Genomic DNA, 57,671 nt, shown 5'->3' with positions numbered 1-57,671 from the left:
AAAGGTGTTTGTTGCTGATACCAACACTCATTTTCGGAGCGTTTCTTTACGCTCAGGATTTTAATGTTACGGGAGTAGTAACAAGTACTGAAGATGGACAACCGGTACCGGGTGTTTCTGTTGTTCAAAAAGGAACCACAAATGGTACAATAACTGATATTAGTGGTACATATAATATTACAGTTCCACAAGGTTCAGTTCTTGTTTTTTCTTTTGTTGGAATGGAATCAAAAGAAGTAACAGCCAATAGTGCAACTATTGACGTGGCCCTTAATCCGGATGTAATTGGTATGGATGAAGTGGTTGTAACTGCACTTGGTTTAACACGGGAAAAGAAAGCATTAGGTTACACAGTAACGGAAGTCGGAGCAGAAGAAATATCGACTGTTAAAGATGTCAACGTGATGAATTCACTTGCAGGTAAAGTGGCTGGTGTAAATATTACACAGGGAGCCTTTGGTCCTGGTAGTAGTTCAAAAGTTACCATTCGAGGTAACAATTCGATCACCGGAAATAACCAACCATTGTATGTTGTTGATGGTGTGCCAATGGATAACAGTGCACAGGGATCATCTTCGGCTGAAGATACAGGAGCCTATTCAAAAACAGATTATGGTAATGGTATTTCAGACCTTAACCCTGATGACATTGAATCGATGACCGTTCTTAAAGGTCCTAACGCTGCTGCCTTATATGGTTCACGTGCAGCAAACGGGGTAATCCTTATTACTACCAAAAAAGGTTCTACAACCAAAGGGCTTGGCGTTACCGTTTCTTCAAGTTTAACATTTGACAGCCCAATGTTATTGCCCGAATACCAAAACCAATATGGTCAGGGTAAACAAGGTTTTGTACCTGATAATCTTGAAGATTTGAAACAAGCAAGTGATTCATGGGGTGCGCCATTAGATGGCTCAAGTAAACTATACTGGACAGGTGAAAACAAACCTTACAGTTCACAACCTGATAATGTTAAGGACTTTTTGGAAACAGGAACGACAGTAATCACGTCTGTTGCTTTAGATGCTGGTAATGAAGATGCAAATGTACGTTTTTCATATACCAATACTGATGCGCAGTCAATGCTGCCTAATTCTGATTTAACACGTCATAATTTTAACCTGCGTGGTTTTGCCAAGATGGCTGATAAATTAACCCTTGACGCCAAGGCAACTTATTTCTATCAGTATGGTAAAAACAGGCCTACTTTAGGAACAGAAGGTGTAATGGGTAATGTATATTCTATACCACGTAACCTTATTATTGATGATTTAAAAGCCAACCAGATTGGTGCGGATGGTAATGCTAATTCATATAATACCCTTGGCTCAAATGCCTATTTCGCATTATATGAAAACAGGAAAGAAGACTGGAAGAACAGGTTCAATGGTTTTGTTAAAATGCAGTATGATTTCAATTCATGGTTATCTGCCTTTATAAGAATTGGTACTGACTTTACAAATCATAATATTGAAACGGAAGAGGCATATGGTCATTGGTATTATCCAACAGGACGATTTAACTTCCGTCAGTTTAAAACAACTGAAACAAACGCCGACTTCTTATTCATGCTTAATAAGGATATTAGTGATCGAATTAACATTAGTGCCTCATTTGGTGGAAACCATATGTATAGAGGAGAAGCATACTTCAGAATAAATGGTGAAGACTACCGGATTCCAGACGGACCTCCTGTAGATATAGCAGAACAGATATTTACAGGTTACGCACCTCTGAAAAAGAGAACTGTTAATTCATTATATGCAACGGCATCGTTATCGTTTGACAGATGGTTGTATGTGGATGTTACAGGACGTAATGACTGGTCATCATCTTTACCAAAAGATAATTGGTCATTCTTCTATCCATCAGTAAGTACCTCTGTGTTATTACATGAAGCACTTGATTTAGGTGGTGGCTTATTGGATTTCGCCAAAGTAAGGCTTAGCTGGGCTCAAGTTGGTAATGATACACAACCATTCAGGTTAGTAGATATTTATAATATTGATCCTTCAACAGATTCATATTTGGGGCGAACTACAATGAGTAGGAGTGAAACCAAGAATAATAATGAACTTCAACCGGAAACAATCACTTCAGTAGAATTGGGTGCTGAATTGCGCTTACTGAAAAATCGTATTTATACAGACTTTTCCGTTTATGATATTAAATCAACAGATTTGATTTTCCCTGTACCCGTTGCAAAAGCAACAGGTTATTCCAAGGTAATTGATAATGTGGGTGAAATTCAAAATACTGGTTTTGAAATATTAATTGGAGGTACACCAATCAAAACATCTAATTTGACATGGGATATTTCATTGAATTACTCGCAAAATGATAATAAACTGAATTCACTAATTGAAGGTACTGAGACATTTGCATTTGGTCAGACCAATAGCGGAAACATTTTTGTACAGGGTTCTGTAGGTGGCGGATTTGGAGAAATCTGGGGTACAGATTATGCCAGAACAGAGGATGGAACCATGATTGTTAACTCTGATGGTGTCCCAACTGATAGCGAAGCAAAGCTACTGGGTAATTACCAGCCTGATGCATTAGCTGGTTTAACAAATACTATTGATTACCGATCATTTACCTTCAGATTCCTGATAGATGCCCGTTTTGGTGGTGAATTCTACTCAGGTACAGATGCAACTCTTGATGGAAGCGGTGTTTCAGATCGTTCTTTAAAATACAGAGATGGTGATGTGGTGTTAGACGCAGTTGTTTTGGATGGAACTGATGGAAATGGTGATCCTATTTATGTGCCTAATGAAACATCTATTACTGCTGAACAATATTGGGGTGCAGTGTCTGGTTTAGGTGCTCCTTATGTATACAGTCAGACTAATGTTCGTCTTCGTGAATTGTCTTTGACCTACAGGGTACCTCAAAGTTTAATCGGTGATACATTTATAAAAGGTGCGTCTTTTGGCGTCATAGCTCGTAATTTATTCTTCCTTTACAAGGATTCACCGAATTTTGACCCTGAGATGAGTTATAGTACAGGTAACTACTCACAAGGTATTCTTTATAACCCGTTACCATCGGCACGAAGCATTGGATTTAATGTTAACCTTAAGTTCTAATTTTAAAGAATATAATTATGAAAATATATAAATTATTAATAGTTGCACTATTGCTTGGATTGATGGGGGCTTGTACCGATAAATTTGAGGAATTCAATCAGGATCCAACCGCAATTACAGGTGATAATATTGAGGCCAAATATTTTATTACAAAGGCCCAGGTAAAATTGATCGCACCAGATCGTTATCCGTATTGGCGTGGTCATTTGATTCATGCAGACAGATATGCGGGGCAATTCTGTTTTGGTTTCAACGGATCATGGTGGAGTGATGGTTTAGGTTATAGTTATAGTGGTGGATATACCAATGCAACCTGGGATTATTTTGAAGGTTATACAGGTACTTTGGTAACATATCTTCAGATTACAGGAGAAGGAGGGGACCGTGAGAATCCTTTGGCTTATTCTGTTGGATTGGTCATGCGAAGCCTTTATTTCATGTATTTTACTGATGTGTTTGGAGAAATACCTTATAGTGAAACAGGAAGCCTGGATGTGCTATTGCCAAAGTTTGATACCCAGAAAGATATTTACTGGGGTATGATAACAGATTTAACTACTGCAATCGAAACGATAGGTACTGCCACCTCCACAGGTGATGGTAACGAGGATTTGGGTGATAATGACTTATTCTTTGATGGTGATCTGCAAAAGTGGAAAGCATTGGCAAACACCTTAAAATTACGATTGGCACTTAGAGCTAATGGTGCTGAAGGTGATAACTTTTCTGTACCTGCTATCACCGAGTCTATGGGTGGAACATTTTTGGAAGGTTTTGAAGATAATGCATTATTACCTAAGGATGATGTTATCAGTCAATGGAATAGTGCAGCATATGGTGATGTTTGGCATAACTTCGGTGGTTATGGTTCTAAATGGACAGTTAGTAAGTATGTAATAAACCACTTACAGGACAATGCCGATCCGCGATTAAGTAAATATGCCAAACCAGCGCCTGGTGGAGAAATTACAATCCCTCAGCCAGAATCGGATGATGATGCATTGTACGCTAAACGCAGAGATTTTATTTTAGCAAATCTTGATGAAGCAGGCGCTGTTTATGCCATTACGTTAAATGAAAATGGTGAGACCGTGGTAACAATGGATGAAGATACCTATTACATTGGTCAGCCACCTCGTTTGAATGGTGAAATGTATGACTATAATCGTCGCGAGTTTTACAGTATGCCAGCAGATTATATTGTACAGGCCAAGAATGAGTCTTTACCAATCGCACCTGAGATTGTTGTGTCATCAGCCGATGCATATTTTATGAGAGCTGAAGCCATTGTTAAAGGACTGGCTACTGGTGATGCCAATGATTTTTATCGCAAAGGTTTGGAACAGGCCATGTTATTGTGGGAAGTTGATCCTGCCGATATTGCCACATTCCTTGCTGATTCACCGGCTGCCAACTTGTCTGGCACTAACGATGAAGAAATGATCGCCATTCAGCGTTGGTTAATTAACTACACTGAAGGATTTGAGGCATGGGCTATTGTTCGTGATACTGGTTATCCAGCCGAATTAGCCGCAGGTGTCGACGATTCAGATATTTATGGTATGGGTGATTTGAATGGTAAGTATCCTCAGCGAATGAGATATGGTTCAAGTCCGTATACAACGAATGCTGATAATTTACAGGAAGCAATCGACCGTCAGGGTGCAGATGTACAAGCCACAGAATTATGGTGGGCTAAATAACTTAACCTGATCAAACGTTTCTTAAAGGCTGGCTTTTTTGCCAGCCTTTATTTATTTTAAAGCTGACAATAATCATAGGCACATATCAAATACCTTTTGCACTTTTGTTATTTAGAATTATATCAGATAGGAAAATAATTACACGCTAAAAATACGACACTATGACAATGATGAAAGCACTAGTAAAATCAAAGGCCGAAAAGGGTATTTGGTTGGAAGAGGTTAAGATTCCTGAAATTGGACCTAATGATGTGTTAATCAAAGTTTCAAAATCTGCTATCTGTGGTACAGATCTTCATATTTATAAATGGGATGAATGGGCTCAGAATACCATTCCTGTGGGCATGACTATCGGTCATGAATATGTTGGTCATGTGGCCCGTGTTGGTAGCGAAGTTAAAGAGTTTAAAGAAGGAGATCGTGTAACAGGTGAAGGTCATATTGCTTGTGGACATTGTCGTAACTGTCGACGCGGACGACAGCATATTTGTGAAAAAACAGTAGGTATCGGAGTAAATATCGATGGCTCATTTGCCGAATATGTTAAGGTGCCGTCTTCAAATGTGATGAAGATCAATGCGTCAATTCCTGATGAGGTTTTGGCAATTATGGATCCCTTTGGTAACGCCACGCATACAGCCTTATCATTCCCATTGATAGGTGAGGATGTATTGATTACCGGTTCCGGTTTAATTGGCAGCATGGCTGTAGCAGTGGCTAAATTTGCCGGAGCACGCTATGTGGTTGCTACCGAAACCAATGAGTTCAGAGCTGAGTTGGCTCGCAAAATGGGAGCAACACGCGTTGTTAATCCGATAACAGAAAACCTGCGTGATGTAATGGATGACTTAGGTATGATCGGTTTCGATATAGGTCTTGAATGCTCGGGTGCCCCGGCTGCTTTTAATCAATTGGTTGAACACATGTACAATTCGGGGAAAATCTCAATGTTGGGAATTTTACCGTCATCAACCCAGGTAGACTGGAATCGTATTATCTTTAAAGGCCTTACATTAAAAGGTATTTATGGTCGTGAAATGTACGAAACATGGTACCATATGGAGCAAATGTTAATGTCAGGATTAGACTTATCTCCGATTATTACACATCAATATCATATCAATGACTTCCAAAAAGGATTTGATGTAATGGAAGAGGGTAACTGCGGGAAAGTATTACTTAACTGGGATTGATCATATTTCAACAATACAGCACTAAGGTAGTCAACAGACTACCTTTTTTTATAGCCGCTTGTGTGCAATTATTCTTAAATTTGGCGTGTAATACCTATGGAATGATAAAAACAAAATTGATAATTCTTCAACTTTTCATTGTTTGCTCTCTGATGGTAAATGGGCAAACACATCAAAAGTGGGCTGAACGACTTAATAAACTGGATTCAACAACTGACCCCAATAAAAAGAGATTTGAGTTACTGGATCTGAACAAGGAATTAAAAAGTATCTGGCAATCGGGTAAAGACATTGATGAAATTCGCACCTATACTGATCAGCTCCACATTGTTAAGTCAGATGATGATATCTTGTCGGTAGTAATATTCGGCTCTGCAACTTATAACGGACTTTATCAGTTGGAGTGGCTGGTAAGGTACGAAGAAAAGGCATATGGGTTTTCAGAAGAGTTTAACCTTAATGAAAGTAACCATTCAATCACATTTACGCACCATTTAAAAAGTTCGGAAAATGAGTTGTATGCTTTAACAGTTTCTTTGGGCAAACGCGTGATTATTGATGCAAGAGATCTGGTAACAAAGTGTATGTTTGAAGATCTGCAGACCATCTCAGGCGATGAAGAAAAGGATGCATTTAATACAAAGTTACAGCAGCGATTGTATCGTTTATGGACAAATAAAGAGCTTTTTGATGAGCCTTTTAGTCAGCTTAAACGTATGAAAACGCTTATCTCAGATGATAAGAAAGTTAAAATATGTACTTATAATATCCAGAAACAAGGGTTTAACCAGGTGTTTTACGGAGCTGTTATTTTAAAGGGTAGTTCGGTAAAAGTTATACCTTTAAATGATACGAGCTCAAAAATCAAATCACCCGAACGATCAACCCTTTCTGACAAGAAATGGTATGGAGCCATATATCTGGATTTAATTCAAACCGCGAGTGGTAATAAGACCTACTATACACTATTAGGCTACAAAGGCCATGACGAGTTTATCAAAACACGTGTCATTGATGTGTTATATGTTCAAAATGATCGATTGAGATTTGGAATGCCCATATTTAAAGTAGATCGATTCACGCGTAACCGTGTCGTATTTAACTATTCGGCTAAAGCTACTATGATGTTAAGATATGATGCACGGGAAAAATTGATTGTATATGATAACCTTGCGCCACAGGAACCAATGTTCAGGGGCGTTTACCAATATTACGGCCCCGACTTTTCATACAACGCCTTTAAATTTACCAAAGGGGTGTGGGAGTTAAAAAAGGATATTGACCTTAGAAATCCAAGACAATAGCGGCTTGCTCGCTATGGATTGAAATAATGAATAAACTATTACTACCTATTTACTAATAGCTAATGCCTAATTTTGAATACCAGGTTGAGCAATTTGCCGACCTTCGAATCTTACGATATCATATTCCCAACTTCGATGAGTTGACACTCCAAAAGAAGTTATATATCTATTATTTAGCAGAAGCCGCCTTGTGTGGCAGGGATATTATTTGGGATCAGAATAATGAAAAAAACCTATGGCTCAGACGATGTATGGATCTTCTGTATGGTCATATTAAATCAGATGAGAAGGGATTTACAGAATTTGAAGTTCTCTACAAGCGCATTTTGTTTTCCAATGGTATTCACCATCATTACAGTACCGAAAAATTAAAACCTGAATTTGATGAAGATCAATTAAATAGATGGATTCAAAGGCTTAACCAACAGGAATTAAATCAAGTCGGGGAAAAGAGCGGAGAAGAGGTATTGGCTCAACTGGCAGAATTACTGTTTGATGAATTCTATATGTCAAAGCGGGTGTGCCAGGATGAAGATCAGGATCTGGTCATACATTCGGCTAACAACTTTTATAAAGACCTGACGCAGAATGAGGCTGAGAATTTCTATAAAGAGCAAATAGATAGAGCTGATGAAAAGCCCGTGTCGTATGGGTTGAACTCGCGATTGCTAAAGTTGGATGACCAGATAATGGAAGAAACCTGGAAAGTAGGTGGTAAGTACTCCGAAACAATACAGCGAATTTGTCATTGGTTAATAAAAGCATCTGAAGTTGCTGAAAACGATAAGCAAAAAGAAGTCATTGATCTGCTGTATCAGTTCTATCAAACCGGCGACCTGAAATTGTTTGACCAATACAGTATTGAATGGTTAAAAGAGCAAGGGGGAGAAGTTGATTTTATCAATGGTTTTATTGAAGTATATGGAGACCCGTTAGGATTTAAGGCCACATGGGAGAGTTTGGTGAACATTATCGATACGGAAGAAACCAAGAAAGCATCTGTAATTAGTGAAAATGCGCAATGGTTTGAGAATCACTCACCTGTTGCCGATAGTCACAAGAAAACAGAGGTGCAAGGTGTTTCAATGAAGGTTATTAATGCCATTATGCTTGGTGGCGATTGTTACCCTGCTTCTCCCTTGGGCATTAACTTACCCAATGCAGAATGGATTAGGGAATTGCATGGTTCCAAATCGGTGTCACTTCAAAATATCAGCCACTCATACGAAATGGCATCCCTCAGCTCCGGCGTAATTGAAGAGTTTGCCTATGATGAGGAGGAACTGGCTTTGCATAAAAAATATGGCGCCATTGCCGATAATCTGCATACGCATTTACATGAATGTGTCGGACATGGTTCAGGTAAGTTGGAGCCTGGGGTTCGTTCGGATGCACTAAAGGCATATGGCTCTGTAATAGAAGAGGCACGCGCAGATTTGTTTGGCTTGTATTTTATGGCCGATGAAAAAATGCTGGAACTGAACCTTGTGCCTCATATGGACGTAGCTAAGGCGCAATATAATTCTTATATCAGAAATGGTTTAATGGTTCAGATGGCACGTATTGGCATTGGAGCTAATGTTGAGCAAACCCACATGCGCAACCGTCAACTGGTTGGCAAATGGGTGATGCAACATGGTGCGGAGAGAAATGTTATTGAAAAAATGACAAAGAATGGTAAAAGCTATTTTGTCATTAATGATCATAAGCTATTGCGCCAATTATTCGGCCAGCTGCTCAAGGAGGTGCAACGCATTAAGTCACAGGGTGATTATTCTGCAGCCAAAGAATTGGTTGAGCGATACGGTGTAAAAGTGGACCCGCTTATTCATCGGGAGGTCAAAGAACGTTATAGCCAATTGAACGTGGCTCCTTACTCAGGATTTATAAATCCGAAACTGGAGCTTAAAACCGATGACGAAGGAAATATCATAAACGTTGAAGTTAGTTATTTAGAAAGCTTTCTGGAGCAAATGAGGCGTTATAATAAGGAATATTGCTTTGAGAATGCAGCTACGTGATGTTTTTTGAAGAATTAATTCCAATAAATAAACTATTTTTGCATCGTTATTTAAAAAGGGAATCAGGTGAAATGCCTGAGCTGTTCCCGCAGCCGTAATCTGTGCCTGAAGAGGAGCATTGTTTTTTTAACCACTGTTGCGCATGTAATGGGAAGGTAAAGCAATGAAAGAGAGCCGGAAAACCTGTTTGAATAACCACATTGATTCATAAGCTTTCGGGAGATAAAGAGATGATTAGATTTTCAACTATTGTATTTGCATTATTGCTGATTCTGGGCGCCTGCCAGACTAAACAGAAAGGAAACTCACCTGACACAACAGGGAATGAGCCTGATAGTGTTTTTCAACCTAAATACGCGAAAGGTTTTGAAATACGCTATTATAAAGATTATCGACAAATTGTATTGAATGATCCATGGGGCGATAGTACTAAAAACGAATCCATTGCTTTGTTTTATGAAGAGTCATTGAAAAGTGAACTTCAGAAAACCAATGACTATGTAATAGGCTATCCCGCCAAACAGTGGATAGCGCTATCTTCAACAATGGTAAATTATGCCGATAAGCTGAATGTGAAGTCAGGCATTAAAGGCGTTGCTGAGCCGCAATACATCTCCGATGATTATATTCAGGAAGGCATAAGCAATGGTAGTATAAAAAATGTTGGTATGGCTGTTGCGCCCGATGTGGAAGTAATGGTTGATCTGGAACCGGATTTTATGATGGTTTCACCATTTAAAGACAATCATTTTGCAGCAGTAACAAGTGCAGGTATTCCAGTGTTGACTAATGCGGATTATTTAGAACATACACCTCTTGGACGTGCTGAATGGATTGTTTTTATGGGTGAGCTTCTTGGCAGGGGTGAAATGTCAAAGCAGATATTTGAAGAAATAGAAACTGCTTACCTGGAAGTTAAAAAGAAGGTTGAGAATATAGATGCTAAACATACGGTCTTTACCGGGCACATTTACCAGGGAATCTGGTACTCACCTGCCGGAGAAAGCTATATGGCCAACTTCTTTAATGATGCCGGAACGGATTATATCTATAAAGAAACAAAAGGTACCGGATCTTTATCACTGGATTATGAAACCATTATTGATAAAGCAGAACATACAGATTGCTGGGTGTTAATCATTAATTACCCTGGTGAGCTGACTTATTCGGAGCTTGCTAAAATTGATGATCGTTATACTGACTTTGATGCCTATAAAAACAGAAATATGGTTGTTACCAATGCATCTAATTCACTGTATTTCGAAAAAGGTTTATTGCAACCACATATTGTATTAAGCGATTTGGTGCATGCCATTTATCCCGAAGTATTGGATGGCTATAAACCGCGTTATTTTCATAAACTAACAAAAGAATAATGGAGGAGCATCGCTATAAATGGATAATGGGTTTTGTATTACTGCTAAGCCTTATTATTGCTCTTTTTATGCTTAATATTGGAGTTGGTTCAGTTGCCATTCCATTCGATGACTTGATCAAGGTATTGATGGGGGAAGAGGCTTCACGCAATGCTTATCATTCAATCATTTTAAAATCACGATTACCTCAAACTATTACCGCAGTACTGGCCGGTGCGGGTTTGGCAGTTGGTGGTTTACAAATGCAGACATTATTCAGGAACCCATTGGCAGGACCATCTATTCTTGGTATTAGCAGTGGCGCAGGATTGGGAGTTGCCCTTGTTTTGTTATTTGCAGGAAATGTTTTGGGGATCAGTATTAGTGGTTATGGTTTGATCGGACATATGACAGTTGTTGGGGCTGCGTTTGTAGGAGCCTTCTTTATATTATTGCTGATCGTATTTTTTGCCCGGGCATTACGCGATAACACCATATTACTGATAGTTGGTATTATGGTTGGTTACGCCGCATCAGCCATAATTGGAGTGATGAAATTTTATAGTCCCAAAGAAGATGTACATGCTTATGTCATATGGGGATTAGGCAGTTTTTCGAATGTCACCTGGGAACATTTGATCATATTGATTCCGGTTGTTGTGATTGGTTTGATTTTTAGTTTGTTGCTAATAAAGCCCCTGAATGTTTTGATATTGGGCGAAAACTATGCTGAGAATCTTGGTATTAATATAAAAAATACCCGTTTGGCTATATTGCTGTGTACCGGCTTGTTGACTGCAGCTATTACAGCTTTTTGCGGACCAATTGCATTTTTGGGACTTGCTGTACCGCACTTAACCAAAGGATTGTTTCGTACCAGTAATCAAAAGGTCTTATTACCTGCTGTTATATTAGCGGGTTCTGTATTAGCCCTCTTTTGTAATTTAATTGCCCGAATGCCTGGCTTTGAAGGAGCATTGCCTATTAATGTAGTGACAGGTTTGATTGGTGCACCTATTGTTATATCAGTTATTATTAAACGCCGTAAACTCAATTTTAATGGATAAAGCCATCTTATTGCAATCGGAGGATTTAACGGTTGGGTATAATCGAAATACGGCAAAGGAAATTGTGTTGCACAAAAACATCAATGTGCAACTGCAACAAGGAGAGTTTGCCTGCTTACTGGGACCAAACGGAGCAGGTAAATCAACTTTGATCAAAACCCTGAGCGGATTTATTCCTAAAATCAATGGTGTTGTTAAAGTTAAGGGAAAGGAATTGCATGACTATAAGCGTAACCAGCTAGCAAAGGTTGTGAGTGTTGTTTTAACCGAACGACTTCAGATGACCAATATGACTGTGTTTGACCTGGTAGCTTTGGGGCGCACCCCTTATACCGATTTTTTTGGAACAATAAGCCGTCAGGACAGACAAATGGTATTGCAGGCCATTAATGATGTGGGTCTTCATGGCTTTGCCAACCGTCAATTGGTGTGCATGAGTGACGGAGAACGCCAAAAAGCTATGATCGCTAAGGCACTGGTTCAGGATACGCCGCTAATTATTTTAGATGAACCAACTGCTTTTCTTGATCTGCCTAGCAAGATTGAGATCGTTCAATTGCTTAAAAAACTGGCTAAGACGAAGAATAAAGGCATTCTGCTGTCTACACACGATTTGGATCTGGCTTTACAATTGGCAGATAAAATCTGGTTAATAGCTCAAGGTCGTGATCTGGAAGCAGGTATCCCCGAAGATTTGGTTCTTGCCGATGGTTTCAGGCGTTTCTTTGAAAAAGAGGGAATCTTGTTTGATAATGAGCGAGGAGCCTTTAAAGTGGAGCAGGAGCAGTTGAAAACCATAAGGGTTGTAGGTAAAGGTATAGAATACAAATGGCTCAGTCATGCCTTAAACCGGAAAGGCTATCAAACAACAAATGATGAGGGGAATTACCCATTAATTGAGATTGACGAAAATGCCAATAGAGCATATGTGCTTCATCAAACAGATGGCAGCAAACATGCCTTGCGGACCATTGAAGATTTATTGCAGCAAATTAATCAATAGTTCTTGTTTTATAGTAATTAGTTCAAGGTGCGATGCAATTAATAATGTTCGGTTATTTTCTGTTTCGTTGAAACATATCCAGGGTTCATTGTTGAGGTTCTCTTGAACTGTTTGATTTGCTCAATCAAACACATATTGGATTCCAACGTTTTACATATCAGTAAATCTATTTATACTGCCTGAATTCTTATTCTTTAAATGGGATATCAGATTCATTACCCCGATTAATCAGATGATTTGCATTAGCATTAATCGTGTAATTCGTATTTTTAAACCATGGATTACCGCGATACTGTTTTTTTGGCTGTAGCTGAGAACCTGAGTTTTTCAAAGGCTGCAGAAGAATTGTTTATTAGTCAGCCAGCCGTGACCAAGCATATTAAAGAGCTTGAAAATAAATACAAGGTTGATTTATTTGAGCGAAAAGGCAATAGAATACTATTGACCGAAGCGGGTAAACTGGCATATTCAAAACTGCTGGCAATTCGGCAAGCATATCGTGAACTCGAATTTGAACTGGGAAGTATGGGTGATGTATTTAAAGGAGAGTTGCGTATTGGAGCCAGTTCAACCATTTCACAATATATTATACCTGATGTAATAGCGGGTTTTCACAAGCGTTATCCGCAGATAGAGTTATACATGATCAATGGTAACTCATTTGAAATGGAACAAAAATTACTGGAAAAGGAAATTGATATAGCCCTGGTTGAAAATCCCTCTTCCCAGGCAAACATTAATTATCTGACATTCTTTAGTGATGCAATTATAGCTGTGGCTGGTGCCAATAGTCGTTTTAACAAGCGACAATCTTATACACTATCAGATATTGCTGAATGGCCGCTGGTATTGAGAGAGAAAGGATCGGGAACACTCGATCATATTAACCGGATTCTAAAGGGAAAAGGAATAGATACAGAACATCTTAATGCAACCATCCACCTTGGAAGTACCGAGGCTATTAAGGGCTTTGTGAAAAACAGTGACAATGTTGCCTTGTTGTCCGATAAAGCAGTTAAAAAAGAATTACAGCAAAAAGACTTAATTAAGCTTTCGATAAAGAATCTTGAAATGAACAGGGATTTACGCCTGGCATTCAGGCAGGGACACGTCAGTGATGCTGGTCAGTTATTCACGGACTTCCTGCTTCATTATAACATATAGTTATAGCTAATCAAAATATGTGATTTGATATAGTTATCTGTTGATTCTACTTTTACATCCATAAACGTGGTAAAAAGTGGCATCATGGACAAGAAAAGAATCATATTTGCTTTAATAGCACTTTGCACTTTGCTGCCTTTTGTTTCTGCAGCACTGGCATTGTTGACAGGAATAATTGTTTCGGCCTTTGGATTCAAGGATGAGAGGCTCATCCGATATACATCACTATTCTTAAAAGCTTCGATCGTACTGATGGGGTTTGGTATGAGCCTGTCACAGGTAATAGAGGTTTCTTCCAAAAGCTTCGTGATCACAGCTGCTTCCCTGGTATTTGTTTTTGTTACAGGAGGGTTATTGGGCCGGGTTTTCAGACTTGAAAAAAAGACAGCTTTACTGATTAGCTGCGGTACTGCTATTTGCGGAGGAAGCGCAATTGCAGCTGCTGCTCCAGTCGTACACCCTAAAAGTCATCAATTATCATTTGCACTCACCGTTGTTTTTGTGTTGAATGCTGTTGGATTATTATTATTCCCAATTATTGGGCATTATTTTCATATGTCGCAGGAGGTATTTGGGTATTGGGCTGCTATTGCGATTCACGATACCAGTTCGGTCGTTGGTGCAGGAGCAGCGTATGGTGACGAAGCCTTAAAGATAGCAACTACTGTAAAGTTAGTCAGGGCCTTGTGGATCGTACCGGTAACATTTGTTTTGGCACTTGTTTTTTCAGGAAAAGAGAAGTCTGGAATCAAGATCCCCTGGTTCATAGGTCTGTTTTTGCTAGCCATTGTTATTACTCACTTTATGCCACAGCTTGAAAGCCTATATGAATGGTCAAGTTTTGCAGGTTCGAGAGGAATGGTATTAGCATTGTTCTTAATAGGTTCCGAGGTGACCGTAAGAGATTTGAAGAAAGCAGGTATAAAAAGCTTTGTCATGGGTTTCTTGCTTTGGGTGCTTATCTCAATAGTTTCATTAATGTTTCTGTTGAATTAATGCTTGCAGCTAAGTATTCTATTCGACTACAACATCTGCCAAAATTTCAACTTCATGACACGTCTCTCTGTCGCATTGACAGTCATTGACGAATGGCACAGCCTTTGATAACTTTGTGCCGTTAAATTGATAGTTAAAAACATAAATATTCAGTAACGATGCAAAAAGGACATATTGGGGTTACCACAGAGAACATTTTCCCAATCATCAAAAAGTATCTTTATTCAGATCACGAAATCTTCTTACGCGAATTGGTGTCTAACGCGGTTGATGCCACTCAAAAGCTAAAAACTTTAGCCTCAGTAGGTGAGTTTAAAGGTGAGATGGGCGAATCGCCCGTTCGTGTAATCCTTGATGAAGACAAAAAGACCATAACCATATCAGACCGTGGTGTTGGTATGACAGCCGAGGAAATTGATAAATACATCAACCAGGTTGCGTTCTCAGGGGCCAACGAGTTTCTTGAAAAATATAAGAAAGATGCCAATGCTATTATTGGTCACTTTGGTTTAGGTTTCTACTCATCATTTATGGTGTCTGAAAAAGTGGAAATTATTACCAAATCTTTCCGTGACGGTGCGCAGGCTGTCAAATGGAGTTGTGATGGCAGCCCCGAATATACGCTTGAAGAGGTAGAAAAAGAAGATAGAGGAACAGACATTGTTCTTTATATTGATGAAGACAATAAGCAGTATGCTACAAAAGCAGAGATTGATGGCTTATTGAAGAAATATTGTCGTTTTCTGCCGGTTGAAGTCGTGTTTGGCAAGCAAACAGAGTGGAAGGACGGTAAGGAAGAGGTGACGGACAAAGACAATGTAGTCAATGAAACAAAGCCACTTTGGACCCGTACCCCTTCTGAGTTGAAAGATGAGGATTACAACCAATTTTACCGTGGATTGTATCCAATGTCTGATGAGCCATTATTCAACATTCATTTGAATGTGGATTATCCTTTTAACCTGACAGGTGTTCTTTATTTCCCAAAATTGAAGAACAATGTTGAGGTTCAGAAAAATAAGATTCAGTTGTATTGCAACCAGGTATATGTTACCGATTCGGTTGAAGGTATTGTGCCTGAATTCCTGACATTATTACACGGTGTTATTGATTCACCTGATATTCCTTTGAACGTATCACGTTCTTACCTGCAAAGTGATGGTAATGTAAAGAAAATTTCGAGCCACATTACTAAAAAGGTTGCTGACCGTCTGGAAGAAATCTTTAAGAAAGACCGTGAAGGCTTTGAGGCTAAGTGGGACGATTTGAAGATTTTCATCGAATATGGTATGTTAACAGAAGAGAAGTTCTATGATCGTGCCAAGAAATTCACCTTATTAAAGAATACTGATGGCAAATTCTTCACCTTTGATGAATATGCCGGAATTATCAAAGACAATCAGACTGATAAAGATGGTCAGTTGGTTTACTTGTATGCTACCGACCTTGAAGCGCAATTCAGCTTTATTGAAGCTGCTAAAAACAAGGGCTATGATGTGGTAGTATTAGACGGTCAGTTAGACAGTCACTTTGTAAACCACCTGGAAAGCAAATTTGAAAAGTCGCGTTTTGTACGAGTAGACAGTGATATTGTTGAGAAGTTGATCCCTAAAGAAGACACTGCGCAGTTGAAATTAACTGAAGCACAAAAACAGGATTTGACAACTATTTTCAGTTTACAGGTACCTAATGTAGATAAAACCAACTTCATTGTGACCTTTGAAGCCCTGGAAGAAACAGATACACCCGTGATGATTACGCAGCAGGAATTTATGCGTCGTATGAAAGAAATGAGCCAATTAGGCGGTGGTGGTATGAACTTCTATGGTGAAATGCCTGACAGTTACAACCTGGTTGTGAATGGAAATCACCCATTGGTAAACCGCATCATCGAAGAAGAAGAGAAAGAAGTTGGTGAGAAAGTGTCTTCTTTACGCCATAAGATTGAAGGCCTGGAAGGTAAACGTTCAGAGTTGGAAAAAGCTAAGGAAGGCAAGAAGGACGAAGAGATTCCTCAGGCAGACAAGGATGAAATGGAAGACATTAATAAAAAACTAACTGAACTGAATGGAAAGAAAGATGATGAGTTATCATCATTCGCTTCTTCAAACAAGTTGGTTTCGCAATTAATAGACTTAGCTCTGCTTTCAAACAATATGTTGAAAGGAGAGGCCTTAACCAAGTTTGTTAAGCGTAGTATCGACCTAATTTAAGGTTATCATAAATGCAAGAGAAAAGCTCGGGGACAATCGTTTCCGGGCTTTTTAGTTATATGATGTTTGTATTTTTATAAGTTTATAAGTTTATAAGTTTATCAGTTTATAAGTTTATCAGTTTATCAGTTTATCAGTTTATCAGTTTATCAGTTTATCAGTTTATCAGTTTATCAGTTTATCAGTTTATCAGTTTATCAGTTCAACTACTCCACTCCTCCACTTTTAAACTTTTGATTATTGCTCCTTAACATCTTTTAAGGAAATAATTCGTCAATCATGAAACCGGATAGTATTTAAATGCCACTATTTATCTATTTTTGCGCCGTTTTTAACAGGAGTGCATTGTCATATGGGGCGATGAACTCAATTATTATTCTTAAACCAGAAGAAAAAAATGGAACAAAACGTTTTCATCGCAAAAGACGTAACGACTAATCCGGCTCCACTTGGACTAGCAGGATTCGGATTGACTACAATGTTATTAAACCTTCACAATGCAGGCTTATTTGGTTTGGATACCATGATTATGGGTATGGGAATCATGATGGGTGGTTTAATTCAAATCCTTGTAGGTATGATGGAATGGAAGAAAAACAACATGTTTGGTATGATGGCTTTTAGCTCATATGGTGCATTTTGGATTTCATTGGTGTTTATCTGGATTTTCCCTAAGATGGGACTGGGTGAATCACCATCAGCTACAGCAATGGGATATTATTTAACAGTTTGGGGTATTTATACTGTCGGATTGTGGGTAGCAACATTTAAAATGACTAAAACTATGGTGTTTTTATTTGGAACAGTTGTAGTGTTATTTGCCTTGTTAGCTATTGCCAACTTCACAGGTAGCCATCTGATTCATACTATAGCAGGAATTGAAGGGGTGATTTGTGGTGCTACTGCATTATACATTTCTATTGGTACTTTATTAGTTGAAGTATACGGTAAGCAAATTTTACCAATGCCTTACTAATACACGATAACACCAGATTAAAAATGCTTTGTTGATAAGGTATTTTTAATTCGATTAGTTAATTGAAAAAGCATAAAGAGGGAATCCGTTCATGGAATCCCTCTTTTTTTTGTAATACTTTGGTATTTTAGCAATACTAAAAGCCCGATACATGTCAAATTATAACTTCAAGAACTTCTTTGTTAGTATTGTAGTACCAACGCTTCTAACGGTCATCCTGTTTGTTATCTCATTGTATTTCATTTTTATTCCGGCCTACGAAAGTGCCATTATGAATAAAAAGAAGGAGATGATATCAGAGTTGACCAATTCAGCCTGGAGCTTATTTGAGGAATATGAAAATGAATACAAGGCCTCAAGGTTAAGTCGTGCTGAAGCACAAAAGCAGGCTATTGCCCGTATTGCTGAAATCAGGTACGGAAATGAACGAAAAGACTACTTCTGGATAATCAACCAGGAACCTCGGATGATTATGCATCCATATCGTCCTGAACTTGTTGGTAGCGACCTGAATGACTACAAAGATGCCAACGGTAAAAAGCCTTTCGTTGAAGCCACTAAGGTGGTAGAAGTGACAAACGAGGGCTTTATAGATTACCTGTGGCAATGGAAGGATGATGCCAGCCAGATCGTGCCTAAATTATCGTATGTGAAGTCGTTTGAGCCCTGGGGATGGATAATTGGTACAGGTATTTACATTGATGATGTGGAAGCAGAGATAAAGGAACTTAAAGGGAGATTACTTCGTATCTTCTTGTTAATACTTTCAATTATCACAATGATTTTATTGTATGTGATCCGTCAGAGTCATGCAATAGAGCTAAAAAGAAAAAGATTAACGGCTGAGTTGCGCTTATCGCAGCGAAAATATAAAACCCTGGTGGATGCTTCAACTGAAGGAACCGTCATGTTTCATGACAATCGAATCGTCTTTTGTAATTCTAAGTTTTGCAATTTATCCGGTCATCAGATTGGAGATATTAAGCAAAAAACGTTTGATGATCTGTTTACCATCAGTTGGGATGAGCTTACTTCATCATTTCTAAAGGAAAAGACAACGATATCATATGAAACAAATTTAAAGTGTTCCAATGGTGTAACTAAAGATGTGGTCATAGCCATATCGCGTGTCAACTACAACAACCAGGATAGTTATATCATTATACCCAAAGAGGTGTCCAAAAAGGTAATGATAGCAAAAGAATCAGAAAAGCTGGCGAGTGAGTTGCAAACTTCCTTATTGTTGATGAAACAGCCTGTTAAACATTTGATTCGTGATATATTAAGTTGCTCACCGACAACGACTATTCAGGAAGCAGCGAAACTTCTTACCAGGAAGAAAAAAGAATACCTGTTCGTGAAAGAAAGCGGGTACCTGCTTGGTGTTGTAACCGATACTGATATTCGTAAACGTGTACTTGCCGAAAATAAAGAGCTGAATATTCCGGTATCACAAGTAATGACGGCTCCTATTGCTACTGTATCTCAAAACGCCTTACTGTATGAAATACAACTACAGTTTAACCGCAAGGAGGTTTCATCGCTTGTAACCCTGAGCGCAGATCATGAATTTACAGGCTATATTACCTATCTTGATGTAATGGCAATGCAGCAAAATACTGTTGGCTTTTTAATTAAAGAAATTGCTATTGCTGAAACGATTGATGAATTGATCGATATTCATAAGAAGGTGCCCGTGCTGGTCAATGCCCTTGTTGAGAGTGGTGATAATACAGCTAATATTACGCGGATTATCACATCTATTACGGATGCCTTTACAAAACGGATCATTGAACTGGGAATCGAAAAGAACGGAGAAGCACCCTGCCAGTTTACTTTCGTTGTTTTGGGAAGTGAAGGACGAATGGAACAGAGTCTGAAAACAGATCAGGATAATGCCATTATTTTTGAAGATGTGCCTGAAGAACAATTATCTGGAGTTCAGGGATATTTCATGGACCTGGGTGAATTTATTTCAGATGCGTTGAATGATCTAGGCTACCATTATTGCACCGGAGGAATCATGGCCAGTAATCCGAAATGGAATCAACCCTGGTCAGTTTGGAAAGGCTATTTTGACAGTTGGATGGATACAGGTGATCTGGAAAGTGTAGTAGAGGCAAGTATCTTTTTCGATCTAAGGGGTATTTATGGTAACTATAACCTGGTTCAGTCATTAAAAAGCCATGTATTGGAAGTTGTGCAGGAAAAGCGCATCTTTCTTTCGGCAATGGCACAGTCAGTAGGTAACTTTAAATCACCAGTTGGGGTATTTGGAAATATTGTTGGCAATGATACATCTTCAAAAAGCAAGAATATTGACATTAAAATGATACTAATGCCCATCATTAAATATTCAAGACTGTATGCCTTAAAAAATGGTTTTGATGAAACGAATACCCTGGCACGAATCAAACGCCTGTATGAAGAGGAGAAACTTTCCAAGATTATGTTTGAAGAACTAAGTTTGTCATACAATTACCTGATGCAATTACGTTTCAGGTTTCAGTCTGCAGATATTCTAAAAGGTTTGGAACCTAACAATAATGTGGATATGGCACAACTTACTCAAATAGAAATAGGAACATTAAAGAAGGTCTTTTCAGAGGTCAATACGATACCGGCAAAGGTAAATGCTGATTTTAAAAGTGTGTAATGCCCCGCTGAACAAGATCGTTCCGCAATAAAGTTTCGCTGTTCTGACCGCGGATAGTGTGTTAATACCTTAGATTTACTGCAGGGTAGTAAGTTTGGATAAGCCAATAGGTGGCATTGTCTATCTACTATTTAGGAGAGTTGTTAGGTAGAATCAGTTTAAATAATCATATATTTTAACAGTCGATCAAGATAAAACGCTTCTAAATTAGAGAACTTATCTATCGGTGTTGGAAGTAATGCTAATATGTCTGATTGTGCCGGTTTTATTGAGCTTTCATGAACTATGACAGGTTGTTGTTAGCGCGTTAGTTATTTAGAATACCTCTTGTAGCAATTAAATCATTGTGTAATGACATAAACGTCAATTTTTTGGCGAGCCTTTTTGTCATTTGCTTTGCTTATTGATTTTGTTAGTTTTGCAGCGACCTAATAAAATATTATCCCTGACAACTTCAATAATTTTAAAAGAAATTAATAAAAGATATTGTCGCAGATGGAAAATGATAAGCGCTCATATAAAGAGCAGAGGAAGAGTTCAAGAGAATTTAAAAACCGAACTGAGTACCTGGAGCACGAGTTAACCATTATGAAATTCAGGAAATGGCGACTTAATTTGCCTTTCAGAGATTTTCATTTTGAATTGGAAGATTTTGTTCCTGCGCTGGCGGCCACCATTGGAAAGGTAGTAATGGTTACTGCCATGGTTGCTGCATTTGCATCGCAATTTGGTTTAACACCTGATTTTGTTGCTGAAAACGTTAGATTTGAGTTGCTAATAGCCGGTGGTATATTTGTAATTCTGTTTTCTGCAATTCTTAATCCCAATGCCAACCTTGCAGGTACACACGGACCGATGATTCCGCTTATCCCTATTATTGCTGCTGCAGGAGGACATCCACTTGCCCTTGGAGTATTAATTGGATTCTTTGGTTTGTTATTGAGTATTACCAAAGGAGGATCAAAATTAATGACACTTACAGGTGTTGGTGTTAGGGGCGGACTGTTAATATACCTCGGTGCCGTTGGACTAATTGGTCAAATCACAAAGTTTAATGCCTGGGCTGAAGCAGGAGGCGTAAGTACAGTATCATTCGTTGTTATTGGAATCACTATTATAATCTATGCATATCTTGCCCGAATTGGGAAGCGCTGGCTGGCAATTCCTTTATGTTCAGCGATTGCCGGGATTGTTGCTTTTTCAATGGGTGCTGATTTTGCCTTTACCACAAAACCTGGATTACCCCATATGAACCCTTTATGGTGGTGGGGCGAAACAACAGGTTGGAAGCTTGGATGGCCAAATTTACAGCATTACATCGCGGTTATTCCTTTTGCTATTCTGGCTGTAGCCATGTGGTCACCTGATTATTTAGGGCACCGTGTATTCCAGGAACTGAATTATCCTAAAAAGGCCAAGAATGTATTAATGGATGTTGATGATACAATGACCGTAGCTTCTATTCGTCAGGCGATAGGTTCATTCCTGGGTGGTGGTAATATTGCTTCCTCATGGGGAACCTATATGATTCCTGCTGCTATCGCTAAACGACCAATTCCTGCGGGAGCCATTCTTACTGGTATTTTATGTATTCTGGCAGGTGTTTTAGGATACCCAATGGATTTAGCTATGTGGGAACCGGTATTGCGTATCGCTCTGATTGTAGGTGTATTCTTACCATTGCTTGAAGCAGGTATGCAAATGATCCAGAAACAACAAGATTCATTAAGTGCCGGTACATGTATCTTTGCGAGTGCTCTTGTAAATCCTGTATTTGGTTGGGCATTGACCATGTTGTTGGATAACATGGGATTGATTGGCGATCGCGAAAGAGCTGCACAGTTAAAGTGGAGTGAAAAATTGGTTATACCAAGTGTTATGTTTGTAATTTGTGTTGTTGCTTTAGCTCTTGTTGGCCAGCTACCGGGAATAAAAGGAATATTCTAATAATAAATATATTTACAAGAAACGCCCAAATTCAAATTTGGGCGTTTTTTTTATAGTGTGTTGACCAATAAGTTCTTTACTTTTTTAATGGGTACGATTGAATAGGCTTATAGGCTATTTTTGTGTTGTAAGCCTAAATAATTACCATGGTTGCACCATAACCGTACTCTTTAAAAGAAGCATCCTGATACTGATGCTTTTTAAATTGACGGTCAAGTAGCTTGCGAACTTCTGTTTTTAGTTTGCCATTACCAACACCGTGGATAAACACAATTTTACGACCTTTTTTACCTGCATTATCCGCCATAACCTGCTTAAACTTGTCAAGTTGAATGGTAATGATGTCTCCATTACTTAATCCGGCAGTCGTATCAATTATTTCATCAATGTGTAAATCAACTTCAAGAATAGATGGCTCATCACGACGAGCATACTTCTTTCGGGGAGTTTTAGCCTCTTTTTCTTTAATGGCTTTGCTGATTTCTTTATCTGTTAAGGCATCTAATTTTCTTTCAAACTCGCCTTTGATAACAGGTAATAAAACAGCCTTTTCGTGATAATAAGCATTATCAGCAAAAGCATTTTCCTTTAGAAATCGAGTTGCTTTTATTTTGATAATATCAGAAACCGGCGCGAGGTTTTTGTAGGTTTTGCCTTTTTTGTAAAATGACAGGTTTATTTGCCATTGGCGATCATCCAATTGCATAACGGCAAGTTTATCTAATGCAAGTTTAGTATTAGGCTCGATAATGCCATGGTAGAACAGATCAAGATCACCATCCCTTCTTAAGTTGCTGATCGTATAAAAGACAAAATAATTACTGTCGTTAATGGCCTGTACCCGCAGGTCACCAGATGCCTGACCCGGTTTATCACCTTGTAAAAAGGCAATGTAGAATTGAGGATCAGAGTCGTCACCAAGCTCTTCGTTATACTCATATGTTTCTTCTTCAACCTCCGGCTCTTCGTTTTCAGTTGACTGAGGCTTTTCATCTTTAATAACAACACATTCGTGCACCATTACCGGTACTTCAAAGCCATCTTCATCTTCAACATATGCCAATTTGCCATCAACTCGCACAACGGTTCCTCCACCGCTACTATTTAAAAAGCGAACAGTATCGCCTGCTTTCACCTTCATATGATCAAGTTTAAATTATTCTGATGAAATATGCACCAACAAACGTTTATATAATTGGTACAGGTTGGCAAAGTTAGCTAAATTTGTCGCGCTAAAAATGATAATGATGAATAAGCCACATATTTCAATTAGTGATTACACCTATGAATTGCCTGATGAGCGAATTGCAAAATATCCTTTGGATAACAGGGAGCAATCAAAATTACTTGTCTATAAGAACAATGAAATATGTGAGCGGAAGTTTACCGACATCCTAGGCGAGCTGCCCAAAGGTGCCATGTTAGCTTTTAATAACACCAAGGTTATCAGGGCCCGTTTAAAATTTCGTAAAGAAACAGGTGCAGAAATTGAAATTTTTTGCCTTGAACCATTAATACCGTCTGAAGTCCAGATGGCATTTGACAGCCGTCAAAAAACAACCTGGAAGTGTATTGTTGGTAATGCTCGCAAATGGAAAACCGGAGCTCTGACAAAAGCAATTGCGTTTAACAATCACCACTTAACATTATCAATAGTAAAAGGTGAACGTTTAAGTGATGCTTACAGTATTGAGTTTTCCTGGGATAATACTGATGTATCATTTGCTGAAATAATTGAACACATCGGTTTAACCCCAATACCACCGTATCTGAACAGGGAAACCGAAGATATCGATAAAGACCGTTATCAAACCGTTTATTCAGAGCACCAGGGCTCAGTTGCTGCCCCAACGGCCGGCTTGCATTTCACAAAGGATATTTTAAACCAGTTAGAGGATAGACAGCATCCCTTGCTAAATGTCACATTGCATGTTGGAGCAGGTACGTTTAAGCCGGTAAAAGCTGAAGCCATTGCTGATCATGATATGCATACGGAGCATTTCGTTATTGAAAGAGTTGCGTTGCAAAGGTTATTGACAAATGCCAACGAGCTGATAGCTGTTGGCACAACATCTGTTCGTACGCTTGAGAGCCTTTATTGGTATGGGGTCAGGTTGCTGATGGATATGCCCATTAACCACGGAATCGAACAATGGGATGCCTATAACCTGGACGATACATATACCAAAAAAGAAGCTTTTCTGGCTTTAATGAATTACATGGAAAAAAATAATTTGTCCCATCTGGCTGGAAAGACATCAATAATTATAGTACCAGGATATAACTTTAAAGTAATCAATGGTCTGGTGACGAATTTTCATCAGCCTCAGAGTACTTTATTGCTGCTTATAGGAGCCATTGTAGGACAAAAATGGAAAAGTATCTATGAATACGCTCTTACTCATAACTTTCGCTTTTTAAGTTATGGTGATAGTTCATTGCTTATGATAGAAGATTAATTTGCTTTTATTCATGTATATAAATCTTTCATAGTTCATGAACTTATATTCGTCAAATAACCTTTCGACGAGGTAAAAAGAGCCATTTTATTGTATCTTTTACGGTTGAAAGGTTACTTTTTTTTAAACAAAAAACAATTCAGCATTGGGCTAATAATTAAGCTTCACGCTTTGCGATTTCATCTTCTAATATTTCTTCTATATCAGCAACACAACTGCCGCAAATGGTAGCTACATCAGTTTCATCCTGAAGATCTTCAAATGATGTAATGCTTTTATCACGAATTACTTTTATTATGTCGGCTTTTGTCATTTGCATATGTCTGCAAACAAAGTCGTTATCGTCAAACATGTTAAATGGTTTAGTGAATAATCAATCTTTAATATTATTAAGACATAACAGCATCTATGTCTTTTTGTTCCCATCCGGCAGAAGTAAAAATGCTGATCGAGGTTCCGCCTGCTCGTTGAATTGCTATCACAGCGTTTTTAAACTCCCTGGTAAGCTCGTCAGGATGATGTGCATCTACCGAAACTGTTAATGGAATTTCCAATTCAACACAACGTTTAATAACCGATTCATTAGGGAAAAAAGTATGGTACTTCCCCCGGTATATGCCGCGCGTATTAACTTCAATAATAGTATTTGTTTTGGCGATAACCTGAAGTGTTTCTTCCAGTGCATCCTGATACCAGGCTTCATCTTCAGAGAAGAATTTGCCCTTATTGTTCATTATTACTTTATCCATATGGGCTATAACATCAGGTTTTTGACTCACAACCATTTCCTGCACCTGTTTGTAATAGCTTGATACGGCTTGTTTAATGTTGCCATCAAAACAAGCATTTAATCCATTTTCATAGTTCTCAACCGGACCATCTAAAAACCAAATGGTATTTTGTTTTTCAGGGTTAGATACAAGATGAACTGAGCCAATAATATAATCTAATCGTCCCAATTTGCGCCATACATCAAAAGGAATGCTCCTGTTGTGAGCTATGAAATCTGCTTCTAAAGACCGGTATACTTCCAGTTTTCCCTTGTATTTCGTTTTACACCCTTGGCTGGTAGCAACGTATTCTTCTAATTTATGGAATGGCATAGCCCATTTAGTGTCAAAAGGGACAGGAGCGTGACTGCTAAAACCTATACTGGAAACACCCTTCTTAATAGCTTCTTCGCAAACTGTTTCCATAGATGTTTTACCATCACAAAAATCAGAATGGGTGTGGAAACTGAAATATTGCATCATTTTATCGTTTAATTGAGGTGTCAAAAGTGTTAATATTTTCTTAAAGCCACAATGATAAAATCCATCTGGGCTCATATTATACAGGCTCTGTTCTATTTTGTATGGCTAGTCTTAAAAATCCTGTTATTTTTGTTGTTGCCTCAATGTTTTCATGGCATTTTAAATGTTAATATTTGACAATAATAATCGTTAAAGGATAGTTAAAGTTGTTTTGACTTAACAAAAATTAACGAACTAAAAATAATTGAATAAGCGAAGTTTGTGTTTATTTGAATAAAGCGTATTAATTAGTCGAAAAGAATAAAAACGATAAAATATAAATCATGGAACAATCCGTAGATATTAAAGCTATAAACGAACGCATTAAAGAAGAAAGCTCTTTTGTTGATTTACTGACAATGGAGATGAATAAAGTTATTGTTGGTCAGAAACACCTTGTTGAAGGTTTACTTATTGGCTTATTGTCCGATGGTCACATCTTGCTGGAGGGTGTTCCGGGGCTGGCAAAGACATTAGCTATTAATACACTGGCTACCATTGTAGATGCCAAGTTTTCGCGTATTCAGTTTACGCCGGACTTATTGCCTGCCGATTTGTTAGGTACTATGATTTACAGCCAGAAGAAAGAGGAATTTATTGTTAAGCAAGGTCCTATTTTCACCAACTTTGTATTGGCCGATGAGATCAACCGTGCTCCGGCTAAAGTGCAGAGTGCTTTATTGGAAGCCATGCAGGAACGTCAGGTAACAATTGGAGAAACGACATATCCACTTGATGAACCATTTCTTGTAATGGCTACCCAAAACCCAATAGAGCAGGAGGGTACTTACCCGCTTCCTGAAGCACAGGTAGACCGTTTTATGTTGAAGCTCGTATTGGATTACCCAAAGAAAGATGAGGAGCAAATGATCATTCGTCATAACCTGGCTAAAACATTCCCGAAAGCATCTACCATTCTTAAACCAGAAGATATTATTCGTGCTCGTCAGGTGGTGAAAGATGTTTACATGGATGAGAAAATTGAAAAGTATATTGTTGATATAACCTTTGCGACACGTTATCCAGAGCAATATGGTTTAGAGAAGTTTAAAGATATGATTTCATATGGAGCTTCTCCTCGTGCAAGTATCAGCTTGTCTATGGCAGCCAAAGCATTTGCTTTTATCAAACGTCGAGGATATGTTATTCCTGAAGATGTTCGTGCTATTTGTCATGATGTGTTGCGCCATCGTATTGGTTTATCTTATGAGGCTGAAGCGAATAATATTACATCCGAGGAAATTATTAGCGAAATCCTGAACCAGGTTGAGGTACCGTAAATATTGTATTTGGCTAATGGCTGATAGCTATTGGCAAAGTGTTTTGAGTTATTATAGAGAAGGGAATGATAAAATTCTTTTCAGATTATAGTATTAAAAAGAATAACAAACTGCTGTGCTGGTGACCTGAGTTACCAGCCTGCAGATAAAAACACAAAGTTTGGAAGCAACTGATTTATTAAAAAAAGTACGCCAGATTGAGATAAAAACGCGTGGTCTCTCATCCAATATATTTGCAGGAGAGTATCACTCGGCGTTTAAAGGTCGGGGTATGACCTTTAGTGAGGTGCGGGAGTATCAGTATGGCGACGATATACGTAATATTGACTGGAATGTAACGGCTCGATTTAATCACCCGTATATAAAGGTTTTTGAAGAAGAACGAGAGCTGACTGTTCTTTTAATGATTGACGTATCAGGTTCTCGTGAGTTTGGTACCTCTTTCAAATATAAAAAGAATATAATCACTGAGATTGCTGCTGTTCTCGCTTTTTCTGCCATTCAGAATAATGATAAGATCGGAGTGATATTCTTTAGTGACAGAATAGAGAAATTTATCCCGCCTAAGAAAGGACGTAAGCACATCCTGCATATCATTCGCGAGTTTATAACGTTCACACCCGAACATCGTGAGACCAATATTTCAGAGGCCTTGAAATATCTAACCAATGCCATAAAAAAGCGATGTACCACTTTTGTTGTGTCCGATTTTATTGATGATGACTTTGAAGATGCCTTGAAGATTGCCAATCAAAAACACGATGTTGTGGCTTTAAAGGTTTTTGACAAACGCGAAACAGAAATTCCATCAATTGGAATGATCAAGCTTAAAGATGCAGAAACCGGTGAGTACTATTGGGCAGATACATCCAATCGTGATGTAAGGGAAGCATACAGTAAATGGTGGCGTGAAACAGATCATGCAACACGTCGATTGTTTAGCAAGTGTGGTGTTGACAATGTCTCGGTAAGTACAGATGAAGATTATGTTAAAGCGCTGATAGCCTTGTTTAAAAAACGCATATAATGAATAAAAACGCATATATAAAATGGCTTAGGTTTAATTTGGCTCTGATTGCATTAGTAGTCATCGGATTCCCGGCACAAGCTCAAAATGTGAGTGTTTCCGCGCAGATGGATTCGACGGTAATTTTTATCGGGGGACAGATTGATTTGAAATTACAGTTGAGTCAACCGGAGGAAATGGAACTTTCTTTTCCTTTATTAACCGATACCATTACCAGAAACGTTGAAATTGTTCGTTTAAATGAACCCGACACCCTTAATAATGATAATGGCCGTTTATTAATAGAACAGAATTTCCGAATTACTTCATTTGACAGTGGTTTACACTATATTCCTCCCATTGTTTTTGAGGAAGCAAGTCAAAAACTTGGGGCCCTATTACAAACGGAGCCAATGGCATTGATGGTAATCAATCCATTTGAAGAAGTAGATCCTCAGAAAGGCATTGTAGACATTAAAGAACCTCAGGAAACACCCTTTCATTTCTCTGAATTATACAAATATTTACCTTGGGTACTAGGGCTACTTGCCTTGGCGGGTATTGTTACTTTTATAGCATTAAGATATTTTGGTAAAGATGTTCCTGTTAAGATATTTAAAAAGGAAGAGCCTGTTATACCTCCTCATCAAAAGGCCTTGAAGGCACTTGACAAGATCAAAGAAGAAAAGCTTTGGCAACATAATCGCGTTAAAGAATACTATTCTGGTGTGACTGATACCCTGCGTCATTATATTGAAGAACGATATGAAATCAGGGCGATGGAACAAACCACCGACGAGATCATGGACTCTTTTAAAGGTATTGATGTTACTGGCGTTAATTCAATAGATAACCTGAAGCAGATATTAATGACGGCCGACCTTGTTAAATTCGCCAAACATGAGCCTTTACCTGATGAAAATGACTTGAGCATGATCAATGCCTACTTTTTCGTTAATCAGACAAAAGAAGAAGAGATAAAGTCATTGGATGAGGAAAAAGCCGAGATGCTTAAGAAGGAAGAAAACGAAGCAGTAAAAGAATAAAAAAGCATTGTATAATGATTAATGATATAGTATTTGCACACCCTTTGTTTTTCTGGCTTTTGCTGATCGTGCCAGCTTATATTGCCTGGTATGTATTGAAGCAAAAAGGTATGCAGGCATCGCTTAAAATATCGACACTTAAAGGATTTACAAAAGCACCAAAGTCAAAAAAAGTTTATTTGCGACACTTGTTGTTCGCTTTCAGGGTGCTTAGCATTGTATTGCTTATTACTGTGCTGGCACGTCCGCAGTCTAGCAATAGTTATCGTAATGAAACTACAGAGGGGATCGATATAATGATGGCTCTTGATGTTTCAGGAAGTATGATAGCAGAAGATTTTAAGCCCAACAGACTGCAAGCTGCCATTAGAGTTGCAGAGGATTTTATTAATGGTCGCCCTGATGATAAAATAGGGTTAGTTGTTTATGGAGCTGTCAGCTTTACACAGTGTCCTTTAACTACCGATCATAGAGTTTTAATTAACTTGTTTAAGGATATTAATAATCTAAATATCGACCAAAGCGGAACTGCCATTGGGATGGGTCTGGCTACAGCTGTTCAGCGAATTAAAGAGAGTGATACAAAAAGTAAAGTTATTATTTTATTAACTGATGGTGTAAATAATCGTGGAGAAATAGCACCGATGACCGCAGCGGAAATAGCTAAAACATTTGGAGTTCGTGTATATACAATTGGAGTTGGCACAACAGGTATGGCACCTGTGCCTTATCAAACTGTGTGGGGAAAGCAATATCGACAAGAGGAAGTAAAGATTGATGAGGAGTTACTGGAAGGTATTGCTGATATGACTGGAGGTAAGTATTTTCGAGCTACAAATGAATCGAAGCTGGTTGAGATTTATGAAGAGATAGATCAGTTGGAAAAGACCAGGATAGAAGTGCGTGAATATACCAAACGAAAAGAAGAATACTGGTGGTTCGCTGCCTTTGCAGGTCTGTTTCTTTTGCTTGAGATCTTCTTGAGAAGCACGGTCTTCAGAAATCTGCCATAAGAGAACATTATTTTGATTTAAAAAATAACCAATGAATATATTCAGATTTGAAAACCCCGATGCTTTATACCTGCTGGCACTAATTCCTGTACTGGCATTTATAAACTTATATCTGGCCAAGAGACGTAAGAAAGCTCTTGAGGAGTTCGGGAATGCTGAGTTACTTAATGACTTGATGCCTAATGTGTCATTCAGGCGGCCGGTAATAAAGTTTTACTTTATGTTGTTTGCTTTTGTGTTGCTTATACTGACAATTGCAGGACCGCAGTATGGAAGTAAATTACAAACTGTGAAGCGTAAGGGTATTGAGTTAATAGTTGCTTTAGATGTTTCGAACAGTATGATGGCTCAGGATATTGAACCCAATCGTTTGGATAGGGCTAAAAGAGCAATTTCCAGATTAGTTGATAAGTTGCACAATGACCGGGTGGGTTTTATTGTTTTCGCGGGTGAAGCCCATGTGCAGTTGCCCATTACAACAGACTATGCATCGGCCAAAATGTTTTTGAACTCAATTAATACCGATATAGTAGGAAAGCAAGGTACTGCCATTGGCGCTGCTATCGACAAAGGAATTAAGTCTTTCACAACGCAGGAAGATGTAAACAGGGCAATAATAGTAATTACCGACGGAGAGAATCATGAGGATGATCCTATCGCAGCAGCAAGTGCAGCAGCTGAAAATGGAATAAAGATCTATACGGTTGGAATGGGGTTGCCCAAAGGTGCTCCTATACCGGTTGTGGGAGGTCGGAGTAATGACTTTATGAAGGACCGTGATGGTAATGTCGTGATTTCAAAACTTGATGAGCAAACATTGCAGAAAATTGCCATAACAGGAAATGGAGCTTATATTCCGGCTAATAATATACGAAATGGTATTAATAGCTTGGTTGATGAGCTGAGTGAGTTGGAAAAGTCAGAGTTGGAAGCCAAGGTTTATACTGATTATAATGACCATTTTCAGTACTTTGCTGCTTTGGCTTTGCTGTTGATTATTATTGAGTTTCTGATTTTAGAACGCAAGAACAAACGCTTGAAACACATCAATATTTTTGATGTGAAGAAAGAAGAAACAAGTAAGGATTTGTAATTATGATGAAGTTTAAATACATACTTTTTATCTCGGCGCTATTGTTTGGTACCTTTAAGATCAATGCGCAGGATGAACGCCGTTTTATAAGAAGCGGGAATAGTCATTTTACCGACTCTGCTTATCTGGAATCGGAAATAGAATACCGTAAAGCTCTTGATAAAACTGGTAACTCTTTTGAAGGGCAGTTTAACTTGGGTGATGCCTTATACAAACAGGAGAAATTTAATGATGCCCTCGATCAATTTCAAATTTTAGCTGGTACCGAAACAGATCCTCAACGCCTGTCACAGGTATATCATAACATAGGGAATAGTTATTTTGCAATGCAAAAATTTCAGGAAAGTGTTGAAGCATATAAAAATGCGTTGCGCAATAACCCCGACGATAATGGTTCGCGCTACAACCTGATTGCTGCCCAAAAAATGTTGCAACAACAGCAGCAAGATCAGCAAAACCAGGATCAAAATAAAGATCAGGATCAGCAAGAGCAGCAGAATAAAGATCAGCAACAGCAACAGCAAGATCAGCAACAGGATCAAAATAAGGATCAGCAGCAACAGCAACAAGACCAGCAAGAGCAGGATCAGCAAAAGAATCAACAAAATCAGCAACAGCGACCTGAGGAACAAATGTCGAAGGAAGATGCGCAACGATTACTGAATGCTATTCAGCAAGATGAGAATGAATTGCAGAAGAAATTGAGAAAGGCTAAAGCTGCTCAGCAAACAAAAACAGAAAAAAACTGGTAGAAGTACTATTTTTGTACTTTAATTCAAATGCAAGACTAAAAGATGCTAGACACAAGGATGAAATTCTAATGCGATATATGATCTTGATTCTATTATCTTGATATTAAATACTTATTTAAATATGCGACTATACATTCTTACCCTATTACTGTTTATAGCTGGATTTTATTCAGCTCAGGCACAAGATGTGAAGTTTACAGCTCGTGCACAATCAGCAGTAGTTGTCGGTGATAAATTTCAGTTACAATACACATTAAACAAAGAAGGAAGTGATATTCGGCTGCCTGCTCTTCAGGATTTTCAGATTCTGATGGGACCCAGCACTTCGTATTCTAATAGTACTTCTATTGTTAATGGTAAAGTAACCCGCGAAACATCCTATACCTACACTTATATCCTTAAGGCCCTCAAAGAAGGGCAGTTTACCATACCGCCGGCTACAGTTAAAGTCGACGATGAAAAGGTTAGTTCAAATAGTGTAAGTTTAAAGGTTGTCAAGGGAGATGCACAAGCTCAGCAACAAAATCAGCAAAGCCAGGCTGCAGGAAGTGTGCCTAGTGATGATGATTTGTTTATCACAGTGACACCTTCAAAAAAGAATTTATACCAGGGTGAATCATTGGTGTTAACAACCAAGATCTATACAAAGGTTCAGATTGATGGCTTGTCAGATATAAAGCAACCCGAATTATCAGCCTTCATTGCGCAGTCTTTGCAAGGTCAGGGTAATAATTCGTGGAGTATGGAAAATGTTAATGGACGTACATACCAGGTAAATACATATGAGCAGAAATTATTATTTCCCCAAAAATCCGGCAAAATAACCATAGAGCCAACTGAAATTGAATTTCTCATTCGGCAGCGGGTGGCTCGCAGTCGGTCGCGCAGTATATTCGATGATTTTTTTGAATCAAATTATCGAACCGTAAAAAAGAAGGTACGCTCAAAACCAATAGCGATAAATGTTAAGCCTCTTCCATCGGGTCGCCCTGAAGGATATACCGGTGGAGTTGGTCAGTTAAGCATGAAGGCAAGCGTTAATAAAAATGATGTATCGGTCAATGATGGTGTCACTTTAAAGGTTGTTGTCAATGGAACCGGGAATCATAAATTTATTGAAGATCCTCAAATAAAGTTCCCTGCAGACTTTGATGATTTTGATGCTAAAATCTCAAACAGCATCAGCAATACTGCCGGAGGAATGAAAGGATCTAAAACATACGAATACCTGATGATTCCGCGTCATGCCGGTGAGTTTACTATTCCATCAATTAAGTTTGCTTACTTTAATCCAAAATCTGGAAAATACGAAACAAGTGAATCAGGACCGATAAGTATCACTGTTGCCAAAGGTGAAGGAACTGCAGAAAGCACAAGTGGTATCATACGCTCTAATGTCAGTAAGGAGAATGTTAAGTTTATTGGTAAAGACATTCGCTTTATTAAAACAGGAAAAACACTATTGAAACCAACAGGTACTTTCTTTATAGGTAGCCTGATATATTACCTGGTATTGTTAGTACCCTTGTCCTTGTTTATTCTGCTTTTCATTATTAATCAAAAGCGAATAAAAGATAATGCCAATGTAAGCTTAATGAAAACAAAGAAGGCCAATAAAGTTGCCATCAAACGTCTTAAAAAATCTGCACAGTTCCTAAAGTCGGGAGAGAAAGAGGCTTTCTATGAAGAGGTGCTTAGGGCGCTGTGGGGCTATTTAAGTGATAAATTGAGTTTGCCACTAAGTGAATTGTCCAAAGATAATGCAGGTGAAATTTTAGCTAAGTCTGATGTGTCAGATGAAGTGATTGCTGAGATAATGGAAATACTTGATACATGTGAATTTGCTCGATATGCGCCGGCATCAGGAACAGGTGAGATGGATAAATTGTACAATCAGACGATTGCAACAATTAGCAAGCTTGAAAATCAAATAAAACGTTAAAAATGAAGCAACTTATTATATTATTTACTTTTTGTTTGTCATTTGTGATTGCCAATGCTCAGGATGAACGCTTTGAGGAAGGTAATCAACAATATAGCGACGGAAACTTTCAGGCTGCTATTGATACTTATAATGGCATATTGTCTACTGGTGTTGAAAGTGGTGCGTTATACTTTAACCTTGGAAATGCCTATTATAAAAATGGAGAGTTAGCAAACGCCATACTTAATTACGAACGTGCTTTGCTACTTAAACCGCATGATAAAGATGTGAAGTATAACCTTGAACTGGCATATACGCAAACAACCGATAAAATCGAATCTGTTGATGAATTCTTTTTAAGTAAATGGGTTATCGACTTTCGAAATAAAGCGACATCTGATACCTGGAGTTACATTGGGGTGATCTGTTTTATTTTAACACTTGTGATGGCGGCCTTGTTTTTCTTTTCAAACTCGGTTTTATTAAAGAAAGCTGGTTTTTATCTGGGAGTTGGTTTGCTTGCAGGAACCTTGATTACTCTTTCTTTTAGCTACAGACAGAAAAGTAAATTGGTCAATCGAAACCATGCCATCGTATTTAGCCCGTCTTTGACAGTTAAAAGTTCTCCTAATGCCAACGGAACAGAGATATTTATTCTGCACGAAGGAACAAAGGTTGAGATTATAAGTACCTTGGGGCAATGGAAAGAGATACAAATTGCAGATGGTACTGTAGGTTGGGTTGAAGATACTTCTATAACGATTATATAGTATAAAAAAGACGAAAAAAAGCTCCTTATCCGTTGATAAGGAGCTTTTTTATTATAAACACCCAAACTACTGATTGGCTCTACTTTAAAAGCTACCTTATTAAAGCGCCAATCAATTATTTTTTAAAAATCTCTATTGTCAATTATTAAATATTTATCGATGACAAACCAGATATACATTAAGCTTATGATTACACCGATAATTTCTATTGCAAACATATCTATTCGTTTGATCCGAGTATATCAATTGCTTTGCCATAAAAATTAAAATGCAATAAATCAATGGTATAGCTAAAGTGGGGTATTGCGTTATGTCCAAATATTGGACACGTTACTTATTTTTGGAAAACAAAAAGGCGGTTGCCTTACAAAGAAGACACCCGCCGGCTTTACAACATAAATCGCTTATAGAACCACCTTGCGGCCAAAGAATTGATTGTTTTTAGATAGAATCAAATAGTAAGGAGCTTCTTCTTCTTTAAGGTCAAACTCCTGTTTCATTGGACCCGCCTTAATTTCCTTGTCTTCTTTTACCTTGTCGCCGTTTTGGTTGAACATTTCCAGGTGATAACTGCCTTCAGGTAAATCACATTCAATGTGCATTAAGGTCTGAAGTTTTTCATCTTCAATAATCTTTTCGATCTTAACCTTTAGTTCTTCAATCTTAAGCTGTTCTGACATTATCTTCTTTTGTGATAGGCCGATCTTTTTTAAGAAAGAAATGTCTTCAAGTGGAATTGATTCAACTTTTACAGTTGTTGTATGCTCGTGTTTTTCTTTCCAGTGCATTGGAATATCATGATTGTCTGAAGCAATGATAAAAGATTTAACACGTGGTTCGTGCTCACCTTCCTCAAGAATTTCTTTTTTGATGATTTTTATATGATCACCATCCTCAGTGATAAATTCCTCAATATCTAATTCGTTTTCTCCTTCTTGCATAATGATGATCCGATTGCGATGCGCCTCATGTAAGTGCTCCATTTCTTCTAATTTAATACCCTTTTCTTTCAGGAGCTTTTCCATCTCAATATGAACCTTTTCCATGTCTCCATCGAATTCAATATGAAAATCGTTTAGTGAATCCATTTTAAAGGCCATAACACGCATGTGCTTATCTATTTCATCATGATGCACAGCCATAATGCTATCCATATTAATAACCTTTGTTTCGTCACCTGAAGTAATGACGAATACATCATTTGTAAAGGTAGTGTCCATCTCAATGACCTTTTCCCCTTCAGTGCTGATCACCTTTACTTTAACCTGGCTTTTTTTATTGGTTTGGGCGTTGACACTTAGGCTGGCTGTGCATATTAGTATTGCGCCTAGTATTATTCCGAATACTCTTTTTCCTGATTTCATAGTTTCCATTCTTAATGAGTTAGTAACTTAATTTATATACATTGTTTTATGCAGTCAATACACTTTGATTACAATTTCAAAAGTACAAATGAACTGATAGTAAAGTGGTTAAGGTCTGGTTAAAAACAGTTAAGGAAAAGTTAATGTGTTACAGTGCTTTGCTTCAAAGCGTTATATTTACAGTATAATTGAGAAACAGATGAAACGAAAATCAATCCTTGGATTAATCCTTTTAATGAGTTTGTCGCTGCTGGGAATAATTGCTGCTCAATACTTATGGATTCAACAGTCGATTAAAGTGCAGAGGGAAAAATTTCAGGCAGCTGTATATCGATCACTCGATAATACTGTTCAGCGGCTTGAAAATGAGCATAATGCCGAGTATATCTTTCGTGAATTTCTTCCCAGTGTGCCCAAGCACAGCAATACGACAGTGCAGCAAGATGCCAATGGCAACATTGCCATCATTCGTCAGCAAAGCATAACACCGGGCAATTCAAAAATCATCTACCACAAAAAAGATACTGTTATTACCAATGGAGGTACTCGTATAGAGGTCCATGCTGAAGTAAATGGTAATTTCAGCGATCAACAGGTGTGGATCGATGCCTCGGGTGAGGAAATAGATGTGCTTGAGCTCGAGGAGAAGATATTGCACGTAGAAGACTCAATTAACGTTGTAATAGAAGCTTTGGAGCATCGAAATAAGGAGATGCTTGAGGTGTATAATCAAATGAAGCGTGAAATAGAAGCCAGGCATAACCCTCTGCAACAACGTGTAGATTTAGAAAGACTTAACGAAGTGTTAATGGAGGAGCTGATTCAAAACGGTATAGATACCAGGTATGAATTTGGTGTTTTTAACCAATATACGCGCCAAATGACCGAATATCAGTCTGAAGCTTTTGACCTGGTTAGTACGGCTGACTACCAGCCATACAATATCCGATTATTTCCACGGGATATTTTTAGAGGTATTTCGCCATTTGAGCTAATGATCTATTTTCCCGATATGGCATCCTACTTAATTAAATCTCAAGGTTTAATGGTTTCACTTTCCATGATCTTTACTCTGTTTATTTTAATCACCTTTTTTATAACCATTCGCACGATACTTAACCAAAAGAAAGTTTCTCAAATAAAAACCGACTTTATCAATAATATGACGCATGAGTTTAAAACTCCCATTGCTACCATTAGTTTGGCTACCGATAGTATTTTAACACCGACCATTATTAATAACGAAGAGCATGTGCGTAATTTTTTAAGGATTATCAAAGAAGAAAATACCCGTATGAACAGCCATGTGGAACGTGTGTTGCAAATGTCACAAATTGAAAAGAAAGATTTCTCTGTGGTGAAAGCTTCTAAAGACTTGCACGAATTGATCTTACGTGCTGTTGATAACATGCAGTTGCTGGCTAATGAAACAAATGGTAAAATTTCTACTTCGTTAAAAGCAGAATTAAGTGTATTTTTAGTAGATGAAATACATTTTACCAATGTGATCGTTAATTTGCTTGAAAATGCCCTGAAATACACAAAAGATGCACCTGAAGTGAAGGTATCGACAGTTAATACAAGTAGTGGTGTGCAGATTAGTATCAGAGACAATGGTATTGGCATGACACGTGAACAGCAGCATAAGATTTTTGAGAAGTTTTATCGGGCTACAGGAGGCAATGTTCATAACGTTAAGGGATTCGGTTTAGGCTTGAGTTATGTAAAGGCAGTTATTGATGCTCACCATGGTAATGTAAGTGTTAAAAGTAAAATCAATGTAGGAACAGAGTTTATAATACAACTCCCATACAAATAGTATCGATGGAAGAATACAACAGAGTCTTTATGGTTGAAGATGACCGGAATTTTGGAACGGTCATGAAGGCCTATTTGGAGATCAATAAGTTTGATGTAACATGGGTAAAAGACGGAATGCTTGCAGTTAAACGATTTCAGGAAGGGCGTTTTGATATTTGCATTTTAGATGTGATGCTGCCAAATGTAGACGGTTTTACCATTGCCCGTGAAATTAAAGAGATCAATGCTGATATTCCCATCATATTTTTAACGGCTAAAATAATGAAGGAAGATGTGCTTGAAGGATTCAGTACTGGGGCCGACGATTATATCACCAAGCCATTTGACTCTGAGATTTTGATCTGTAAAATAAAGGCAATCCTCAATCGTAATAAACGACAACAGGAGGAAGTGCAAACTGAATATAAAATTGGAGGTGCCACATTTAACAGTGAATTTCGTACGATTCACTTCCACGATGAAGAATATAAGTTGTCACCCAAAGAGGCCGACCTGTTAATGTTGTTGTGTCAAAATGAAAATAAGGTCTTGCCGCGCGAAAAAGCATTGAAGCAGGTGTGGGGTGAAACCGGTTATTTTACCACCCGTAGTATGGATGTGTATATAACTAAACTGCGCAAATATCTGCGGGAAGTTGAAGGGGTTGAGATTGTTAATATACATGGTAGCGGCTATCAGCTGCGCATTGATTAAAGAATTATTTAAATCAGGCAGTTGCTTTTTGAATCGGAAGTAATCCTGCTAAGGTATATAGTGTATTGCCACACAGACAGCTAATGAATTACTGCTGGTTTGTGTGGTTTTTTTATTCGATAACATTAAGAGGTAAATCTATAAAGGGATTTGCTAAATAATGTTTATTCATCCATGTTGTCTGATTTTTATACATTCATAGTGTAACTAATCGATATGTCTGGGCGTCCTATTTTTGAAACTTAATTGCAATTAAAAAGAACATAACATGAAGAAGCTATTATTACTCATCGGAATTATTGGATTTTCTGCTGCTAGCATCGCGCAGGATAAGAAAGTTGAAGTAGATAAAAAATTCGAAAACATTACTGAAGTCGAAGTAAATGTTGTTTTTAGTGATGTGGTTATTGAGCAGGCTGCCGGTAACGAAGTGCATGTAACAGGCTCTGTAACCTGGGAACGCGATAAGGACGAATATAAAATTGTTACTCGTAAGTCGGGAACTACTCTTTATGTAGAGGTAGATCATCCTCGTAATTCTAAAGGCAATGCATCTGGGCGCTTCCATATTACAATGCCTGCCATGACCGACGCTGATGTCAATAGCGTAAGCGGTGATATTAAGGTAACAGGTATTGGTCAGCGCAGGGTAAAGTGCAACACGGTATCTGGTGATATTGTAGCCAAAAAAATAGGAAGTGATGTGTCGGCTAATACAGTTTCGGGAGATATTGTAATGGATGGAGTAAAAGGAAATGCAAAATCAAATACAGTTTCTGGCGATGCCGAGCTGGCCAATATTGATGGTAACCTAAAAGGCAACTCTGTATCGGGTGATTTCCGTATTTCAAACCTTAAAGGTAACAGGGAGATAAGTACCTTGTCGGGAAGCGTTCGTTAGTAGCAGTTTAGATTTTAAAAATATGGCATAAGCCTGCCCGTTCACAAACGGGCAGGCTTTTTCATTTCTCAGATTACGGTTATCCTAATTGTGTAAATGTGTTTCATCTTGTTGTTTGGCATTGTTCCTGTGTTGTATGTGCTGTAGTGTGAATGACTATAGCAATATTTTATTACCTTCATTAAGCCTTTCGGTTCAAATTGTCCTATTCAGATTAATTACTAATTTCTAAAACAATAATGTTATGAGAAAAACGAATTCTGAATTGGCGATCTTAGAACGAGGTCAATTTATCTTTACTAATCTTGAAAAGCAACCAGAAATATCGGGTGTGATGGCCGAGTATGGTTACAGTGAGGAGGTCCTGGCAGAAGGGCGCCTCGTTTTTGATAAAGCAAGAGCGTGCTACGATGCTAGCCGTCAGGAAGCCATTGAATCAAAAGAAGCTTATCAATTATTCGCAGATTTCAAGGCTCGGATCGACGCCCGGTATCGAATGTTGCGTAAAAAAGCCAAAGTACTGTATCGTAATCACCCCCTAATGATTCAAAGACTCAATGTACATGGCGATACTCCTGCTGCTTATCTCAACTGGCTCGATTGTGTACAGCAGTTTTGCAATGTATTTCTCTCTTCGGAAGAGGTACAGTCAAGGCTTGCACGTCTAAAGGTAACTGTTGCTGAGGTTGAAGAATTACAGCTGGATATAGATTCACTGATTACTTCGCGTGCCGGTTATATCAAGGAACGGGGGGAGGCACAGCATGCTACACAGTTGAAAGATGATGCTATTGCGCACTTAGACAGATGGATAAGGGAGTTTTATTGGGTGGCAAAAATTGCTCTGGATGATCAACCGCAATTGCTCGAAACATTCGGAATTGTTGTAAAGCGCTAGAAGATGTATTCTTTCATTAAAAGCCCGCTCTATTAAATTAGAGCGGGCTTTTAATTGATCGATATGCAGTGTCTCAATATCGCTATAAAAATGTCAGGACTAACATGTTCTAAATGAGGCTTCATCGCATGACTGCCAATATTAATATCACTTTTGTGTGCTACTTATACTTGAATTAGAATGATCAGTTCTCTGGATATCCTGGTTATTTGCTTGTCTTTCTTATTTGTATTCCGCCAGTACATAGTCATTTTACTTCTTTTTGAAACCTAAACTTGCCAAATAATGCATTGAATTTATTTCTGAATGTTAAATCATTAATGTGTTTTATACTTAATTGAATTCTTACATATTAATGAGTCAGTCTTATTGCTAATCGCTTCAATAAAAATTTGAAATGTGATTTAATATATATTTAATTGATATACCTTATTAAAATATGAATGAAACTATTGTATAAATCATGTGAAACATTTAATAAATAGAAAGAGTCAACTGATAAAAAGAGTTAAAATAATTTGTAAATGTTGAAATAAATTACAAATATTTACGATGTTTATCGTATTTAGTCAGATTGTCCTTATTATTAGAAATATAATATAGGTTTATAGCATGCATTATACAAAGAACAGAATAAGTGAGTATCAGTCCGGAGTCGAGATGTTGTTTCGAAATAGCATGGATCAGGAAGATGTAAAGAGGACCGTGGATAAATATGGATATGGTGAAGCTCAGTTAAGTCGTATGTATAATCTGAATCAGGAGCTGAGTGTGTTGCTTGAAAAAATGGAGGAGGCGAAGCATCATAAGGTGTATGTGTATGATGAAAAAAATAAGCTCTATGAGCGCCTGAAAAAAGATTATATGCGCTATTTAAAGCTAGCCAGGATTGCATTGGCCGATAATGCCGGGGCAAGTGCTGCTTTGATGTTAGGTGGGGCAAGGGCGCGTACAAAGAATGAATTTGTGCTTCAGGTAAAAGCGTTCGTGTCAAGTCTGCTAAATAATAAAGATTGGTTAAGTGAATTGAGTGTTTATAATATTAGTGAGGATGATGTTAAAATTATGGATGCCGATCTTGACGAACTGGAGCGAAAAATAAGGGTGTGTCTTGAAGCGCAGGGGAAAGTACGTAGTCTGGCGGTTGACAAAAAGAAACTACTCGTTCAGTTGCAAAGTTATGTAAGTGACTATGTTAAGGTGGTGCGAATCGCCCTTGAAGAAAGGCCTAAGCTATTGGTTAGTCTAGGTATCAAAATGAAAAACGGATAACATACGATAATTGACATAAAAATAATATAAGGTAATGTGCGAAGAATGCCTGATGAGGTGTAACTTCTGCAGAGTAATGACGTAAAAACTCTAATATTTGGGAGAGTTCGTTTGTGTTGACTGTGGGTTGGAAGTGAAGTAAGTGGTGATGATTGTGATGTTAATCGCCCGATTTTGGGTGTTGATAAAATAATTATAATAATAACTTCTATCCTTTGTCAGTATTGGGAACGAAATTATATTTTTATTGCTGTGTAGAGGGTTTGTGGAGTTGGGGACTGAAATAAACACACGTTTATGATGAGAGAACAATTTATTAAGATTTTATTTTTTGCATTCATTATGCTTGGCTTTGGTGGTGCAATAAATATTTATGCTCAAAGTAATGAGCAACATTTGCCTTGCCTTAAAAAAGTTTATTTAGCCAGCGATTCTGAGGTTCTGCTTGACTGTAAACCTGAGGATAGCAAGTATATCCCATTTGACCGGTTTGTATGGACTGTCAATAAAGCAAAAAGCAAAGGGCTTACCGGCGATGAAATAAAAGGATGTATTAAAAAGAAGAGGGGAAGGTACTATCTGCTCCCTGGTGAGATATATAAGAAGATTGGTGACAGGGAAGTCGCCTTGGTGTATTCGCAATATACCAATGACGGACGAGGTTACAGTACGCATTTTCTTATTAAGGTAATCGATAATGTTAATGACTAAAGAAACCAGGAAGATGAAAAGACTTTTACTTAATTGTTTTCTATTGCTTTCGCTTTTCTCGTTCAGTGGCCAGTTTGCTGCTGGACAATCTTGTGTTAATGATAATTATTGTGATAATGACGCTGACTTATTGCTCAATTGTCCTGATGTTCCAACCTGGACTGAGTATTTCTGGGAGATAACCGAGATTGACGGAACAGGTAATCCAGGAACAGTGATACCTGAATTAATAAGGGTTGATGGTTCAGATTACTATTTTACCCCAAGTAATGTGCCTAATGGATACATTGGTGTAGAGTTATATGTAGTTTGTGTAAGGGGTACCCCATCAAATCGTCAGGGACAGCTTTGGAAAAGTGTTCGCGTCAGACCAGCGCCAAGTGTATATGATCTGTCTGGACCAGCCGATGTTTGTCAGGGAGAAGCTTTTACTATGCAATTAGCTAATTCAGAAGGTGTAACAACGACTTATCGTTTGTTTTCTGAAGATTCTGGTTCGCCTAAAGGTGTTTCTGGTGGACAAAACGGAACAATTGATTTTAACCTAACAATACCAACACCTAATAGTTATACTTTTTATGTAGTTGCTGATGATGGATTCTGTTCATCTGAGATGCCGGTAGTACGTCCTACTGTTATTGTTAATGAACTGCCTGATGTAGATGCCGGAGCCGATGTTGAATGGTGTGCCGGCAATCCTGCTGTAACATTAACTGCTAATACAAGTGTAGCATCTCCAACATACTTATGGAGTACTGGTGAAACAACGCAAAGTATTACAGTATCACCTGCTGCAACAACAACATACACAGTAACAATTACCAATGCAGCAACTTCCTGTGAAGCAAGTGATGATGTTATTGTTAATGTAAATGCTTTACCTGATGTTGATGCCGGTTTAGACCAGACGATTTGTTTTGGTGATCCGGCTGTTGCATTGACTGCAGCTACATCTGTTGGTGGCGCTACTTTTTTGTGGAGTACTGGTGAAACAACTCAAACTATAAATGTATCTCCTGCTGCCACAACTATCTATACTGTTACCGTCACTAATCCAGCAACAGGCTGTGAGGCGAGTGATATTGTAACTGTAAACGTAGACCCACTGCCTGATGTTGATGCCGGCTTAGATCAAACCATCTGTTTTGGTGATCCATCCGTAGCATTAACTGCAGCTACTTCGGTAGGTGGGGCAACTTTCTTATGGAGTACTGGTGAAACAACTCAAACCATTAATGTATCGCCTGCCGCAACGACTGTTTATACTGTTACCGTAACTAATCCTGCTACAGGATGTGATGCAAGTGATAATGTAACTGTAAATGTTAATGACCTGCCTGATGTCAGTGCAGGTGCTGATGTTGATATGTGTGCTGGCGACCCTGCTGTTACATTAACCGCCACTTCAAGTGTTCCAACTGTATCTTATTTATGGAGTACTGGCGAAACAACGCAGAGTATTAATGTTGCACCAGCTGCAACAACAACCTATACAGTAACCATTACTAATACAACAACAGGTTGTTCTGATAGTGATGATGTTATTGTTACTGTTAATCCTTTACCTGATGTTGATGCAGGATTAGATCAAACCATTTGTTTTGGTGATCCGGCAGTTGCATTAAGCGCAACTACATCAGTAGGAGGAGCCACTTACCTATGGAGTACCGGTGAAACAACACAAAATATTAATGTGTCTCCTGCAACAACAACAGTTTATACTGTTACAGTAAGAAATCCGGCCACGGGATGTGAAGCGAGCGATATTGTCACCGTAAATGTTAATCCGCTACCTGATGTTGATGCTGGTCTTGACCGTACTATTTGTTTTGGTGATCCTGCAATGACATTAACTGCTGCTACATCAGTTGGTGGTGCAACTTTCTTATGGAGTACCGGTGAAACAACGCAATCTATAAATGTATCACCTGCAGTTACAACAGTTTATACTGTTACTGTGACTAATCCTGCAACAGGATGTGAGGCAACTGATAATGTAACAGTTAATGTTAATTCATTGCCAGATGTAAGTGCTGGTGCTGATGTAGATATGTGTGCCGGCGACCCTGCCGTTACCTTAACAGCTAACAGCACTGTACCAACGGTTTCGTATTTATGGAGTACTGGTGAAACTACACAGAGTATTAATGTTGCGCCTGCCGCAACAACAACATATACAGTAACCATCACTAATACTTCGACAGGATGTGAAAATAGTGATGATGTAATTGTTACTGTTAATCCTTTACCTGATGTTGATGCAGGTTTGGACCAGGCTATCTGTCTTGGTGATCCGGCTATTGCTTTAACTGCAAACACATCAGTTGTTGGTGCTACATTCCTATGGAGTACGGGTGAAACCACACAAACCATTAATGTATCTCCGGCAGCAACAACTACTTACAGCGTTTCTGTAACCAATCCGGCAACAACTTGTTCTGCAAGTGATGATGTCTTGGTGACTGTCAATAATGTTACTGCTAATATTAGTATTAGTGCACCTGTTTCAGGAGGTACTGAAATTTGTGCGGGAACAACAGTGACATTTAATGCAGCAGGTGTAGGAGGTTCAGGGAACTATAATTATGATTTCCACCGCGTAAGAGGCGCTTCAGATGTTTCTGTACAAAACTCAACTACCGCAACATATTCTGATGGTGCTTTGCAAAACGGAGATATTATATATGTAATAGTTACCGATAATACAACAGCTTGTTTCGATCAGTCTGTCAATATAACAATGATCGTAAATGCTAACCCTGTTGTTGCATTGAACATAACTAATCCGGCGAGCGGAAGCTCTACGGTATGTGATGGAACTAATGTCGAGTTTACGGCTACGCCAGGTTATGATAGTTATGACTTCTATTTAAATGGAGGTCTTGTACAAAGCAGTGCATCAAATATTTATACTAATAATGCATTGTCTACAGGAGACCAGATATTTGTTGAGGCTACTCAAGGAAGTTGTCGTGGTTCATCCGTTCCACCTATTACAATGACAGTGAATAATTTACCAACACCAACATTGGTGAGCGATCAAGCAGGCAACATTGCATGTCCTGCTGAAGAGGTAACTTTCACTGCAGGTGGTGGTGTTTTATATGAATTCTTTGTGGATGGAATTTCACAAGGACCTGCTGCAGCAGCGACTGAATTAAATTATACGCACCCAACAAATAATCCTTATAATGTTACTGTTATTGTGACCGATGCAAATGGTTGTATTGCAACAAGTGCACCACTCACAATAACTTTCGATCCGGCAACAGCTGGATTAACAGCCGATAATACTACTATCTGTGCCGGTGACGATGTCACCTTTAATGCAACTGGTGGAGTTAGCTATGAATTTTTCGTTGGTGTAACATCTGTTCAGGGTCCTGGAGCAGCTGATGTTTATGTAGCCTCCGGATTAACAGATGGTGAGGTTGTTACAGTTGAAGTAACAAATGGAAATGGTTGTATCGATAGACATGCTGGTATTCCTATTACTGTAACCGCATTACCAATTCCGGGACTGACAAGTTCGGATGCTGATAATATTATTTGTGCTGGTGATGAAGTTACATTCACAGCTTCAGGTGGTGCATGGTATGAATTCTTTGTGAATGGAATTAGCGTTGGAGCTGGTTCTGCTACAAATACTTACACTACTTCAAGCTTGGTTGATGGTGATCGTGTATCAGTTAACGTGGCTGTTGGTCCGGGTGGTTGTTCTGCATTATCAGGAGAATTGATTCATACTGTTAACCCGCTGCCAACACCAATATTAACAAGTGATGCACCTACTGGTAACGCTTGTCCTGGTCAGGAAGTAACCTTTACAGCTGGTGGTGGTGTCAACTATCAATTCATTCTCGATGATGTTGCTCAGGGTGTACCTGGTGTAGCGACTGAATTTAAGCATATTACTGCAGGTGACTTCAAAGTTGAAGTTCTTGTGATTGATGGCAATGGTTGTCAGGCTACAAGTTCTGCGATTAACATAACAGAAGACGCGGCAACTGCCGTGCTTGCTGCTGATCGTACAACAATTTGTGCTGGCGAAGATGTTACTTTCACTGCGGCAGGTGGTGTGACTTATGAATTCTTGATCGATGATGTACCACAGGTTGTTGCCGATCCAACGAGTAATATTTTTGTTGCGTCTGGTTTAACTGATGGACAGGTTGTAAAAGTGAAAGTTACAAATGCAACTGCTTGTGAAGATACACATGCTGGAATTGCCATTAGTGTCAATCCATTACCAACTGCAGATATTACAAGTTCTGATGCGGATAACGTGATTTGTGTTGGCGATGAAGTTACTTTCACTGCAGCAGGTGGTGATCTGTATGAATTCTTTATTAATGGAATTAGTGTTGGAGCAGCTTCTACAACAAATACTTACGTTACAAATGCTCTGGTTGATGGTGATCGTGTTAGCGTTAACGTGACGAATACCACAACTGGTTGTTCTCAAATGTCGGCAGAACTCGTTCATACTGTTAACTCACTTCCGACCGCAGGCATTACTGCCAATACCGGTCCGAATATCATATCTGGAACTGATGTTACTTTTACAGCAACAGGTGGAGTGGAGTATGAGTTCTTCAAAAATACTGTTCTTGTTCAGGTGCGTTCAGTAGTTGATACATATGGTCCGGTAAATGATTTGGTTGATGGTGATGTAATATCAGTTAATGTATATAATGCAAATGGCTGTATGGCTTCGGCCGATATTACCATGAGCGTTGTTGATGGTATCACGCCTTATGACTTGTTAGCTTCTGATACACAGTATTGTGAAGATGCATCGGGTGTTAGTATTTATCTGGCGGCACCACAGGCAGGTGTGTCGTACCGATTGATCAGAACATCTGATGATCAGTTGATCAATCCAATCATATTGTTTGATGGTTCAAACACAGTACGGTGGGATGATGTAACTGTGCCTGCTGCTCTTACTAGTGAAGAGTTCAGAGTCGAAGGTTTCTATCCAACTGTACCAGGATCTGAAGTTGAGATGAACAACCGTGTAACTATAACACGAAACGATCTACCGATTGTGTACAGCATTCTGCCGACAGGAACTGTAACAGGATGCGGTGGTGGAGCTGGTCATGAAGTCAAACTTGAAAATTCAGAAACCGGGGTGAGCTACCAGTTAATGCTTGATGGTGGTAACATAGGAGCCGTTGTTAACGGAAGTACCGGTAATGAAATAACATTTGGTTTCCAAACGATTTTTGGAGAGTATACTATAATGGCAACTAACACAGCCACAGGCTGTAGTAGTTTAATGAGTAATACATTTACCATTGACCCTGACGGAACTTACGCAAGTTTCGATGTAACAGGTGATGGTAGTTTCTGTGCAGGAAGTTCAGGTGCTGATGTGGTTCTTGAAGGATCAGAATCAGGAGTTGAGTATCGCGTCATTCGTGATGGAATTGAAATAGGAGACTCATGGACGGGCGATGGTGCTGCGCATACATTCGGACCTTATACTACTGAAGGTAGTTACAGTGTGGTTGTCAATACGACTACTGGTTGTCAGTATCCGATGAACGGTGCTGTTACCGTGCTGGAAGTTGCCTTACCAACATCATATGATCTTGAAGCGACTAATAATGGACGTTTCTGTCCGGGTGGTGTTGTAACTATCACTATATCAGGTCAGCAGAATGGTGTTGATTATGAATTATTCCAGGATAATGTATCGGTGTCTTCTGTTACCGGAACATTGGATGATGATACTGCTCCATTAAGCTTTGGCGATTTCGGAATAGCAGGAACTTATCGTGTTGAAGCACGAACAACTGGTGTTGTTTGTTCATCATCAATGAATAATGAATTGATTCTTGTTGAAGATGCATTGCCAGTAGTATTTAATGTCACTTCTGATGGTGACTACTGTACTGGAGGTACAACCTTCTTACACTTAGATGGTTCAGAATCTGATGTTCAGTACCGTTGGGAAAGAGAGGGTGACTTGGTTACCGGACCTTGGGTCGATGGTAATGGAGGTATTCTTGACTTTGAAATAACAGGTACCGATACCTATTATATTGTAGCGATGCGCAAAGACGGTGTTACTTCATGTACGAGTGAAATGAACCCACGCGTTGCAATAACCGAGAAATTATTTGCCGACTTAACGAAAGTGCTTAGTATCAAACCGGGAACAGGTCTTGATTGTAACAACGGTGCAGTTGTTATAGTAGAAGCCTCGGAAGCAGGGGTGGTATATGAGTTGGTTAAATCAGGTATAAGAACCGGAAATAGTGTGACCGGTGATGGTAATGATGTAGAATTCCCATTTGCTATACTTGATATTGATGCTACTTATGAGGTCTACGCCGATAAAGATGGTTGTGAACAAACGCTTATTAATACAATCTATATTGATGTGCCGGGTGCTATGAAACAATATGCTGTTACCGGAAGTGGTGATATCTGTAATGGTGATCCTGGTCAGCAGTTTGGTGTTGCATTTGGTGATAATGGTGTTAATTATACCCTTTACCTGGCTGATGCTCCTGGAAGTAACAGCGGAACTGCACAGCAGACTATAGTTGGAGGTGGTACACCGATTACCTTTGATCTTGTTAATAATCCGGGTGAGTACTATGTATTAGCCGATGATGGTGCTGGTTGTGCCATTGAAATGCTTAACCGTGAGACCTTGATCGTACATCCGCTTCCGATTGCTTATCAAATATCAGGTTCTGGTAAGTATTGTTCGACCGAAGCAGGTGCGTTTATAAGCCTTGAAAGCTCAGAGGTTGGCGTTGAGTATATTGTGCAAATGGCTGGAATCCAGCAAGGAACACGAGTAAGTGGTTCAGGTGCCGAATTGACATTTGGTCCGTTTACTACTGCTGGTGTATATACTGTAGTAGCTTATAACAGTACAACGCTATGTACTTCAAACATGAATGGTGAAGTGACCATTGGTCTGGATGCCGATATTGTTAACTATGACATTGTTAATACCGAACTGTCATACTGCGAAGCTGATGGAGGTGTCGATATTACCCTTGCAGGTCAGCAGGATGGCATAACATACCAGGTATTTAACCTTGCCATGGAACTTCAGGCTGAAGTAGTCGGTGATGCATCTGGCAACCAGTTAAGTCTTGGTTTATTACCAGAAGGAACCTATACCATTATTGCGTCTTATGGTGGAGATGGCTGTGTTACTCAAATGAATAGCGGAAATGCAGTTGTTATCACTTCTAATTCAAGTCCTCTTTCATTTAATGTAACAACCACCGAGTTTGTTAATGTATGTCAGGGAACGACGATTGATATTGAGTTAGATGGCAGTGAGGATACTCGTGTTTACAATATTGTAGATGAGTTGAATAATGTTGTAGCGACTGCCACAGGTGACGGTAATGCATTGACAATACCAATATTGTGTGATGAGATAGGAGACAATCTATACGAGGTTGTCGCGGTTGGAACACCAACATGTGATCTTGTGTTGGATGTTGTACGCGTATCGGTTAAAGATGCTCCTGGATTACCGGTTCTTGAGGCCAGCATTGATATGAATTACTGCTGGGATGCAGAAGGTGTTAAAGTTGTATTAACTGCTGTCGAATCAGGAGTTGACTACTATATCGTAGAGAAAGCGACAGGTAACAGAATCGGCTTCTTATCAGGTGATGCTGGTGTTCGTGAATTTAAAGAGTCCGTACTTGCAGGTACTTACTATGTAATTGCCAAGTCGTTTAATAGTGGATGTGATATTAATAGTAGCGACTTCGTAATTTCGGCTTACTCTGAAATACAGCAATTCAGGATGAAGGTAGGTACAAACGAAGGTGGCTTTGAATATATTGAAGAAGGTGAAGTTGGAACCGGTTCGATCAATGTAGACATGATCGGTCTTGAATTGTCAACCGTTGATGTTAGGTATACCTTATTGAAGGATAATGTACCTTATTCACCAGACTATGTATTAGACAGTGGTACAGGAAATCCATTCTTATTCAACAATTCTATTCCAGAGGGTGGTATTTATACTATTCTTGCCGAAGAAAATGGTTGTTCAAGGTTGATGGCCGGTAGCGTTAATATCTTTGAGAAACCTCTTGAGGCTATCGATGATATCCTACCTGTGACTTATGGACAAAATGTTGGTGATACCAGCGTATGGTTCAATGATGTAAGTCTTCCAGCTATCGATATTAATGTAGGTCCGTCGAAGAATATCTACTTTAAGTTATTAGGATGCGAAGAAGAACTTGATCTTAGCGAACTGGTACCATGGGATTCTGAAGCTCCACAGCCTAAGCATACCAAAGACAGGAATGGTAATGACATGAACCTGGTTGAAGTATATGCAGACGGAAGTATAGTGTTTACCAAGTTACCAAGTTTCTATGGACGTGATTCTATTGACTATGTTGTCTATAACACCGATTATCTTGGTTCAAACAGGTATGACAGAGGCCGCATCTATTTCTTTGCAGGTAACGTTAACCAGGCTGAAGATGAATTACTGATTCCTAATGCATTCTCACCAAACGGTGATGGATTCAATGATGAATTTGTGATCAGTCAGTTTAAAACAGAGCCTTCTGAATCGAAATTAGAAGTATATAACCGATGGGGTACGCTTGTGTATCGTTCGCAGGGTAAGAAGTACACAGAGGACTTCTGGGATGGTAAATCCAATGCAGGAATGGTTACACTTGGAGCAGACTTACCAAGTGGAACATACTACTATGTATTCAAAGTTGACATCAGTGTTGAAGATGAAGACACGGGAAGCTCAGAGACTGTATCAAAAGAATATACCGGATTTATTGAACTTAGAAGATAAAAGTAGTTAATTGTCACCTCCCGCCTTGGTGGGAGGTGTAGTTACAATCGAAGATAAAATTTAAACACATGAAATATCTACTGCCTATATTAATGTTGATTGCCTTACCGGTGATTGTTAGTGGTCAGGACCAGGCTCAATACAATCACTATATCAGCAATCAGGGTGTTTTAAACCCGGCTTATAATGGTACCAGGGATGTCATTAGTGGTTTAATTATTAGCCGTAATCAATGGTTAGGGATGAGTGATGCACCTATGAATCAGGCCATCAATGTCCATGGGCCTATTGAGGATACTAACCTTGGAGTTGGAGTAGTGCTGGAAAATGACCGTTTGGGATTCTCCAATAATTTCAACTTTATGGCGGCGGGTTCATATAAGCTGCAGATGGGACGTAGAGATTTTCTGGCCCTGGGATTGCAACTAGGTGTTACCTCAAATGTATATGACGGAACACAGGCTATAACACACGACTATGGAGACCCCGTTTTTGATGGTAAACAGTCCTTAATTGGCTTTAATTTCGGTATTGGAGCATATTACTATGCCGAGAATTATTTCGCTGGCTTTTCGATACCACGTTTCTTCAGACCCGATTTTGATGAAGCGAATGAAGAAGGTAAATTCAAAAATACCGTTAGCTTTAAAGATTTACATTCATACTGGTATGGTGGTTACATTTTTGACTGGGGCGATGTAAAGGTTAAGCCAACTGCTTTAATCAGAACAGTTGTTGGTGCACCTCTTACCTTTGATCTGACAGCTAATGTGCTTTTAAACGAGCGTATCTGGTTAGGAGCCGGCTACAGAAGTATATCTGAGGTCGTGGTTTTAAGTGAGTTTATCATTAACCGTCAGTGGACAGTACGATATTCATTTGACTATTCATTGTCAAAGTTGGCGACCTATGGACAGTATGGTTCGCACGAAATAGGATTACAGTTTGATTTCTCTTTCAATAAGAGAGCAGGAATGCGCTCAATTAGATACTTCTAACAGAGTATCAATGATTGTATTTAAAAAGAATTTTGGATTAAATATTTAACCGATGAAACCTAATTCTCGAATAACACTTCTTTTTTTGTTGCTGTTGTCTTTGACACCGGCATTTGCTCAACGCAATGAACTGAAGAAGGCACAAGAGTTTTTAGAAAACGAAGAATATTTCAGGGCATTGGAGTATTATAACATTGCTGAGGAGAAAGGTGCTCAGTTTAACACCCAAACAAAGCTTGAAATTGCTCGTTGTCACTATGGTCTTAAAGACGTTCAGAGCGCATTTGATGCGTATATTGAACTGGAAGATGCGCTTGAAGGTATTGACATCCTCAATTATGCTTCATGTTGGCATATGCAGGGTGGTTTTGATCTCGCCATTGAGTGGTACGAAAAGGCCAAAAAAGTAGAGGGGGTTAATCCGATCGATATGAACAAGTTGATTGAATCCTGTGAATGGGCGATGAAAAATGGACGATTGGATACAACTGTTGTTGTAAACCCTGAAACAATGCTCGTAGGTGATGTATCGTTTGGTATTCAGTATTATAAAGATGGGGTTGTATATTCAGCAGAAAAAGAACGTAGTAAGGAGGTGGACCGTTCCGGTAAAGGAATTCTTAACCTGGCGTTTTTAAAATTAGTTGATGGAGAGCTTCAAGAAGGAAGTAAATCTTTCTCTAAGAACCTTGAATCTGATTCACACGTTGGTGCCACAGCCTTTACTAGCGATTACAGGCGTATATTCTACACAAAACCTGTGCGCGTAAGAGGTGGAGAAAGCCGCTTAAAAATATTTACCGCTGAGTTTAACGGAGACGATTGGATCAATGAGCGTGTATTATCCATCAACTCAGATGATTACAACGTGGCTCACCCGGCAGTGTCTCCTGATAACAAATTTTTGTACTATACGTCAACGCAACGTGATGGTCAGGGAGGTAAAGACCTTTTTAAAGCTGAGATCATGTCGTCAGGAGATGTTACTAAAGGAATTAACCTTGGACCTGAGATTAATACATTCGGTAACGAAGAATGGCCTTATATAACTAAGGATGGTGACTTAATATTTGCATCTGATGGTCATGTTGGTTTTGGAGGATTAGACATCTTTAAGGCTGAGAAAACAGATTCAGGCTTTGCAAATGTGACCAACATGAGGCAGCCAATAAACAGTGGTAAAGATGATTTTGGTTATGTGATCAATCCTGGCGATGAAAAAAGAGGTTTCCTGTCATCAAACCGTGTTGGTTCTGGTCGTGATGATGCCATTTTCGCTATTGCACCAAAGGAAAAGGAAGAAGAAGAGGACGATGCACCACCTATTTTCGGTTTAGACGAAGTGCCGGTGGTTGATATGCAGGAAGAGGTGCCTGTTGATGATACACCAGTGATTATTCCGATCGTTGATCTGTCAATGTTCCCTGCAAGCTTAAAAACAAAAATTACTTCAACATTCAACGGTGGTGTTATAGAAGGTGTCATGGTTGAAATACGTGACGCTAATGATGGAACATTGGTTGCTTCAGGTGTTAGTGGAGAAGATGGAAGAGTGTCGATTGTTATCCCTGATGAATACAAGAAAGACGATCAGGAGTTTGAAATTAAATTCTCAAAAGGAGGTGAATTTAATTCCAAGCGAATGATAGTTAATATCATGGAAATCGAAGATATCAATAACAATGGTTTAAGCCTGACACCTATATTCAAAGATGATGTTTTAGACGATATAGGTACAATGATCATTCCTTATGAAGGCAATGAAATTACAAAAGAAGGACTGGCCGTATTGGATGAATTGGCTACTTATTTATTGCAGAATCCGAATATTGTCGTAAAGTTAAACGGTCATACGGAAGCAAAAGGTAACAGGTATAACAACTTGAATGTTTCGCAAAGCATTGCTGAAAAAGCGGAACAGATAATGATCTCTAAAGGTATTAATGATGATCAAATGATACCTCGTGGTTACGGAGAGCGCTATTTGAAAAACAAGTGTAAACGTGGCGTTTACTGTTCAGACAGTGAGCACTTGATAAACCGCCGGATTGAGGTTGTTGTTTGGCGTATACTTGAATAATTAAAGGACTTGTGTAACGGTAATAACGTGTCAATAATGAAACTAAAATACGTGATCATATATGCTTTTATAGTTGTGTTTAGTCTGGGTGCTAAAGCAGATAAACTGGAAGCGTTACGAACAAATAAAAAAATTATAAGTATGAGCGAAGCACAGGCTCCATACTTTGCCATTCAGATCATAGCCTTAAAACTGCCACCCCAGGCTCCTGAATTCTTTAGAAATGTGGATATGGCGCGTGAATATCGCTGTGATGACGGTTACCTGCGCTTCTGTGTTGGGGAGTATAATTCCTACAATGAGGCAAAAGCTGCAATTGAAAGTGTCAAAGCCATGGGGTATGATCAGGCTTTTGTTGTTGATACCCGTAAATACGCCATTGACGGAAGTTATGCTAAAGGTAGTTCTGTAAAAAGTTCAAAGAAGATAGATCCAGATAAGGTATATACAGTTCAGCTGAGTGCATTTCGTTTCCCTGTATACTTATCGCATTTTGAAAACATAGATGATGTCATGGAGTTTCGTATGAAGGATAAGATTTTTCGTTATACGACAGGGCAATTTAAAGGGGATATTGCTGAAGCGGAACTGCAACGCATTAAGGCACTTGGATACAAAGACGCTCATTTAGTTGAGTTAGATAAGTACATGCCGTTTAAGATTGAATAAAATTTATTGTAGCTTTGCACAATAGCAAGTCGGTCTATCGCTGCAATCAATAGGTTGGAGAGGAAAGTCTGGGCAATGCAGAGCACCGTACTTCTGAATAGGAAGAAGCTCGTGAGGGTTTAGTAACGTAGCAGAAAATAACCGCCTTAGGGTAAGGGTGAAAAGGTGAGGTAAGAGCTCACCAATGGGGTAGGTGACTATCCCAGTTGTACGTCTTACGGATTGCAAGACCATGTATATCATAATTCCGAAAGGAGCAGGGCTGCTCGAACTGTTTCGAAAGATGTTATGAGGGGTAGGTCGCTAAAAGTAACAGGTGACTGTTATTTTAGATAAATGATAGACACTCCCTCGGGAGTACAGGACCCGGCTTACAGACTTGCTATTTCTTTTTTCTTTCAATAAACCACTACACAATGAAGGAACGAATAGCTAAGATCATCCATTTTTTCAATGAAGAGATATGGCGAATAAGAAAAGAAAACTCCTCAAAGAGGCAGTTTTTTTTGATTCGTACCATTCGCATTTTAAGCATATCAGTGCAAGGCTTTATCAATGACAAATGCCAGCTTAAGGCCTCAGCGCTTACTTTTTACTCTTTATTATCTGTTGTCCCTGTTGCTGCCCTGGCTTTTGGTATTGCTAAGGGATTTGGCCTGGATCATAAATTACAGGCAATATTAACCGACAAACTTGAAGGACAGGAAGAGGTGCTCGAATTTGTGTCTGACTTCGCTTTGAATTACCTCGAACGGACACCTGGAGGTGAAATAGCAGGTATTGGACTTGTAGTCTTATTCTGGTCTGTTATGAAGGTATTCGGTAACATAGAACATTCCTTTAATGATATATGGGAAGTTAAACACGCCCGCTCTTTTATCCGAAAGTTCAGCGATTATATTTCTTTGATGTTAATAGCTGTGGTATTTATGATCTCAAGCAGTGGTGCTGTTGTGATAGTAAAGGATCAGTTGCGTAATTTTGGTATTGAAGGCTCTGGTGCTTCAGGAATGATCTATGTTTCTTCTTATGTGCTGGTGTGGATAGTTTTTACACTGATGTTGTATATCATGCCCAACACCCGCGTTAAGTTCAGAGCTGCACTTTTCGGTGGAATATTATCCGGGTCCCTGTTTCAACTGCTCCAATACGGCTACCTGCATTTTCAAAGTTCGGTTACCAGTTACAATGCCATCTATGGTAGCTTTGCTGCTTTGCCATTCTTCCTGATCTGGCTACAGGCCAGCTGGTTAATTGTATTACTTGGAGCCGAGTTGTCATTTGCCTTTCAAAATGCGGATAGCTATGAATTTGATGCTGACACAAGGAGGGTTAGCAACGCTTATAAGAGACATGTAATCCTTATGGTTGCATCATTTGTCATTAAACGCTTTGAAAGGGGTAAAAAAGCCCCTAATAACATGGAGTTATCCAATGAGCTTAAACTACCTATTCGGTTAATAAATGAGGTGCTGTATGAGCTTGTTTTAAGCAATGTCTTCTCAGAGGTAAGCAATGATGATGATAAGGAAACCTATTATCAGCCTGCAATGGATATTAATAAGCTAAAAGTAATGGATGTGATCAGAATGGTAGATACCAAGGGTAGTCGTGATCTGCACTTTGAAGAAACCATTCATTTGCATAACCTTGAGGATATTCTCGAAGAGTTCAATGAGCTATTGCATAATAGTAAGAAAAACATTTTACTAAAGGAGTTATAGGAGTAAGAGCTTAATAGCAGAGGAGTTGAGCTAAGGATCTGTCGAACTGCTTATCCTTCTGCTTATCGGGAGCCGAACTGATCAATTGTTGAATTGTCGAATGACCTGGATGGCTTAATTTATAAAGCGACAAGAGTCACACGGCTAATGTCATTAAGCTAAAGCTAGTCAATCTACATAAAAGACTGAAGGTCCTTAACATCAAAACAAGGGGCGATGCCCTTTGGTGTTCCAAAAGATTCAAACATTCACATATATAGTGTTTTTCAAGCTGTAAATCAGCTCTCCTCCTGGCAAGGAGGAGTACCTCGACGAAGGAGAGGGGAGGTGGTTTTAAGTCTTTTTTATAAATTAGTTTTCAACAATATAAGAAAGATATGAAAAGTAACCGGCC

General features: G+C 38.8%; 38 protein-coding genes, 1 other RNA gene and 1 riboswitch (1 of these 40 running past the window's edge). Of the genes, 35 read left to right on the top strand and 4 right to left on the bottom strand.

Annotation, left to right across the window (positions count from 1 at the left end; genetic code table 11):
* From ACRD69_RS09725 to ACRD69_RS09660, 14 genes are all read left to right on the top strand, one after another.
* On the top strand, positions 1 to 3,092 hold the 3' portion of the coding sequence (locus ACRD69_RS09725; protein WP_430814883.1) for a SusC/RagA family TonB-linked outer membrane protein. The gene continues 25 nt to the left of window position 1, outside the view; the window shows 3,092 of its 3,117 coding nt (coding positions 26-3,117); its start codon lies beyond the left edge, outside the window; its stop codon occupies positions 3,090 to 3,092.
* A 17-nt stretch (positions 3,093 to 3,109) separates the two neighbouring features.
* Complete coding sequence (locus ACRD69_RS09720; RefSeq protein ID WP_430814882.1) at positions 3,110 to 4,795, top strand: SusD/RagB family nutrient-binding outer membrane lipoprotein; 1,686 nt, start codon at positions 3,110 to 3,112, stop codon at positions 4,793 to 4,795.
* A gap of 161 nt (positions 4,796 to 4,956) precedes the next feature.
* Positions 4,957 to 5,988: an L-threonine 3-dehydrogenase gene (tdh, locus tag ACRD69_RS09715; RefSeq protein WP_430814881.1), complete on the top strand. Its 1,032-nt coding sequence runs from the start codon at positions 4,957 to 4,959 to the stop codon at positions 5,986 to 5,988.
* A 101-nt stretch (positions 5,989 to 6,089) separates the two neighbouring features.
* Positions 6,090 to 7,292 carry a hypothetical protein gene (locus tag ACRD69_RS09710; RefSeq protein ID WP_430814880.1) on the top strand — a complete coding sequence of 401 codons (1,203 nt, stop codon included), beginning with the start codon at positions 6,090 to 6,092 and terminating at the stop codon, positions 7,290 to 7,292.
* Between the two features lie 62 nt (positions 7,293 to 7,354).
* Entirely contained in the window at positions 7,355 to 9,313 is a 1,959-nt protein-coding gene (locus tag ACRD69_RS09705; protein ID WP_430814879.1) for a dipeptidyl-peptidase 3 family protein, read from the top strand.
* Positions 9,314 to 9,317: 4 nt separating this feature from the next.
* Positions 9,318 to 9,518: riboswitch (cobalamin riboswitch) on the top strand.
* Between the two features lie 25 nt (positions 9,519 to 9,543).
* Entirely contained in the window at positions 9,544 to 10,689 is a 1,146-nt protein-coding gene (locus tag ACRD69_RS09700; RefSeq protein WP_430814878.1) for an ABC transporter substrate-binding protein, read from the top strand.
* On the top strand, positions 10,689 to 11,735 hold the full coding sequence (locus tag ACRD69_RS09695; protein WP_430814877.1) for an iron chelate uptake ABC transporter family permease subunit: 1,047 nt from the start codon (positions 10,689 to 10,691) through the stop codon (positions 11,733 to 11,735). Before ACRD69_RS09700 ends, ACRD69_RS09695 begins: the two co-directional genes overlap by 1 nt.
* A complete protein-coding gene (locus tag ACRD69_RS09690) occupies positions 11,728 to 12,738 on the top strand; it encodes an ABC transporter ATP-binding protein (RefSeq protein ID WP_430814876.1) in 1,011 nt (336 codons plus the stop codon). The genes ACRD69_RS09695 and ACRD69_RS09690 overlap by 8 nt, the downstream gene beginning before the upstream one ends.
* Before the next feature lie 276 nt (positions 12,739 to 13,014).
* Positions 13,015 to 13,902: a LysR substrate-binding domain-containing protein gene (locus ACRD69_RS09685; RefSeq protein WP_430814875.1), complete on the top strand. Its 888-nt coding sequence runs from the start codon at positions 13,015 to 13,017 to the stop codon at positions 13,900 to 13,902.
* An 84-nt stretch (positions 13,903 to 13,986) separates the two neighbouring features.
* Positions 13,987 to 14,898: a YeiH family protein gene (locus ACRD69_RS09680; protein WP_430814874.1), complete on the top strand. Its 912-nt coding sequence runs from the start codon at positions 13,987 to 13,989 to the stop codon at positions 14,896 to 14,898.
* Between the two features lie 158 nt (positions 14,899 to 15,056).
* Positions 15,057 to 17,111, top strand: a complete 2,055-nt coding sequence (gene htpG, locus ACRD69_RS09675; RefSeq protein WP_430814873.1) for a molecular chaperone HtpG — start codon at positions 15,057 to 15,059, stop codon at positions 17,109 to 17,111.
* 397 nt (positions 17,112 to 17,508) lie between these two features.
* The gene (locus tag ACRD69_RS09670; RefSeq protein ID WP_430814872.1) at positions 17,509 to 18,087 is read left to right on the top strand and encodes an acetate uptake transporter; all 579 of its coding nucleotides are present in this window, start codon (positions 17,509 to 17,511) and stop codon (positions 18,085 to 18,087) included.
* A 151-nt stretch (positions 18,088 to 18,238) separates the two neighbouring features.
* Positions 18,239 to 20,743: a DUF294 nucleotidyltransferase-like domain-containing protein gene (locus ACRD69_RS09665; RefSeq protein ID WP_430814871.1), complete on the top strand. Its 2,505-nt coding sequence runs from the start codon at positions 18,239 to 18,241 to the stop codon at positions 20,741 to 20,743.
* Positions 20,744 to 21,238: 495 nt separating this feature from the next.
* The gene (locus ACRD69_RS09660) at positions 21,239 to 22,690 is read left to right on the top strand and encodes a DUF3360 family protein (RefSeq protein WP_430814870.1); all 1,452 of its coding nucleotides are present in this window, start codon (positions 21,239 to 21,241) and stop codon (positions 22,688 to 22,690) included.
* A gap of 133 nt (positions 22,691 to 22,823) precedes the next feature.
* Here ACRD69_RS09660 and ACRD69_RS09655 read toward each other — a convergent pair whose 3' ends face one another.
* Positions 22,824 to 23,831: a DUF2027 domain-containing protein gene (locus ACRD69_RS09655; protein WP_430814869.1), complete on the bottom strand. Its 1,008-nt coding sequence runs from the start codon at positions 23,829 to 23,831 to the stop codon at positions 22,824 to 22,826.
* A 106-nt stretch (positions 23,832 to 23,937) separates the two neighbouring features.
* Between ACRD69_RS09655 and ACRD69_RS09650 the strand changes: the two genes are divergently transcribed.
* On the top strand, positions 23,938 to 25,149 hold the full coding sequence (locus tag ACRD69_RS09650; protein WP_430814868.1) for an S-adenosylmethionine:tRNA ribosyltransferase-isomerase: 1,212 nt from the start codon (positions 23,938 to 23,940) through the stop codon (positions 25,147 to 25,149).
* Positions 25,150 to 25,306: 157 nt separating this feature from the next.
* Here ACRD69_RS09650 and ACRD69_RS09645 read toward each other — a convergent pair whose 3' ends face one another.
* Positions 25,307 to 25,501: a (2Fe-2S)-binding protein gene (locus ACRD69_RS09645; RefSeq protein WP_430814867.1), complete on the bottom strand. Its 195-nt coding sequence runs from the start codon at positions 25,499 to 25,501 to the stop codon at positions 25,307 to 25,309.
* Between the two features lie 37 nt (positions 25,502 to 25,538).
* Positions 25,539 to 26,399, bottom strand: a complete 861-nt coding sequence (locus ACRD69_RS09640) for a histidinol-phosphatase (protein WP_430814866.1) — start codon at positions 26,397 to 26,399, stop codon at positions 25,539 to 25,541.
* A 326-nt stretch (positions 26,400 to 26,725) separates the two neighbouring features.
* Between ACRD69_RS09640 and ACRD69_RS09635 the strand changes: the two genes are divergently transcribed.
* The 8 genes from ACRD69_RS09635 to ACRD69_RS09600 all read left to right on the top strand — a co-directional run bounded on the left by ACRD69_RS09635 (position 26,726) and on the right by ACRD69_RS09600 (position 35,325).
* Complete coding sequence (locus tag ACRD69_RS09635) at positions 26,726 to 27,721, top strand: AAA family ATPase (protein ID WP_430814865.1); 996 nt, start codon at positions 26,726 to 26,728, stop codon at positions 27,719 to 27,721.
* A 160-nt stretch (positions 27,722 to 27,881) separates the two neighbouring features.
* Positions 27,882 to 28,748, top strand: a complete 867-nt coding sequence (locus tag ACRD69_RS09630) for a DUF58 domain-containing protein (protein WP_430814864.1) — start codon at positions 27,882 to 27,884, stop codon at positions 28,746 to 28,748.
* Complete coding sequence (locus ACRD69_RS09625; RefSeq protein ID WP_430814863.1) at positions 28,748 to 29,773, top strand: hypothetical protein; 1,026 nt, start codon at positions 28,748 to 28,750, stop codon at positions 29,771 to 29,773. The genes ACRD69_RS09630 and ACRD69_RS09625 overlap by 1 nt, the downstream gene beginning before the upstream one ends.
* Positions 29,774 to 29,787: 14 nt before the next feature.
* Positions 29,788 to 30,786 carry a vWA domain-containing protein gene (locus ACRD69_RS09620; RefSeq protein ID WP_430814862.1) on the top strand — a complete coding sequence of 333 codons (999 nt, stop codon included), beginning with the start codon at positions 29,788 to 29,790 and terminating at the stop codon, positions 30,784 to 30,786.
* Positions 30,787 to 30,817: 31 nt separating this feature from the next.
* Positions 30,818 to 31,879: a vWA domain-containing protein gene (locus ACRD69_RS09615; RefSeq protein ID WP_430814861.1), complete on the top strand. Its 1,062-nt coding sequence runs from the start codon at positions 30,818 to 30,820 to the stop codon at positions 31,877 to 31,879.
* A gap of 2 nt (positions 31,880 to 31,881) precedes the next feature.
* Positions 31,882 to 32,631: a tetratricopeptide repeat protein gene (locus ACRD69_RS09610; RefSeq protein ID WP_430814860.1), complete on the top strand. Its 750-nt coding sequence runs from the start codon at positions 31,882 to 31,884 to the stop codon at positions 32,629 to 32,631.
* Between the two features lie 121 nt (positions 32,632 to 32,752).
* On the top strand, positions 32,753 to 34,573 hold the full coding sequence (locus tag ACRD69_RS09605) for a BatD family protein (protein WP_430814859.1): 1,821 nt from the start codon (positions 32,753 to 32,755) through the stop codon (positions 34,571 to 34,573).
* A 2-nt stretch (positions 34,574 to 34,575) separates the two neighbouring features.
* Positions 34,576 to 35,325: a tetratricopeptide repeat protein gene (locus ACRD69_RS09600; protein WP_430814858.1), complete on the top strand. Its 750-nt coding sequence runs from the start codon at positions 34,576 to 34,578 to the stop codon at positions 35,323 to 35,325.
* A gap of 404 nt (positions 35,326 to 35,729) precedes the next feature.
* On the opposite strand, the gene ACRD69_RS09595 is transcribed toward ACRD69_RS09600, so the two are convergent.
* Positions 35,730 to 36,698, bottom strand: a complete 969-nt coding sequence (locus tag ACRD69_RS09595) for a hypothetical protein (protein ID WP_430814857.1) — start codon at positions 36,696 to 36,698, stop codon at positions 35,730 to 35,732.
* A 190-nt stretch (positions 36,699 to 36,888) separates the two neighbouring features.
* Between ACRD69_RS09595 and ACRD69_RS09590 the strand changes: the two genes are divergently transcribed.
* The 12 genes from ACRD69_RS09590 to ACRD69_RS09535 all read left to right on the top strand — a co-directional run bounded on the left by ACRD69_RS09590 (position 36,889) and on the right by ACRD69_RS09535 (position 57,277).
* Positions 36,889 to 38,508 (top strand): sensor histidine kinase, encoded by a 1,620-nt coding sequence (locus tag ACRD69_RS09590; protein WP_430814856.1) that lies wholly within the window; start codon positions 36,889 to 36,891, stop codon positions 38,506 to 38,508.
* 5 nt (positions 38,509 to 38,513) lie between these two features.
* Positions 38,514 to 39,203, top strand: coding sequence for a response regulator transcription factor (locus ACRD69_RS09585; RefSeq protein ID WP_430814855.1), 690 nt, complete (start codon positions 38,514 to 38,516; stop codon positions 39,201 to 39,203).
* A gap of 268 nt (positions 39,204 to 39,471) precedes the next feature.
* Positions 39,472 to 40,104: a DUF4097 family beta strand repeat-containing protein gene (locus tag ACRD69_RS09580; protein WP_430814854.1), complete on the top strand. Its 633-nt coding sequence runs from the start codon at positions 39,472 to 39,474 to the stop codon at positions 40,102 to 40,104.
* A gap of 244 nt (positions 40,105 to 40,348) precedes the next feature.
* Positions 40,349 to 41,002 (top strand): PQLLE family protein, encoded by a 654-nt coding sequence (locus tag ACRD69_RS09575; protein ID WP_430814853.1) that lies wholly within the window; start codon positions 40,349 to 40,351, stop codon positions 41,000 to 41,002.
* 612 nt (positions 41,003 to 41,614) lie between these two features.
* Positions 41,615 to 42,274, top strand: a complete 660-nt coding sequence (locus tag ACRD69_RS09570) for a PQLLE family protein (protein ID WP_430814852.1) — start codon at positions 41,615 to 41,617, stop codon at positions 42,272 to 42,274.
* 297 nt (positions 42,275 to 42,571) lie between these two features.
* Positions 42,572 to 42,985, top strand: coding sequence for a hypothetical protein (locus tag ACRD69_RS09565; protein ID WP_430814851.1), 414 nt, complete (start codon positions 42,572 to 42,574; stop codon positions 42,983 to 42,985).
* A gap of 13 nt (positions 42,986 to 42,998) precedes the next feature.
* Positions 42,999 to 51,806 (top strand): T9SS type B sorting domain-containing protein, encoded by an 8,808-nt coding sequence (locus tag ACRD69_RS09560; protein ID WP_430814850.1) that lies wholly within the window; start codon positions 42,999 to 43,001, stop codon positions 51,804 to 51,806.
* 68 nt (positions 51,807 to 51,874) lie between these two features.
* Complete coding sequence (locus ACRD69_RS09555; RefSeq protein ID WP_430814849.1) at positions 51,875 to 52,804, top strand: PorP/SprF family type IX secretion system membrane protein; 930 nt, start codon at positions 51,875 to 51,877, stop codon at positions 52,802 to 52,804.
* Between the two features lie 52 nt (positions 52,805 to 52,856).
* A complete protein-coding gene (locus tag ACRD69_RS09550; RefSeq protein ID WP_430814848.1) occupies positions 52,857 to 54,884 on the top strand; it encodes an OmpA family protein in 2,028 nt (675 codons plus the stop codon).
* A gap of 36 nt (positions 54,885 to 54,920) precedes the next feature.
* Positions 54,921 to 55,553 carry an SPOR domain-containing protein gene (locus ACRD69_RS09545; protein WP_430814847.1) on the top strand — a complete coding sequence of 211 codons (633 nt, stop codon included), beginning with the start codon at positions 54,921 to 54,923 and terminating at the stop codon, positions 55,551 to 55,553.
* Between the two features lie 21 nt (positions 55,554 to 55,574).
* Positions 55,575 to 55,943: RNase P RNA component class A (rnpB, locus tag ACRD69_RS09540), an RNA gene on the top strand.
* 26 nt (positions 55,944 to 55,969) lie between these two features.
* Positions 55,970 to 57,277, top strand: coding sequence for a YihY/virulence factor BrkB family protein (locus tag ACRD69_RS09535; protein ID WP_430814846.1), 1,308 nt, complete (start codon positions 55,970 to 55,972; stop codon positions 57,275 to 57,277).
* Positions 57,278 to 57,671: the final 394 nt, after the last annotated feature.

The organism is Carboxylicivirga agarovorans (assembly GCF_050589845.1).
Taxonomy (GTDB): domain Bacteria; phylum Bacteroidota; class Bacteroidia; order Bacteroidales; family Marinilabiliaceae; genus Carboxylicivirga; species Carboxylicivirga agarovorans.
Note: the sequence above shows the minus strand (reverse complement) of the source record. Positions and strands in the feature narration are given on the sequence as shown.

Excerpts from the sequence above, each read along its gene's own strand:
- ACRD69_RS09720 (WP_430814882.1), top strand. The coding sequence starts at position 3,110 with ATGAAAATATATAAATTATTAATAGTTGCACTATTGCTTGGATTGATG.
- tdh (WP_430814881.1), top strand. The coding sequence starts at position 4,957 with ATGACAATGATGAAAGCACTAGTAAAATCAAAGGCCGAAAAGGGTATT.
- ACRD69_RS09710 (WP_430814880.1), top strand. The coding sequence starts at position 6,090 with ATGATAAAAACAAAATTGATAATTCTTCAACTTTTCATTGTTTGCTCT.
- ACRD69_RS09705 (WP_430814879.1), top strand. The coding sequence starts at position 7,355 with ATGCCTAATTTTGAATACCAGGTTGAGCAATTTGCCGACCTTCGAATC.
- ACRD69_RS09700 (WP_430814878.1), top strand. The coding sequence starts at position 9,544 with ATGATTAGATTTTCAACTATTGTATTTGCATTATTGCTGATTCTGGGC.
- ACRD69_RS09695 (WP_430814877.1), top strand. The coding sequence starts at position 10,689 with ATGGAGGAGCATCGCTATAAATGGATAATGGGTTTTGTATTACTGCTA.
- ACRD69_RS09690 (WP_430814876.1), top strand. The coding sequence starts at position 11,728 with ATGGATAAAGCCATCTTATTGCAATCGGAGGATTTAACGGTTGGGTAT.
- ACRD69_RS09685 (WP_430814875.1), top strand. The coding sequence starts at position 13,015 with ATGGATTACCGCGATACTGTTTTTTTGGCTGTAGCTGAGAACCTGAGT.
- ACRD69_RS09680 (WP_430814874.1), top strand. The coding sequence starts at position 13,987 with ATGGACAAGAAAAGAATCATATTTGCTTTAATAGCACTTTGCACTTTG.
- htpG (WP_430814873.1), top strand. The coding sequence starts at position 15,057 with ATGCAAAAAGGACATATTGGGGTTACCACAGAGAACATTTTCCCAATC.
- ACRD69_RS09670 (WP_430814872.1), top strand. The coding sequence starts at position 17,509 with ATGGAACAAAACGTTTTCATCGCAAAAGACGTAACGACTAATCCGGCT.
- ACRD69_RS09665 (WP_430814871.1), top strand. The coding sequence starts at position 18,239 with ATGTCAAATTATAACTTCAAGAACTTCTTTGTTAGTATTGTAGTACCA.
- ACRD69_RS09660 (WP_430814870.1), top strand. The coding sequence starts at position 21,239 with ATGGAAAATGATAAGCGCTCATATAAAGAGCAGAGGAAGAGTTCAAGA.
- ACRD69_RS09655 (WP_430814869.1), bottom strand. The coding sequence starts at position 23,831 with ATGAAGGTGAAAGCAGGCGATACTGTTCGCTTTTTAAATAGTAGCGGT.
- ACRD69_RS09650 (WP_430814868.1), top strand. The coding sequence starts at position 23,938 with ATGAATAAGCCACATATTTCAATTAGTGATTACACCTATGAATTGCCT.
- ACRD69_RS09645 (WP_430814867.1), bottom strand. The coding sequence starts at position 25,501 with ATGTTTGACGATAACGACTTTGTTTGCAGACATATGCAAATGACAAAA.
- ACRD69_RS09640 (WP_430814866.1), bottom strand. The coding sequence starts at position 26,399 with ATGCAATATTTCAGTTTCCACACCCATTCTGATTTTTGTGATGGTAAA.
- ACRD69_RS09635 (WP_430814865.1), top strand. The coding sequence starts at position 26,726 with ATGGAACAATCCGTAGATATTAAAGCTATAAACGAACGCATTAAAGAA.
- ACRD69_RS09625 (WP_430814863.1), top strand. The coding sequence starts at position 28,748 with ATGAATAAAAACGCATATATAAAATGGCTTAGGTTTAATTTGGCTCTG.
- ACRD69_RS09620 (WP_430814862.1), top strand. The coding sequence starts at position 29,788 with ATGATTAATGATATAGTATTTGCACACCCTTTGTTTTTCTGGCTTTTG.
- ACRD69_RS09615 (WP_430814861.1), top strand. The coding sequence starts at position 30,818 with ATGAATATATTCAGATTTGAAAACCCCGATGCTTTATACCTGCTGGCA.
- ACRD69_RS09610 (WP_430814860.1), top strand. The coding sequence starts at position 31,882 with ATGATGAAGTTTAAATACATACTTTTTATCTCGGCGCTATTGTTTGGT.
- ACRD69_RS09605 (WP_430814859.1), top strand. The coding sequence starts at position 32,753 with ATGCGACTATACATTCTTACCCTATTACTGTTTATAGCTGGATTTTAT.
- ACRD69_RS09600 (WP_430814858.1), top strand. The coding sequence starts at position 34,576 with ATGAAGCAACTTATTATATTATTTACTTTTTGTTTGTCATTTGTGATT.
- ACRD69_RS09595 (WP_430814857.1), bottom strand. The coding sequence starts at position 36,698 with ATGGAAACTATGAAATCAGGAAAAAGAGTATTCGGAATAATACTAGGC.
- ACRD69_RS09590 (WP_430814856.1), top strand. The coding sequence starts at position 36,889 with ATGAAACGAAAATCAATCCTTGGATTAATCCTTTTAATGAGTTTGTCG.
- ACRD69_RS09585 (WP_430814855.1), top strand. The coding sequence starts at position 38,514 with ATGGAAGAATACAACAGAGTCTTTATGGTTGAAGATGACCGGAATTTT.
- ACRD69_RS09580 (WP_430814854.1), top strand. The coding sequence starts at position 39,472 with ATGAAGAAGCTATTATTACTCATCGGAATTATTGGATTTTCTGCTGCT.
- ACRD69_RS09575 (WP_430814853.1), top strand. The coding sequence starts at position 40,349 with ATGAGAAAAACGAATTCTGAATTGGCGATCTTAGAACGAGGTCAATTT.
- ACRD69_RS09570 (WP_430814852.1), top strand. The coding sequence starts at position 41,615 with ATGCATTATACAAAGAACAGAATAAGTGAGTATCAGTCCGGAGTCGAG.
- ACRD69_RS09565 (WP_430814851.1), top strand. The coding sequence starts at position 42,572 with ATGATGAGAGAACAATTTATTAAGATTTTATTTTTTGCATTCATTATG.
- ACRD69_RS09560 (WP_430814850.1), top strand. The coding sequence starts at position 42,999 with ATGAAAAGACTTTTACTTAATTGTTTTCTATTGCTTTCGCTTTTCTCG.
- ACRD69_RS09555 (WP_430814849.1), top strand. The coding sequence starts at position 51,875 with ATGAAATATCTACTGCCTATATTAATGTTGATTGCCTTACCGGTGATT.
- ACRD69_RS09550 (WP_430814848.1), top strand. The coding sequence starts at position 52,857 with ATGAAACCTAATTCTCGAATAACACTTCTTTTTTTGTTGCTGTTGTCT.
- ACRD69_RS09545 (WP_430814847.1), top strand. The coding sequence starts at position 54,921 with ATGAAACTAAAATACGTGATCATATATGCTTTTATAGTTGTGTTTAGT.
- ACRD69_RS09535 (WP_430814846.1), top strand. The coding sequence starts at position 55,970 with ATGAAGGAACGAATAGCTAAGATCATCCATTTTTTCAATGAAGAGATA.